Origin of the sequence: Burkholderia guangdongensis, from assembly GCF_013403875.1 — a bacterium.
GTDB classification, from domain to species: Bacteria; Pseudomonadota; Gammaproteobacteria; order Burkholderiales; family Burkholderiaceae; genus Burkholderia; species Burkholderia guangdongensis.
This window is the reverse complement of the sequence record NZ_JACBNX010000025.1, coordinates 1-55,366: the sequence shown is the minus strand read 5'-3', so window position 1 is coordinate 55,366 and position 55,366 is coordinate 1. Positions and strand designations below refer to the sequence as shown.

General features: G+C 67.0%; 56 protein-coding genes, 1 other RNA gene and 1 pseudogene (1 of these 58 cut by a window edge). 19 read left to right on the top strand and 39 right to left on the bottom strand.

The window, feature by feature from the left end:
- The 3 genes from ruvA to HZI36_RS22355 all read left to right on the top strand — a co-directional run.
- Positions 1-187, top strand: the 3' end of a protein-coding gene (gene ruvA / locus HZI36_RS22365; RefSeq protein ID WP_179404857.1) for a Holliday junction branch migration protein RuvA. The gene continues 395 nt to the left of window position 1, outside the view; 187 of the gene's 582 nt are visible here — the last part of the coding sequence; its start codon lies off the left edge, out of view; its stop codon occupies positions 185-187.
- A gap of 127 nt (positions 188-314) precedes the next feature.
- Positions 315-1,382, top strand: a complete 1,068-nt coding sequence (gene ruvB / locus HZI36_RS22360) for a Holliday junction branch migration DNA helicase RuvB (protein ID WP_179404856.1) — start codon at positions 315-317, stop codon at positions 1,380-1,382.
- Positions 1,383-1,416: 34 nt separating this feature from the next.
- Positions 1,417-2,424, top strand: coding sequence for an oxygenase MpaB family protein (locus tag HZI36_RS22355; protein ID WP_179404855.1), 1,008 nt, complete (start codon positions 1,417-1,419; stop codon positions 2,422-2,424).
- Between the two features lie 13 nt (positions 2,425-2,437).
- Here HZI36_RS22355 and HZI36_RS22350 read toward each other — a convergent pair whose 3' ends face one another.
- The 3 genes from HZI36_RS22350 to tyrS are packed head-to-tail and all read right to left on the bottom strand — an operon-like array spanning position 2,438 to position 4,817.
- Positions 2,438-3,100, bottom strand: a complete 663-nt coding sequence (locus tag HZI36_RS22350; protein ID WP_179404854.1) for a histidine phosphatase family protein — start codon at positions 3,098-3,100, stop codon at positions 2,438-2,440.
- A 20-nt stretch (positions 3,101-3,120) separates the two neighbouring features.
- The gene (gene dtd / locus HZI36_RS22345; RefSeq protein WP_179404853.1) at positions 3,121-3,579 is read right to left on the bottom strand and encodes a D-aminoacyl-tRNA deacylase; all 459 of its coding nucleotides are present in this window, start codon (positions 3,577-3,579) and stop codon (positions 3,121-3,123) included.
- Positions 3,576-4,817 (bottom strand): tyrosine--tRNA ligase, encoded by a 1,242-nt coding sequence (gene tyrS / locus HZI36_RS22340; protein ID WP_179404852.1) that lies wholly within the window; start codon positions 4,815-4,817, stop codon positions 3,576-3,578. The genes dtd and tyrS overlap by 4 nt, the downstream gene beginning before the upstream one ends.
- Before the next feature lie 139 nt (positions 4,818-4,956).
- On the opposite strand from tyrS, the gene HZI36_RS22335 reads away from it, so the two are divergent.
- Positions 4,957-6,114, top strand: a complete 1,158-nt coding sequence (locus HZI36_RS22335) for an anhydro-N-acetylmuramic acid kinase (RefSeq protein WP_179404851.1) — start codon at positions 4,957-4,959, stop codon at positions 6,112-6,114.
- Positions 6,115-6,203: 89 nt separating this feature from the next.
- Here the strand turns inward: HZI36_RS22335 and erpA are convergent, their stop codons facing one another.
- The 4 genes from erpA to HZI36_RS22315 form a co-directional block, all read right to left on the bottom strand.
- Positions 6,204-6,572: an iron-sulfur cluster insertion protein ErpA gene (gene erpA, locus HZI36_RS22330; protein WP_179404850.1), complete on the bottom strand. Its 369-nt coding sequence runs from the start codon at positions 6,570-6,572 to the stop codon at positions 6,204-6,206.
- A gap of 186 nt (positions 6,573-6,758) precedes the next feature.
- Positions 6,759-7,151: a 30S ribosomal protein S9 gene (gene rpsI, locus HZI36_RS22325; RefSeq protein WP_017333375.1), complete on the bottom strand. Its 393-nt coding sequence runs from the start codon at positions 7,149-7,151 to the stop codon at positions 6,759-6,761.
- 10 nt (positions 7,152-7,161) lie between these two features.
- Positions 7,162-7,590, bottom strand: a complete 429-nt coding sequence (gene rplM / locus HZI36_RS22320; protein WP_009687896.1) for a 50S ribosomal protein L13 — start codon at positions 7,588-7,590, stop codon at positions 7,162-7,164.
- Positions 7,562-7,810 carry a hypothetical protein gene (locus HZI36_RS22315; RefSeq protein ID WP_179404849.1) on the bottom strand — a complete coding sequence of 83 codons (249 nt, stop codon included), beginning with the start codon at positions 7,808-7,810 and terminating at the stop codon, positions 7,562-7,564. Before HZI36_RS22315 ends, rplM begins: the two co-directional genes overlap by 29 nt.
- 399 nt (positions 7,811-8,209) lie before the next feature.
- Between HZI36_RS22315 and HZI36_RS22310 the strand changes: the two genes are divergently transcribed.
- The gene (locus HZI36_RS22310; protein ID WP_179404848.1) at positions 8,210-8,632 is read left to right on the top strand and encodes an OsmC family protein; all 423 of its coding nucleotides are present in this window, start codon (positions 8,210-8,212) and stop codon (positions 8,630-8,632) included.
- A 110-nt stretch (positions 8,633-8,742) separates the two neighbouring features.
- Here the strand turns inward: HZI36_RS22310 and rnpB are convergent.
- The 3 genes from rnpB to pyrC form a co-directional block, all read right to left on the bottom strand.
- An RNA gene (gene rnpB / locus HZI36_RS22305) (RNase P RNA component class A) lies at positions 8,743-9,157 on the bottom strand.
- 32 nt (positions 9,158-9,189) lie between these two features.
- Positions 9,190-10,101 carry a DUF3025 domain-containing protein gene (locus HZI36_RS22300; protein ID WP_179404847.1) on the bottom strand — a complete coding sequence of 304 codons (912 nt, stop codon included), beginning with the start codon at positions 10,099-10,101 and terminating at the stop codon, positions 9,190-9,192.
- Positions 10,098-11,162: a dihydroorotase gene (gene pyrC / locus HZI36_RS22295; RefSeq protein WP_179404846.1), complete on the bottom strand. Its 1,065-nt coding sequence runs from the start codon at positions 11,160-11,162 to the stop codon at positions 10,098-10,100. Before pyrC ends, HZI36_RS22300 begins: the two co-directional genes overlap by 4 nt.
- 223 nt (positions 11,163-11,385) lie before the next feature.
- Here pyrC and HZI36_RS22290 point away from each other — a divergent pair, with 223 nt between their 5' ends.
- A complete protein-coding gene (locus HZI36_RS22290) occupies positions 11,386-12,288 on the top strand; it encodes a class II glutamine amidotransferase (RefSeq protein ID WP_179404845.1) in 903 nt (300 codons plus the stop codon).
- 13 nt (positions 12,289-12,301) lie between these two features.
- On the opposite strand, the gene HZI36_RS22285 is transcribed toward HZI36_RS22290, so the two are convergent.
- The 3 genes from HZI36_RS22285 to HZI36_RS22275 form a co-directional block, all read right to left on the bottom strand.
- Positions 12,302-13,027, bottom strand: coding sequence for an amino acid ABC transporter ATP-binding protein (locus HZI36_RS22285; RefSeq protein ID WP_179404844.1), 726 nt, complete (start codon positions 13,025-13,027; stop codon positions 12,302-12,304).
- 193 nt (positions 13,028-13,220) lie between these two features.
- A complete protein-coding gene (locus tag HZI36_RS22280; protein WP_179404843.1) occupies positions 13,221-14,507 on the bottom strand; it encodes a Glu/Leu/Phe/Val family dehydrogenase in 1,287 nt (428 codons plus the stop codon).
- A 213-nt stretch (positions 14,508-14,720) separates the two neighbouring features.
- Positions 14,721-15,671, bottom strand: a complete 951-nt coding sequence (locus HZI36_RS22275; RefSeq protein WP_179404842.1) for a LysR substrate-binding domain-containing protein — start codon at positions 15,669-15,671, stop codon at positions 14,721-14,723.
- A gap of 171 nt (positions 15,672-15,842) precedes the next feature.
- On the opposite strand from HZI36_RS22275, the gene purB reads away from it, so the two are divergent.
- Positions 15,843-17,231 (top strand): adenylosuccinate lyase, encoded by a 1,389-nt coding sequence (purB, locus tag HZI36_RS22270; protein WP_179404841.1) that lies wholly within the window; start codon positions 15,843-15,845, stop codon positions 17,229-17,231.
- Between the two features lie 117 nt (positions 17,232-17,348).
- Here purB and HZI36_RS22265 read toward each other — a convergent pair whose 3' ends face one another.
- Both HZI36_RS22265 and HZI36_RS22260 read right to left on the bottom strand, forming a co-directional pair.
- Complete coding sequence (locus tag HZI36_RS22265) at positions 17,349-17,846, bottom strand: gluconokinase (protein WP_179404840.1); 498 nt, start codon at positions 17,844-17,846, stop codon at positions 17,349-17,351.
- Positions 17,847-17,859: 13 nt separating this feature from the next.
- Entirely contained in the window at positions 17,860-19,203 is a 1,344-nt protein-coding gene (locus HZI36_RS22260) for a GntT/GntP/DsdX family permease (protein ID WP_425485285.1), read from the bottom strand.
- A gap of 411 nt (positions 19,204-19,614) precedes the next feature.
- On the opposite strand from HZI36_RS22260, the gene HZI36_RS22255 reads away from it, so the two are divergent.
- Positions 19,615-19,863, top strand: a complete 249-nt coding sequence (locus HZI36_RS22255) for a tlde1 domain-containing protein (protein WP_179404838.1) — start codon at positions 19,615-19,617, stop codon at positions 19,861-19,863.
- On the top strand, positions 19,860-20,135 hold the full coding sequence (locus tag HZI36_RS22250; protein WP_179404837.1) for a hypothetical protein: 276 nt from the start codon (positions 19,860-19,862) through the stop codon (positions 20,133-20,135). The genes HZI36_RS22255 and HZI36_RS22250 overlap by 4 nt, the downstream gene beginning before the upstream one ends.
- 108 nt (positions 20,136-20,243) lie before the next feature.
- Here HZI36_RS22250 and eda read toward each other — a convergent pair whose 3' ends face one another.
- Positions 20,244-20,870 carry a bifunctional 4-hydroxy-2-oxoglutarate aldolase/2-dehydro-3-deoxy-phosphogluconate aldolase gene (eda, locus tag HZI36_RS22245; protein ID WP_179404836.1) on the bottom strand — a complete coding sequence of 209 codons (627 nt, stop codon included), beginning with the start codon at positions 20,868-20,870 and terminating at the stop codon, positions 20,244-20,246.
- A 19-nt stretch (positions 20,871-20,889) separates the two neighbouring features.
- On the bottom strand, positions 20,890-22,743 hold the full coding sequence (gene edd / locus HZI36_RS22240; RefSeq protein WP_179404835.1) for a phosphogluconate dehydratase: 1,854 nt from the start codon (positions 22,741-22,743) through the stop codon (positions 20,890-20,892).
- Between the two features lie 295 nt (positions 22,744-23,038).
- On the opposite strand from edd, the gene HZI36_RS22235 reads away from it, so the two are divergent.
- A complete protein-coding gene (locus tag HZI36_RS22235; protein WP_179404834.1) occupies positions 23,039-23,905 on the top strand; it encodes a MurR/RpiR family transcriptional regulator in 867 nt (288 codons plus the stop codon).
- A 70-nt stretch (positions 23,906-23,975) separates the two neighbouring features.
- Here the strand turns inward: HZI36_RS22235 and HZI36_RS22230 are convergent, their stop codons facing one another.
- From HZI36_RS22230 to HZI36_RS22180, 11 genes are all read right to left on the bottom strand, one after another.
- The gene (locus HZI36_RS22230; protein WP_179404833.1) at positions 23,976-24,398 is read right to left on the bottom strand and encodes a CopD family protein; all 423 of its coding nucleotides are present in this window, start codon (positions 24,396-24,398) and stop codon (positions 23,976-23,978) included.
- Positions 24,399-24,401: 3 nt separating this feature from the next.
- The gene (locus tag HZI36_RS22225; protein WP_179404832.1) at positions 24,402-24,968 is read right to left on the bottom strand and encodes a hypothetical protein; all 567 of its coding nucleotides are present in this window, start codon (positions 24,966-24,968) and stop codon (positions 24,402-24,404) included.
- A gap of 60 nt (positions 24,969-25,028) precedes the next feature.
- Complete coding sequence (locus HZI36_RS22220) at positions 25,029-26,432, bottom strand: AAA family ATPase (protein WP_179404831.1); 1,404 nt, start codon at positions 26,430-26,432, stop codon at positions 25,029-25,031.
- 20 nt (positions 26,433-26,452) lie between these two features.
- Complete coding sequence (locus tag HZI36_RS22215; protein ID WP_179404830.1) at positions 26,453-27,724, bottom strand: glutamate-5-semialdehyde dehydrogenase; 1,272 nt, start codon at positions 27,722-27,724, stop codon at positions 26,453-26,455.
- Between the two features lie 169 nt (positions 27,725-27,893).
- On the bottom strand, positions 27,894-28,991 hold the full coding sequence (gene holA, locus HZI36_RS22210) for a DNA polymerase III subunit delta (RefSeq protein ID WP_179404829.1): 1,098 nt from the start codon (positions 28,989-28,991) through the stop codon (positions 27,894-27,896).
- A 13-nt stretch (positions 28,992-29,004) separates the two neighbouring features.
- On the bottom strand, positions 29,005-29,556 hold the full coding sequence (locus HZI36_RS22205) for an LPS assembly lipoprotein LptE (protein ID WP_179404828.1): 552 nt from the start codon (positions 29,554-29,556) through the stop codon (positions 29,005-29,007).
- A 49-nt stretch (positions 29,557-29,605) separates the two neighbouring features.
- Positions 29,606-32,200: a leucine--tRNA ligase gene (gene leuS / locus HZI36_RS22200; protein WP_179404827.1), complete on the bottom strand. Its 2,595-nt coding sequence runs from the start codon at positions 32,198-32,200 to the stop codon at positions 29,606-29,608.
- 237 nt (positions 32,201-32,437) lie between these two features.
- Positions 32,438-32,896 (bottom strand): ExbD/TolR family protein, encoded by a 459-nt coding sequence (locus HZI36_RS22195; protein WP_179404826.1) that lies wholly within the window; start codon positions 32,894-32,896, stop codon positions 32,438-32,440.
- 24 nt (positions 32,897-32,920) lie between these two features.
- Entirely contained in the window at positions 32,921-33,589 is a 669-nt protein-coding gene (locus tag HZI36_RS22190) for a MotA/TolQ/ExbB proton channel family protein (RefSeq protein WP_179404825.1), read from the bottom strand.
- A 19-nt stretch (positions 33,590-33,608) separates the two neighbouring features.
- Entirely contained in the window at positions 33,609-34,406 is a 798-nt protein-coding gene (dapB, locus tag HZI36_RS22185; RefSeq protein ID WP_179404824.1) for a 4-hydroxy-tetrahydrodipicolinate reductase, read from the bottom strand.
- A gap of 69 nt (positions 34,407-34,475) precedes the next feature.
- Positions 34,476-35,279 carry an outer membrane protein assembly factor BamE gene (locus HZI36_RS22180; protein WP_179404823.1) on the bottom strand — a complete coding sequence of 268 codons (804 nt, stop codon included), beginning with the start codon at positions 35,277-35,279 and terminating at the stop codon, positions 34,476-34,478.
- A 141-nt stretch (positions 35,280-35,420) separates the two neighbouring features.
- On the opposite strand from HZI36_RS22180, the gene fur reads away from it, so the two are divergent.
- Positions 35,421-35,849: a ferric iron uptake transcriptional regulator gene (gene fur / locus HZI36_RS22175; protein ID WP_179404822.1), complete on the top strand. Its 429-nt coding sequence runs from the start codon at positions 35,421-35,423 to the stop codon at positions 35,847-35,849.
- Between the two features lie 24 nt (positions 35,850-35,873).
- On the opposite strand, the gene HZI36_RS22170 is transcribed toward fur, so the two are convergent.
- From HZI36_RS22170 to HZI36_RS22160, 3 genes are all read right to left on the bottom strand, one after another.
- Positions 35,874-36,398 carry an ureidoglycolate lyase gene (locus HZI36_RS22170; RefSeq protein WP_179404821.1) on the bottom strand — a complete coding sequence of 175 codons (525 nt, stop codon included), beginning with the start codon at positions 36,396-36,398 and terminating at the stop codon, positions 35,874-35,876.
- Positions 36,399-36,417: 19 nt separating this feature from the next.
- The gene (alc, locus tag HZI36_RS22165) at positions 36,418-37,425 is read right to left on the bottom strand and encodes an allantoicase (RefSeq protein ID WP_179404820.1); all 1,008 of its coding nucleotides are present in this window, start codon (positions 37,423-37,425) and stop codon (positions 36,418-36,420) included.
- A gap of 113 nt (positions 37,426-37,538) precedes the next feature.
- Positions 37,539-38,858, bottom strand: a complete 1,320-nt coding sequence (locus HZI36_RS22160; protein ID WP_179404819.1) for a C4-dicarboxylate transporter DctA — start codon at positions 38,856-38,858, stop codon at positions 37,539-37,541.
- Positions 38,859-39,107: 249 nt separating this feature from the next.
- Here HZI36_RS22160 and HZI36_RS22155 point away from each other — a divergent pair, with 249 nt between their 5' ends.
- Positions 39,108-39,800, top strand: coding sequence for a FadR/GntR family transcriptional regulator (locus HZI36_RS22155; protein ID WP_179404818.1), 693 nt, complete (start codon positions 39,108-39,110; stop codon positions 39,798-39,800).
- Here HZI36_RS22155 and cynR read toward each other — a convergent pair.
- Complete coding sequence (gene cynR / locus HZI36_RS22150; RefSeq protein ID WP_179404817.1) at positions 39,776-40,783, bottom strand: transcriptional regulator CynR; 1,008 nt, start codon at positions 40,781-40,783, stop codon at positions 39,776-39,778. The genes HZI36_RS22155 and cynR overlap by 25 nt on opposite strands.
- 137 nt (positions 40,784-40,920) lie before the next feature.
- Between cynR and HZI36_RS22145 the strand changes: the two genes are divergently transcribed.
- Positions 40,921-42,120, top strand: a complete 1,200-nt coding sequence (locus tag HZI36_RS22145; RefSeq protein WP_179404816.1) for an MFS transporter — start codon at positions 40,921-40,923, stop codon at positions 42,118-42,120.
- A gap of 207 nt (positions 42,121-42,327) precedes the next feature.
- Here HZI36_RS22145 and gap read toward each other — a convergent pair whose 3' ends face one another.
- Together gap and tkt are read right to left on the bottom strand one after the other, a co-directional pair.
- Complete coding sequence (gene gap / locus HZI36_RS22140; protein WP_179404815.1) at positions 42,328-43,338, bottom strand: type I glyceraldehyde-3-phosphate dehydrogenase; 1,011 nt, start codon at positions 43,336-43,338, stop codon at positions 42,328-42,330.
- A 107-nt stretch (positions 43,339-43,445) separates the two neighbouring features.
- Positions 43,446-45,473 carry a transketolase gene (gene tkt, locus HZI36_RS22135; protein ID WP_179404814.1) on the bottom strand — a complete coding sequence of 676 codons (2,028 nt, stop codon included), beginning with the start codon at positions 45,471-45,473 and terminating at the stop codon, positions 43,446-43,448.
- 255 nt (positions 45,474-45,728) lie between these two features.
- Between tkt and speE the strand changes: the two genes are divergently transcribed.
- From speE to HZI36_RS22120, 3 genes are read left to right on the top strand one after another with little or no spacing between them, the layout of a single operon-like run.
- Positions 45,729-46,586, top strand: a complete 858-nt coding sequence (gene speE, locus HZI36_RS22130) for a polyamine aminopropyltransferase (RefSeq protein ID WP_179404813.1) — start codon at positions 45,729-45,731, stop codon at positions 46,584-46,586.
- Positions 46,587-46,621: 35 nt separating this feature from the next.
- Positions 46,622-47,038, top strand: coding sequence for a VOC family protein (locus HZI36_RS22125; RefSeq protein WP_179404812.1), 417 nt, complete (start codon positions 46,622-46,624; stop codon positions 47,036-47,038).
- A complete protein-coding gene (locus HZI36_RS22120; protein WP_179404811.1) occupies positions 47,035-47,802 on the top strand; it encodes a 16S rRNA (uracil(1498)-N(3))-methyltransferase in 768 nt (255 codons plus the stop codon). The genes HZI36_RS22125 and HZI36_RS22120 overlap by 4 nt, the downstream gene beginning before the upstream one ends.
- Positions 47,803-47,986: 184 nt before the next feature.
- Here HZI36_RS22120 and HZI36_RS22115 read toward each other — a convergent pair whose 3' ends face one another.
- The 3 genes from HZI36_RS22115 to HZI36_RS22105 all read right to left on the bottom strand — a co-directional run bounded on the left by HZI36_RS22115 (position 47,987) and on the right by HZI36_RS22105 (position 51,694).
- Positions 47,987-48,550: a barstar family protein gene (locus HZI36_RS22115; protein WP_179404810.1), complete on the bottom strand. Its 564-nt coding sequence runs from the start codon at positions 48,548-48,550 to the stop codon at positions 47,987-47,989.
- Between the two features lie 16 nt (positions 48,551-48,566).
- The gene (locus HZI36_RS22110; RefSeq protein ID WP_179404809.1) at positions 48,567-48,995 is read right to left on the bottom strand and encodes a ribonuclease; all 429 of its coding nucleotides are present in this window, start codon (positions 48,993-48,995) and stop codon (positions 48,567-48,569) included.
- A 398-nt stretch (positions 48,996-49,393) separates the two neighbouring features.
- Entirely contained in the window at positions 49,394-51,694 is a 2,301-nt protein-coding gene (locus HZI36_RS22105; protein WP_179404808.1) for an NADP-dependent malic enzyme, read from the bottom strand.
- Between the two features lie 152 nt (positions 51,695-51,846).
- Here HZI36_RS22105 and thiL point away from each other — a divergent pair, with 152 nt between their 5' ends.
- From thiL to HZI36_RS22090, 3 genes are read left to right on the top strand one after another with little or no spacing between them, the layout of a single operon-like run.
- Positions 51,847-52,878 carry a thiamine-phosphate kinase gene (thiL, locus tag HZI36_RS22100; RefSeq protein WP_179404807.1) on the top strand — a complete coding sequence of 344 codons (1,032 nt, stop codon included), beginning with the start codon at positions 51,847-51,849 and terminating at the stop codon, positions 52,876-52,878.
- A complete protein-coding gene (locus tag HZI36_RS22095; RefSeq protein ID WP_179404806.1) occupies positions 52,868-53,482 on the top strand; it encodes a phosphatidylglycerophosphatase A family protein in 615 nt (204 codons plus the stop codon). The genes thiL and HZI36_RS22095 overlap by 11 nt, the downstream gene beginning before the upstream one ends.
- A gap of 23 nt (positions 53,483-53,505) precedes the next feature.
- Positions 53,506-54,006, top strand: a complete 501-nt coding sequence (locus HZI36_RS22090; RefSeq protein WP_179404805.1) for a CinA family protein — start codon at positions 53,506-53,508, stop codon at positions 54,004-54,006.
- Positions 54,007-54,166: 160 nt separating this feature from the next.
- Here HZI36_RS22090 and pyrF read toward each other — a convergent pair whose 3' ends face one another.
- On the bottom strand, positions 54,167-54,994 hold the full coding sequence (pyrF, locus tag HZI36_RS22085) for an orotidine-5'-phosphate decarboxylase (protein WP_179404804.1): 828 nt from the start codon (positions 54,992-54,994) through the stop codon (positions 54,167-54,169).
- 225 nt (positions 54,995-55,219) lie between these two features.
- A pseudogene (locus HZI36_RS22080) lies at positions 55,220-55,366 on the bottom strand (IS256 family transposase); the annotation flags it as partial.

Here is a 55,366-nt window from a genome sequence, read left to right as displayed (position 1 = left end):
CGGCGCGGATCTCGGCACGCTCGCGAGCGCCGCGTCGCCGTCCGACCACGCGACCGACATCCTCAACGCGCTGCTCGCGCTCGGCTACTCGGAGAAGGAGGCGCTCGCCGCGATCAAGAACGTGCCGGCCGGCACCGGCGTATCCGACGGGATCAAGCTCGCGCTGAAGGCGCTGTCGAAGGCTTGACGACCCAAGGCCCGGCGCCAGGCGCCCGGGCCCCGGCTTTCGACGCAGTGTCGCGCGCTCCGGCGCGCGGCGCCAGTCGGCCGTTCGGCCAGGTTTGCCCGGCGGCCGTGCGCGGTACAATGCCCGCATGATTGAAACCGAAAAACTCGCCACCGAGCGGATCATCGCCGCCACGCCTTCGTCGTCGCACGAGGAGGTGTTCGAACGCGCGCTGCGGCCGCGCCAGCTCGACGAATACGTCGGCCAGGAAAAGGTGCGCGGCCAGCTCGAAATCTTCATCGAAGCCGCGAAGCGCCGCTCCGAGGCGCTCGACCACGTGCTGCTGTTCGGCCCGCCCGGCCTCGGCAAGACGACGCTCGCACACATCATCGCGCGCGAAATGGGTGTGAACCTGAGGCAGACGTCGGGCCCGGTGCTCGAGCGCGCGGGCGACCTCGCCGCGCTGCTGACGAACCTCGAGGCGAACGACGTGCTGTTCATCGACGAGATCCACCGGCTGTCGCCGGTCGTCGAGGAAATCCTGTATCCGGCGCTCGAGGATTACCAGATCGACATCATGATCGGCGAAGGGCCGGCCGCGCGCAGCGTGAAGCTCGACCTCCAGCCGTTCACGCTCGTCGGCGCGACGACGCGCGCGGGCATGCTGACGAACCCGCTGCGCGACCGGTTCGGGATCGTCGCGCGGCTCGAGTTCTACGATGCCGCGCAGCTCGCGCGCATCGTGCAGCGCTCGGCGTCGCTGCTGAACGCGCATATCGATCCGAGCGGCGCGCTCGAGATCGCGAAGCGCTCGCGCGGCACGCCGCGAATCGCGAACCGGCTGCTGCGCCGCGTGCGCGACTTCGCGGAAGTGAAGGCCGACGGCAACATCACGGCCGAGGTCGCCGACGCCGCGCTCGCGATGCTCGACGTCGATCCGGTCGGCTTCGACCTGATGGACCGCAAGCTGCTCGAGGCGATCCTGCACAAGTTCGACGGCGGGCCGGTCGGCATCGACAACCTCGCCGCGGCGATCGGCGAGGAGCGCGACACGATCGAGGACGTGCTCGAGCCGTACCTGATCCAGCAGGGTTTCCTGCAGCGCACGCCGCGCGGACGCGTCGCGACGCTGCTCACCTATCGGCACTTCGGCCTCGCCGCACCGGATGCGGCGAGCCCCGTGCGCGGCCTGTGGGATGCGCCCGACGGCCGATAGCGGCCGCGGATACACAATACGCGCAGCACACGCCATGACGACGCCGCACAGCTCCCACCCCGTCGGCACAGCTTCAGGCTCGCGCTGGATCGAGCGGATCCGCAAGAAACTGGCGGCCGGCGTCACGCATCTGACGACGGGCAGCGGCGGCCCGTCGCTCGACTACTCGTCGCCGCCCGGCGATCCCGGCCTGTTCGGCCCCGACGCGGTCTGCTGGCGCGTGCACGCGGATTTCACCGCGATGATGACGGGCGGCATCGCGGCGCTGCTGCTGCAGGCACTCCATCCGCTCGCGCTCGCGGGCGTCTGGGATCATTCGACGTTCCGCACCGACATCCTCGGCCGTCTGCGCCGCACCGCGACGTTCATTTCCGGCACCACGTTCGGCAGCCGCGCCGACGCACTCGCGCTGATCGAGCGCGTGAAGGCGATCCATTCGCGGATCGCCGGCACCGCGCCCGACGGGCGGCCGTATCGCGCCGACGATCCGGCGCTGCTGACGTGGGTGCACGTCGCGGAGGTGTCGAGCTTTCTCGCCGCGCATCTGCGCTACGTGAATCCCTCGCTGCCGGGCGAACTCCAGGATCGCTACTACGCGGAAACCGCGCGCGTCGCGCAGATGCTCGGCGCCCGCGACGTGCCGTGCTCGCGCGCGGAAGTCGACGCGTATCTGGCGCGCATGCAGCCGGAGCTGGAAGCGAGCCCGCGCACGTTCGAGGTGATGCGGATTCTGCTCGACGTGCCGGTGCCGAAGCCGGCAATGCGGCCCGCGGCCGCGCTGATCATGCAGGCGGGTGTCGATCTGCTGCCGCCGTGGGCGCAACAGATGCTCGGGGTGTCGGCGTTCGCGCCGGTGCGCCGCGCACTGGTACGGCCCAGCGTGCGTGCCGTCGCGCCGGTGCTGCGCTGGGCGCTCGTCAACGGCGTATCGAAGCGCGCGCGCCGTCGCGCGGCGGCGCCGCGCGAGCCGCAAACGAATACGAGCACGGACACGGGCACAAGCACGGACACACGCACGGAAACCGGCAAGCGCAACGCGTGACCGTCCGCCGTGGCTACAGCACCCTGCCGTAGCCGTCGTCGTCGCTGCCATCGGCCAGGTGCGCGACGTCGGCCCAGCTCACGACCTGCGCATGGCCGTCGACGTAATCGACGACGTTGATGCTCGTGTTCAGCAACTGATAGTGACGCGGCTCGGCGAGCGCGAGGCCGTTCGCGAAGCGGTACACGCAATCGAGCACGCCGCCGTGCGCGACGCACGCGATCCGCCCGCCCGGATGCGCGGCGACGATCGGCTCGATCGCATGCAGCACGCGGTGATAGAACGCGCGCTGCGACTCGCCGCCGTCGGGCTCGAAGCCCGGATCGCGCGTCTGCCAGGCCGCATACGCATCCGGAAAGCGCGCTTCGATCTCGGTGCTGTCGTGCCCCTGGAACACGCCGTACGAACGCTCGCGCAGCCCCGCGTTCAGCACGAGCGGCAGGCCGAGCGCGGTCGCGCTCGGCTGCGCGGTCTGCTGCGCGCGTTGCAGGTCGCTGGAATAGATCGCGTCGATCCGCGCGCCGTCCCGCGCGTCGCGCGCGAGGCGCTCGGCGAGCCGCTGCGCCTGCGCGAGCCCGGTCTCGGCAAGCGGAATGTCGATGTGCCCCTGGATGCGCTTGATGCGGTTCCAGGCGGTCTCGCCGTGGCGGATGAAAAGAATCTGCGTGGTGGCCATGCGGCTCCGTCGGAAATGGATCAGGGCCGCACTTGCAGCCAGAACGTCACAGGGCCGTCGTTGACGAGCGACACCTGCATGTCGGCGCCGAACTCGCCCGTCTCGACGATCGGATGACGCGCGCGCGCCGACGCGACGAAATAGTCGAACAGCCGCTTGCCGTCTTCCGGCGGCGCCGCCGGCGTGAAGCTCGGACGCAACCCGCTGTTCGTATCGGCCGCAAGCGTGAACTGCGACACGAGCAACAGCCCGCCCGCGCGCCCGTCGCCGTCGATGTTCGACACCGGCAGGTTCATCTTGCCGGCCGCGTCGCTGAACACGCGATAGCCGAGCAGCTTCGCGAGCAGCTTGTCGGCGGCGGCCTCGTCGTCGCCGCGCTCCGCGCAGACGAGCGCGAGCAGCCCCGCGCCGATCTCGCCCGTCACGCGATCGTCGACGCGCACGTCCGCGCGCCGCACGCGCTGGATCAGCGCGATCATGCGGTCAGCGTGACGCGCGCGAAGCGGCGCTTGCCGACCTGCACGACATACTCGCCCGCTTCGATCTTCAGGCCCTTGTCGGAAATCGTCGCGCCATCGATCTTCACGCCGCTCTGCTCGATGTTGCGCAGCGCCTCGCTCGTCGACGGCACGAGGCCCGCCTGCTTCAACAGCTGGCCGATCGCGAGCGGCGCGCCGGCGATCGTCACCGACGGAATGTCGTCGGGCACGCCGCCCTTCGCGCGATGGTTGAAATCCTCGAGCGCGCGCTCGGCGTCGGCCTGCGAGTGGAAGCGCGCGACGATCTCCTGCGCGAGCAGCACCTTGAAGTCGCGCGGATTGCGGCCTTCCTTCGCTTCGCGGATGAAACCGGCGATCTCGTCCATCGGCCGGAACGACAGCAGCTCGAAGTAACGCCACATCAGCACGTCGGAAATGCTCATCAGCTTGCCGAACATGTCGTTCGGCTTTTCGCTGATGCCGACGTAGTTGCCCTTCGACTTCGACATCTTCTCGACGCCGTCGAGCCCTTCGAGCAGCGGCATCGTCAGGATGCACTGCTGCTCCTGCCCGTACTGTTTCTGCAGCTCGCGCCCGACGAGCAGGTTGAACTTCTGGTCGGTGCCGCCGAGCTCGAGGTCCGCGTTCAGCGCGACCGAGTCGTAGCCCTGCATCAGCGGATACAGGAATTCGTGGATCGAGATCGGCACGCCGCCCTGAAAGCGCTTCGTGAAGTCCTCGCGCTCCAGAATGCGCGCGACCGTGTAGCGCGACGCGAGCTTGATCATCCCGTCCGCGCCGAGCGGCATCGACCATTCGCTGTTGTAGCGGATCTCGGTCTTCGCGCGGTCGAGCACGAGCGCAGCCTGCTCGAAGTAGGTCTTCGCGTTCGACTCGATCTGCTCGCGCGTGAGCGGCGGACGCGTCGCGTTGCGGCCCGACGGATCGCCGATCAGCGACGTGAAGTCGCCGATCAGGAAAATCACGTTATGCCCCAGATCCTGAAGCTGGCGCATCTTGTTCAGCACGACCGTGTGGCCGATGTGGATGTCGGGCGCGGTCGGATCGAGGCCGAGCTTGATGCGAAGCGGCGTGTTCGTCGCCGCGCTCTTCGCGAGCTTCTGCGCGAACTCTTCCTCGATCAGCAGCTCGTCGACGCCGCGCTTCGTGACGGCGAGCGCATGCCGGACTTCGTCAGTGATCGGAAACATGGGCTTGGAGGGTTGATCGGTGCTCATCGGTGCCAGGAGGAATGTCGCAAAAACCGTGATTTTCCCATAACTTGCGCGCGAGCCGCTTAACTGCGGCCGCTATTGCGCGGATAATCGGGCGCAGCGCGCGGCATCGGCCCGCGCGGGACGATTCGAGGGGGAGCGAGTGCCGCAATCACGTCAGCCATCCGGCGATCCGGCCGATGGCGTCTACTTCGGGCTGATGTCGGGAACGAGCATGGACGGCGTCGACGGCGTCGCGGTGCGCTTCGAGGCCGGCAAGCCGCCGGTGGTACTCGCCGAGGCGTTCGTCGGCTTCGCGCAGACGCTGCGCGACGTGCTGGCCGGGCTTCAGCAGCCGGGCCACGACGAGATCGAACGCGAAGCGCTCGCGGGCAACGCGCTCGCGACGCGCTACGCGGTCTGCTGCCATGAACTGCAGCGCTCGGCGGGGCTCGCGCCGGACCGGGTGCGCGCGATCGGCGTGCATGGGCAGACGGTGCGCCACCGGCCGGAACGCGGCTATACGTGGCAGATCAACAATCCGGCGCTGCTCGCGGAGCTCGCGCAGATCGACGTGATCGCCGATTTCCGCAGCCGCGACGTCGCCGCGGGCGGCCAGGGCGCGCCGCTCGTGCCGGCGTTTCACGCGACCGTGTTCGGCGCGCCGGGCGAGACGCGCGTCGTCTGCAATCTCGGCGGCATCAGCAACATCACGATCCTGCCCGGCAACGGCGGCAACGACGGCGACGTGCGCGGTTTCGACTGCGGCCCGGCGAACGCGCTGATCGACGCATGGGCGCACCGCCATCTCGGCAAGCCGTACGACGACGGCGGCAAGTTCGCGGCGCGCGGGAGCGTGCACGCACCGCTGCTCGACGTGCTGCTCGACGAGCCGTACTTCGCGGCGCCGCCGCCGAAAAGCACGGGCCGCGACCTGTTCAACGAGGCGTGGCTCGACGCGAAGCTCAGCGGGTTCGCCCAGCTCGCGCCGGAGGACGTGCAGGCGACGCTGACCGCGCTCACCGCGGTGTCGATCGCGCGCGAGATCGCGCGGCATGCGCCGGACTGCTCGGCGGTGTACGCGTGCGGCGGTGGCGCGCGCAATCCGGCGCTGCTGCGCGCGCTCGCGAGCGCGCTCGCGGATCACGGGGTGCGCGCGGACGTCGCGACGACGCAGGCGCTCGGCGTGCCCCCGCAACAGGTCGAGGCGCTCGCGTTCGCGTGGCTCGCTTACCGCTTCACCGCGCGCGCGCCGGGCAATCTCGCGTCGGTCACCGGCGCGGCCGGCGGCCGCGTGCTCGGCGCGCTGTACCCGCGCTGAGCGGGGCGAGCCAGACGCCCTCTTTCACGCAAGCGGGCATAAAAAACGGGGCACTACCATGCCCCGTTTTTTTCGATACCCAGGCCGCGTCAGACCGAGAACGACGAACCGCACCCGCAGGTCGTGGTCGCGTTCGGGTTCTTGATCACGAATTGCGCGCCGTTCAGATCGTCCTTGTAGTCGATCTCGGCACCGACCAGATACTGATAGCTCATCGAGTCGATCAGCAGCATCACGCCGTGCTTGTCCATCACGGTGTCGTCTTCGTTGACTTCCTCGTCGAACGTGAAGCCATACTGGAAGCCCGAGCAGCCGCCGCCTTGCACGAACACGCGCAGCTTCAGGTCCGGGTTGCCTTCTTCGTCGATCAGTTGCTTGACCTTGTCGGCAGCCGCGTCGGTGAAGACGAACGGGGCCGGCATCTCGGTCGTTGCTGGGGATTCGGTAACAGCGTTCATGCGAACTCTCCAAAAAGCTTTAGCCGCTATTGTAGGGCTGAACGGAAGATCGTGCCGAAGCCCATGAAATCAATAGGTTCTTGCCGGCTTCCGCCCGCCGCGCGGGTAAAAAAAAACCGCCAGCACGAAAACTGGCGGTTTTTTCGGCGGGCGCCGCCGCGAAAGCGGCGCGGCCACGAAGCGGAATTAACGCTTCGAGAACTGCTTGGCGCGGCGTGCCTTACGCAGACCGACCTTCTTACGCTCGACTTCACGGGCGTCACGCGTGACGAAGCCCGCGCTCGACAGCGACGGCTTCAGCGTCGCGTCGTAGTCGATCAGCGCGCGGGTGATGCCGTGACGCACTGCGCCGGCCTGACCCGTTTCGCCGCCGCCCGTCACGTTCACCTTGATGTCGAACGTCTGGCCGTGGTTCGTGAGTTCCAGCGGCTGACGCACGATCATCAGCGACGTTTCGCGCGAGAAGTAGTCGGCGATGGGCTTGCCGTTGACGATGATGTCGCCCTTGCCAGCCTTGATGAAGACACGTGCGACTGCGCTCTTGCGGCGGCCCGTACCGTAGTTCCAGTTACCGATCATGTGGGTCCCCTTAGATCTCGAGCGCCTTCGGCTGTTGAGCCGAATGCGGATGCGTCGCTTCTGCGTAGACCTTCAGCTTCTTGATCATCGCGTAGCCGAGCGGGCCCTTCGGCAGCATGCCCTTGACCGCCTTCTCGAGCGCGCGGCCCGGGAAGCGTTCCTGCATCTTGCCGAACGTCGTTTCATAGATACCGCCCGGGTAGCCCGAGTGACGGTAGTACTTCTTGTCCAGCGTCTTGTTGCCCGTGACCTTCAACTTGCTCGCGTTGATGATGATGATGAAATCACCAGTGTCGACGTGCGGGGTGAACTCAGGCTTGTGCTTGCCGCGCAGACGGCGTGCCACTTCGCTGGCAACACGGCCGAGAACCTTATCCGTCGCGTCAATCACGTACCATTCGCGCGTCACCTCATGGGCTTTTGCGGAAAACGTCTTCATGATCGATCCAAAAAAAATGCTTTGCCCGATGTGTTCTTCCTGCTTGTCTGATGTGCGCTTCGAGGCGCGGTGCAGGCTCTCCCTGTTCTTTTTCCGTGGGCATGAAGGCGGAAAACCCTGAATTATAAAGGAAAAGATACGCACCGGTCAAAGAAAATGCGCAACCGGCGGGCGCGAGCGGCGCGACATTTGCATCGGACGAAAAAAAACCCGAACGCATCGCTCGGGTTTAATCCACCAAAGGAGGAGGGTGGAGGAGACATTCGGAGGTTGCCGCAGCGCGACATCCAATGAGTCGCATTATACGAACGGTCCGCCGACAACACAAGAAAATTTGCATTGCGAAATCTCACACCATAATGCGAAATATTATAGCGAGCCCTCAATAACTCAATTTCTCCTTGAAAATCAATCAGATGAAGTGCGATCGACACCTGTTTTTTGCCCTCACCCTAGAGTAAAACCCCTAAAATCGTCGAGGATTTCCGCCGATCGCGGCACGGCCGGGTCCGTCGGTCCGTCATTCGTCGCCGGGCATCGTGCGACGCACCAGCCAAATGCTGCGTTGCGGGATACAATGCCCTATCGTCATCGAACCAGGCAACGCTGGAGCGCAAGCATGGAATGCAAAGTTAGCTGGATGGGTCAGGACGGCATGGCGTTTTCCGCGCAGACCGGAAGCGGCCACCTCGTCACGATGGACGGCGCCCCCGAAGGCGGCGGCCACAACCTCGCACCGCGTCCGATGGAAATGGTGCTCGCCGGCACCGGCGGCTGCACCGCATACGACGTCGTGCTGATCCTGAAGAAGAGCCGCCAGGAGGTCACCGGCTGCTCCGTCACGCTGCAGGCCGAGCGCGCGAGCGAGGATCCGAAGGTCTTCACGAAGGTCCACTTCCACTTCACCGTCACCGGCCGGAACCTGAACCCGTCGACCGTCGAGCGCGCGATCAACCTGTCGCACGACAAGTACTGCTCCGCGTCGATCATGATCGCGAAGACCGCCGAGCTCACGCATTCGTTCGAGATCGTCCCCGCGTAAACGGACGGCCGCCCGGCCGTTTCTCCGCTTCCCCCCGCGGTTTCCCCGTTTCCGACGGACAAAAAAACAGGGCCGGCGCCCGTGAGGACGCCGGCCCTGTTGCATTCGAACGGCAAAGCAGGCCGATAAGCCGGATTTTGTGCACGCCGCCCGCCCGAAGGCGCACGGCGCGTGGCAGCCATTCCTCTAGGCGCGCCATTGCTGACGCGCTCAAGCTTCCTACCCGCAGACGAGACGGGGGCCCCGTCCTGCATCCGAAGATGCGCGCCTGCCTACTTGGAATTGCTCCGGGTGGAGGTTACCGTGCCGGCGAACGTCGCCGTCGCCGCGGTGCGCTCTTACCGCACCGTTTCACCCTTACCTGATCCCGGCTTGCGCCGGGCCATCGGCGGTTTGCTTTCTGTTGCCCTGTTCCGCGTGTCGCCACGGATGGCCGTTAGCCATCACCCTGCCCTGCGGAGTCCGGACTTTCCTCGCCCCCGCGCGCCCGAAGGCCCGCGAGGCCGCGACTGCCTGGCCTGCTTTGCGAGCCGGATTCTATCACCACGCGCCGCGCGCTACAGCGTCCGCGCGCGGCGGCCGCCGCGGAATACCGCGGGATCGTCGTAGAACGCCGGCGCCGCGTTCGCCGCGCACCATCCGGGTACGCCGAGCACCGGCAGCGGCGCGAAGTCGCGGCTCGTCAGATCGCGCGCGGCGAGCGCCTGCGCGACGTGCGCGTCGACGTGCGCGGCCCGGCGCGCGGCCGGCCAGTCGAAATAGTCGGCCGGCACGTCGACGATCCACGCATGCGCGGTGCACGCCTTGTACGGCGCGACGAGCTTCTCGAGCAGCGCGTGGCCGACGAGCCGCGCCTCGCAGCGCACGCCCCATCCGTCGCGCGCGGCGACGAACAGCGCCGGCCAGTCGAAGTCGCGCAGCGCGTCAGCGAGCGCCGGGGCCGAGGTCACGAACAGCGCGGCGTTCTCGTCGAACAGCGTCAGCGCGTCGCGCAGCGTGCCGCGCACCGGCCCGACGCCGCCAGCCGCGTCGATCGCGGCCGCCTGCCGTGCGTTCAGCGCCGCCTTGATCCGCGGATACGCGAACCAGACGAGCGCGTTGAAGAAATCATGCAGATTGTGACGGGTCGGCACGCCGCCCGTCTCGGCGATGTGGGTCTCGTACGCGACGCCCGCCGGCAGCGCGGCCTGCGGCACGAAACGCAGCGGCCGCCCGCGGCCGTTGACGAGCGGTGCCGCGCCCGCGATGCCCGTGGTGCCCGTGGTGCCCGTCGTGTCCGCAGCGCTCATTGCGCCCATTGCGCGCGTCGCATCGTCGAGCGCGGCGAGCCACTCCGCCTCGCCCGCCTGAGCGGCCGCCTGCCAGATCCGGCCACGCTCGGCGAAGCCGGCGAGCCACGGCGCATGCCAGTCGATCGACGCAAACGCCGCCGCGCCGGCCCCGGCCGCGCGCGACGGCGCAGCGCTCACGCGAGCTTCCAGCCGATCGCTTCGCCGCCGCGCAGCGGCACGACCGGCGTGTCGCCCGCGAAAATCTCGGCCGGCAGCGTCCACGATTCGCGGCGCAGCGTGACCGTCTCGGCACTGCGCGGCAGGCGGTAGAAATCCGGACCGTGGAAGCTCGCGAAACCTTCGAGCTTGTCGAGCGCGCCAGCCTGGTCGAACGCTTCCGCATACAGCTCGAGCGCGTGCAGCGCCGTGTAGCAGCCCGCGCAGCCGCACGCGGTCTCCTTCGCGTCGCGTGCGTGCGGCGCGCTGTCGGTGCCGAGGAAGAAGCGCGGATTGCCCGACGTCGCCGCCGCGACGAGCGCGACGCGGTGCGTCTCGCGCTTCAGCACCGGCAGGCAGTAGTAATGCGGCCGAATCCCGCCGACGAAGAGCGCATTGCGGTTGTACAGCAGGTGATGCGCGGTGATCGTCGCGCCGAGCAGCCCCGGCGCCGCATCGGCGTCGCGCACGTAGTCGGCCGCATCCTTCGTCGTGATGTGCTCGAACACGACCTTCAGCCCGGGGAAATCGCGGCGCAGCGGCGTCATCACGCGGTCGATGAACACCTTCTCGCGGTCGAACAGGTCGATCGACGCGTCCGTCACCTCGCCGTGCACGAGCAGCGGCATGCCGACTTCCTGCATCGTCTCGAGCGTCTTCGCACAATTCGCGAGATCGGTCACGCCGGCGTCCGAGTTCGTCGTCGCACCCGCCGGATACAGCTTCACGCCGTGCACGAAGCCGCTTTCGCGTGCGCGGCGGATCTCGTCGGGCGGCGTGTTGTCGGTCAGGTACAGCGTCATCAGCGGCTCGAACGTCATCCCGGCCGGCAGCGCGGCCAGGATCCGCTCGCGGTACGCGCGCGCATGCTCGGTCGTCGTGACCGGCGGCTTCAGGTTCGGCATGATGATCGCGCGGCCGAACTGGCGCGCGGTGTGCGGCAGCACGGCGGCCAGCATCGCGCCGTCGCGCACGTGCAGGTGCCAGTCGTCGGGGCGGGCGAGCTTCAGCGTCGCCGGGGAGGAAGCGTTCGAGGCAGTCATAGGAAGAAGGCGTCGTGAGGGTCCGGGGAGCCCGGCGAAAAGTCCGCCGAAAAACCCGCCGGCGCCGGTGCGGCGCCAGTGACGGCAAACCGCAACACGAGGCCGCCGGTCGGCGGATTCCGCTTTTTGCCGCTCTGGGCTCGGTGATATGCTAGAAGCGCTCATTGTACCGGGTTCGCCCGGTCGATCACGTCCGATTCCCGCTAGCCAGCCGCCCAGCAATATGTGCCAACTCCTCGGAATGAACTGCGCCGCGCCGACGGACGTCACGTTCTCGTTCACCGGCTTCGCGGCCCGGGGCGGACTCACCGATCACCACGCCGACGGCTGGGGCATCGCGTTCTTCGAGGACAAGGCGTGCCGCCTGTTCATCGACCATCAGGCGTCCGCCACGTCGCCGATCGCCGAGATGGTCAAGCGCTACCCGATCAAGTCGAAGAACACGATCGCGCACATCCGCAAGGCGACGCAGGGCCGCATCCTGCTCGAGAACAGTCACCCGTTCATGCGCGAGCTGTGGGGCCGGCACTGGATCTTCGCGCACAACGGCGACCTGCACGGCTACGCGCCCGATATGGAAGAAAGCGTCTATCAACCGGTCGGCACGACCGACAGCGAGACCGCGTTCTGCGCGCTGATGCAGGGGCTGCGCGAAACGTTCCCGCGCGCGCAGCCGCCGCTGCCCGAGCTGTTCGAGCGCGTCGGCGAGCTCACGCGCGGGATCACCGAGCACGGCGTGTTCAACTTCCTGATGTCGAACGGCCAGGCGCTGTTCGCGCACTGCTCGACGCGCCTGCACTATCTGGTGCGCCGCTGGCCGTTCTCGACCGCCCATCTGATCGACGAGGACCTGTCGATCGACTTCGCGAAATACACGACGCCCGAGGATCGCGTCGCGGTGATCGCGACGCAGCCGCTGACCGACAACGAAACGTGGACCGCGTTCGAGCCGGGCGAGTTGATCATGTTCCAGTGCGGCGACGTCGTCGCGAAGATGCATATCCCGGTGCCGGCCGCGGTGCTCGAGAAGCTGCGCAATCCGGCGCTGGACGCGTCGGCGTCCGCGCCGGTGCGGCCGCTGCCCGAGGATCAGGCGGACATCAGCGAGGACGCGTTCGATTACTGATTCGAACGCGCGCTCAGTGCAGGATCTTCGCGAGAAACTCCTTCGCGCGGTCCGACTTCGGATTCGCGAAGAAGTCTTCCTTGCGGTCGTCCTCGACGATCGCGCCGTGGTCCATGAAGATCACCCGGTTCGCGACCTTCTTCGCGAACCCCATCTCGTGCGTGACGACCATCATCGTCATCCCTTCCTGCGCGAGCTCGACCATCACGTCGAGCACCTCGTTGATCATCTCGGGATCGAGCGCGGACGTCGGTTCGTCGAACAGCATCGCGATCGGGTCCATCGACAACGCGCGCGCGATCGCGACGCGCTGTTGCTGGCCGCCCGACAGTTGCCCCGGAAACTTGTCCGCGTGCGCGCTCAGCCCGACGCGCTCGAGCAGCTTCCGCCCCTTGTCGACCGCTTCGTCCTTGCCGCGGCCGAGCACCTTGATCTGCGCGAGCGTCAGGTTCTCGGTGATCGACAGATGCGGGAACAGCTCGAAATGCTGGAACACCATGCCGACCTTCGAGCGCAGCTTCGACAGATTGGTCTTTTTATCGCCGACCGATTCACCGTTCACGAGGATCTCGCCCTCCTGAAACGGCTCGAGGCCGTTGACGGTCTTGATCAGCGTCGACTTGCCGGAGCCCGACGGCCCGCAGACGACCACCACCTCGCCCTTGCTCACTTCGGTCGTGCAGTTCGCGAGCACCTGGAACTGCCCATACCACTTCGAAACGTTCTTGATCGAGATCATCGTGTGCCCTTATTCCTGAGACCCGCGGCGCGCGCGCCGGAAATACTACCCCACTCGGGCAAGTGGATGCTCGCATTCGCCGCGCCCAAATGCGAGCGGGCGGCATCGGATCCGATGCCGCCCGCCGGAACTCCCGGACGCGACCGGGTCGGTCGCGCCGTCGTTCACCGATCTATCGATCAGAAACGCCCGATCAGGGGTAGAGACCGCGCATTTCGCGCGCCATCAGGATGCGTTTGCACGCGACGATGAACGCGGCGGTACGCACCGACACCTTGTGCTCTTCCGCGATCGCCCACACGCCGGCGAACGCTTCGCGCATCACGCGCTCGAGGCGGTGGTTGATTTCGTCCTCGGTCCAGAAGAAGCTCGAGAAATCCTGCACCCACTCGAAGTACGAGACGGTCACGCCGCCCGCGTTCGCGATCACGTCCGGAATCACGAGCACGCCCTTGTCGGTCAGGATGTCGTCCGCGGCGGTCGTCGTCGGGCCGTTCGCGCCTTCGACGACGATCTTCGTGCGAATCCTGCCTGCATTCTTCTCGGTGATCTGGTTTTCCAGCGCGGCCGGAATCAGGATCTCGGTCTCGACCGTCCAGAACTCGTCGTTCGGCATCGGCTCGGCGCCCGCGAAGCCCGCGACGCCGCCCGTTTGAGCAACGTGGTCGAGCAGCTTCACCGAGTCGAGGCCCGCCGGCTGATAGATCGTGCCGGTGTGATCCTGCACCGCGATGATCTTCGCGCCCGCTTCCTGGAACAGCTTCGCCGCGATCCCGCCGACGTTGCCGAAGCCCTGCACCGCGATGCGCGCGCCGTGAATCTCGACGCCCTTCTTCTTCGCCGCCTCGCAGCCGACGACGAACACGCCGCGGCCGGTCGCTTCCTTGCGGCCGAGCGAGCCGCCGAGCGAGATCGGCTTGCCGGTCACGACGCCGGTCGCCGTCTGGCCCTGGTTCATCGAGTACGTGTCCATCATCCACGCCATCACCTGTTCGTTGGTGTTGACGTCCGGCGCCGGAATGTCGGTGTTCGGGCCGATGATGATGCCGATCTCGCTCGTGTAGCGGCGCGTGACGCGCTCGAGCTCGCCGCGCGACAGCTTGCGCGGATCGACGCGGATGCCGCCCTTCGCACCGCCGTACGGCACGTTCACGGCCGCGTTCTTCACCGACATCCACGCGGACAGCGCCATCACTTCCGACAGCGTCACGTCCTGGTGATAGCGCACGCCGCCCTTGCCCGGACCGCGCGACACGTTGTGCTGCACGCGATAGCCCTCGAAGTGCGCGACGGTGCCGTTGTCGAGCTCGATCGGCACGTCGACGATCAGGATGCGCTTCGGACGCTTCAGCGTTTCGAGCCAGCGCGACAGCGTGCCGAGATACGGCGCGACGCGATCGACTTGCTGAAGGTAGTTACCCCAAGGGCCGAGATCGTCGGCGTGCAGGTAGGACGGGATGGACTGCGGTTGCGAAGACATGGATTCTCCAACGGTCAGCGAATGACGCACATTGTCGAAAAAGCGCTCGTCCAAATCCAATGCCGTTTGCTTATTCGATTATGCGTTTTTTGCATGATCGTGATTTTGCGCAAAAACACGGGGAATTTTTACAAGAACGATCGTTCATTTGCGCGTGTTGGCTGACGCGCTGGCTGACGCGTTGCCGACCTCAGGCCGGCCGCGCGTCACCGCTCAGTTGTCACCGCTCAGTTCGTTGCGCACCGCTTCCCACAGCGTGCGCAGCAACGACTGCCGCGGCTCGTCGCCCTGCAGCGCGACCTTGTCGCAGTAGAGCCGGATGTCCATCGTCAGCGTGAACGGATGCGCGCCGCCGCGCGCCGCGCGGTCGAGCCGGATCAGCTCGCCGTCCGCGACCGCGTCCTCGACCGCGCTGTGCGGCAGGAACGCGACGCCGTGGCCGGCGAGCGTCATCGCCTTCAGCCCTTCGGCCATGTCGGTCTCATAGACCTTGTCGAGAAAGAGCCGCGTCGGCGCGTTCGCGATGATCACCTCGGTCATCCGGCCGAGATACGCGTTCGGCGTGTACGACAGATACGGCACAGGCGCGTCGGCCGCGCCCGGCAGCGTGTAGCGCGCGCGGCCCGCGCGCGCGGGCGCCGAGAACGGGCTGATCGGCTCGCTGCCGAGCGTCAGCATGTCGTAGCGCGCCGGGTCGAGCGCGACCGGGTAGCTCGGATGGTGATAACCCATCACGAGATCGCAGCCGCCCTCGACGAGCGCCAGCACGGCGTCGTGCACGTTCAGCGCGCGCAATCGCGTGTGTACCGGCCCCATTTTCGCCTCGATCCGCTGCAGCCAGCGCGGGAAATAGGTCAGCGACAGCGTGTGCGGCACCGCGAACTCGATCGTCGGCACCGGCGCGCCAACGTGCCCGCGCAGCAGCGTGCGCGCCTCGTGCGCCTGCGACAGCATCGCGAGCGCCTGCTCGTAGAAGATCTGGCCGGCCTGCGTGAGCCGCGTCGGATAGACCGAACGATCGATCAGCTCGGTCGCAAGCCACGCCTCGAGCGCCTGGATCCGGCGCGAGAACGCGGGCTGCGACACGTGCCGCAACTCGGCCGAGCGGCTAAAGCTGCGCGTCTCCGCGAGCGAGACGAAATCTTCGAGCCATTTCAGTTCCATGCGGGCGGTGGCGGCAGCGGCGGCGGCGACGGTCGGGGAGAAGCCCGTATTTTACGGCGCGCCCGTTGTTGGCGCGCCCCCCCGGCGCATCGAGCCGGACGCTTGCGCGCCGATGGTAAAATGCCGGGTTCTCCTCCTCCACGCCCGAACCGGCCGCAAGCCCGCCCGATCATGTCCGACACCCGTCCCGATACGCTTTTCGCCCTCACCGCGCTCTCGCCGCTCGACGGTCGCTACGCCAGCAAGACCGAAGCACTGCGCGACTGGCTCTCCGAAGCCGCCTTCATGCGCCACCGCGTCACCGTCGAGGTGCACTGGCTGATCGCGCTGTCGCGCGCCGGCTTCGCCGAAGTGCCGCGCTTTACCGACGCCGCCGAGCAGTTCCTGCTCGATCTGGTCGCGCGCTTCACGCCGCACGACGCCGCGCGCATCAAGGACATCGAGCGCGTGACGAACCACGACGTGAAAGCCGTCGAATACTGGCTGAAGGAATCGGTGAAGGGCCAGGCCGAGCTCGAGAAGGCGAGCGAGTTCATCCACTTCGCGTGCACGTCGGAAGACATCAACAACACGTCGCACGGGATGATGCTCGCCGGCGCGCGCGAGCACGTGATCCTGCCCGCGCTGCGCACGGTCCATCAGCGCCTCGTCGCGCTCGCGCACGCGCTTGCCGACCAGCCGATGCTGTCGCGCACGCACGGCCAGCCGGCCAGCCCGACGACGCTCGGCAAGGAAATCGCGAACGTCGCCGCGCGTCTCGCGCGTGCGATCGTCCGCATCGAGAAGGTCGAGATCCTCGGCAAGATGAACGGCGCGGTCGGCAACTTCAACGCGCATCTGTCCGCGTATCCGGAGTTCGACTGGGAAGCATTCTCGCGCGACGTGATCGAGAGCCGCCTGAAGCTCACGTTCAACCCGTACACGATCCAGATCGAGCCGCACGACTACATGGCCGAGCTGTTCGACGCGGTCGCGCGCGCGAACACGATCCTGCTCGACCTCGATCGCGACGTGTGGGGCTACATCTCGCTCGGCTACTTCAAGCAGCGGACGAAGGCCGGCGAGATCGGCTCGTCGACGATGCCGCACAAGGTGAACCCGATCGACTTCGAGAACTCGGAAGGCAACCTCGGGCTCGCGAACGCGACGCTGCGCCACCTCGCGGACAAGCTGCCGGTGTCGCGCTGGCAGCGCGACCTGACCGACTCGACGGTGCTGCGCAACATCGGCGTCGCGTTCGGCTACTCGCTGCTCGCGTACGACGCGCTGATCCGCGGCCTCGACAAGCTCGAAGTGAATCCGCAGCGCCTGAACGACGACCTCGACAACTGCTGGGAAGTGCTCGCCGAGCCGGTGCAGACCGTGATGCGCCGCTACGGGATCGAGAATCCGTACGAGCAGCTGAAGGAGCTCACGCGCGGCAAGGGCATCACGCGCGACGCGCTGCAGCAGTTCATCGGCACGCTCGCGATCCCGCAGGACGCGAAGGAGCGCCTGCTCGCGATGACGCCCGCGTCGTACATCGGCAAGGCCGTCGAGCTCGCGAAGCGGATCGCTTAACGGGCCAACGCACTCCGTATGCCCGCTTCGGCGGGCGCCGCCGCACAGCGAAAACGCCCGATGCATCGCTGCATCGGGCGTTTTGCGCTTCTGTCGCCGAACTTCGGCTCAGCCCGCTCAGCCCGCGAGACCGAGCGTCCGCACGACGTGCTCGACGATCTGCTCGGGCGTCAGCTCGATGCCGACCACGATCGCTTCGTCCGGGCCCGGCTCCTCGAGCGTGTCGAGCTGGCTGCGCAGCAGCGACGGATCGAAGAAGTGATCCTTGCGCGTGTTCAGCCGATCACGCAGCATCTCGAACGAGCCTTTCAGATAGACGAATCGCACGTCCGTGTCGGTGCCGCGCAGCACGTCGCGGTACGAGCGCTTCAGCGACGAGCACGTGAAGACCGCGGTCTCCCCCGCGCGCTGCTTCTCCTCGATCGCCGCGCGGATCGTCCCGAGCCACGGCCAGCGATCGTCGTCGGTCAACGGGATCCCGTGGTGCATCTTCTCCTTGTTGGCGACGCTGTGAAACGCGTCGCCGTCGGTATAAGTGCAGCCGAGACGCGCCGCGAGCATCTCGCCGATCAGCGACTTGCCCGCGCCCGACACGCCCATTGCGATCAGGATCATCTGCAACCTCTCATTAGACGACGGTGCTCAGCAGCAGCGTGAACACCAGGCCGAGCACCGAAATCAGCGTTTCGAGCAGCGACCAGGTCTTGAACGTCTGGCCGACCGTCATCCCGAAGTATTCCTTGATCAGCCAGAAGCCGCCGTCGTTCACGTGCGAGAAGATCAGCGAGCCCGAGCCCGTCGCGAGCACGAGCAGCTCCGGCCTCACCGTCGCACCGGACGCGATCGCGATCGGCGCGACGATCCCGCACGCGGTCGTCATCGCGACCGTCGCGGAGCCCGTCGCGAGACGAATCAGCGCCGCGACGAACCAGCCGAGCAGCAGCGGCGACAGGTGCGCATGCATCGCGGTCGTCACGAGCTGCGTCGAGATGCCGCTGTCACGCAGGATACCGCCGAAGCCGCCGCCCGCGCCGACGATCAGCGTGATCCCGGCGATCGGTGCGAGACAGTCGCCGCAGAATTTCTGGATCTGCGCGCGGTTGAAGCCCTGCCGCGCGCCGAACGTCCAGAAGCTGACGAGCACCGCGACGAGCAGCGCGACGTCGGTGTTGCCGAAGAAGCGCAGCAGGTCGTTCGGCAGCGTCTTCGGCTTGAACACGAGGTCGGCCCAGCTGCCGACGAGCATCAGCACGACGGGCAGCAGGATCGTGAACAGCGTGACCGCGAAGCTCGGCAGCTCGCGCTTGCGGCCTTCGACCACGCCCGTTTCGACGAATTGCGCGGCGAGCGGGTTGTACTCGGGCAGCTTCACGGTCTTGTGGATCGCGAGCGCGAACAGCGGGCCGGCGATCAGCGCGATCGGCACGCCGATCATGAGGCCGAACGCGATGGTCTTGCCGATGTCGGCGTGGTACGCCTGCACCGCGAGCAGCGCGGCCGGGTGCGGCGGGATCAGCCCGTGCACGACCGACAGGCCGGCGACCATCGGCAGGCCGACGAGCAGCAGCGACTTGCCGGTGCGCTGCGCGACGTTGAACGCGATTGGAATCAGCAGCACGAAGCCGACTTCGAAGAACACCGGCAGACCGACGATGATCGCGACGAACATCATCGCCCAGTGGATGTTCTTCTCGCCGAACCAGGCGATCAGCGTGGTCGCGATGCGCTCGGCGCCGCCCGATTCCGCCATCATCTTGCCGAGCATCGTGCCGAGGCCGACGACGACCGCGATGTGGCCGAGTGTGCCGCCGTTACCGGCTTCGAACGACTTGACGATCTTGTCCATCGGCATGCCGGCGACGAGGCCCAGGCCGAGCGACACGATGATGAGGACGAGGAAAGGATAGATCCTGTATCGGGCGATCATGACGATCAGCGCCACGATTGCGATCAGGGCATAGACGAGCAGCATGCTGCCTTGAGTCCCCATGTGGTACTCCTCCTTGGGATTTATTCGAGTCGGGCGACTGACGCGATTATGCCCGGGTGCGATGCGCTCCGGAACGGGTGACAGGCCCCCGCCGCCGGGACGCTGAATTGTACTTATCTTTATTCGGCGCGGATAGAACCGGTTCCATGATCACAAACCCGTAGGAAATGATACCTACGTGGAAACCCAGGGGCGCATCGCCATGCGAGACGCGGCTCGCGCCGCTCGACGGCCGCCCGGCAATCCAGACGTCATACGACGATACGTCAGACGAAATAACGCCCTCGCTTGACCCACATCAAGTGAACGGTGGCGTCTTGTCAAATAGACTCGCCGCACATTTCAATAAAATTGCGGGCCAATCATGAGACTTACCTTCAAATTTTCAGAGGCGTGAACAAATTCGAGTGGTTTGCTCTATACGCCAAGGATCGGAAAATCGATGACGAACTGTTCTGCGATCAAGTCAGGCGCGGAAAATTCAGATTGCATCCCAAGGGACCTTTGGGCGTCAGTGAAGGATGCATTACGCTTGAGCACCGACATGATTTCCTGATGCTGCGCAGCGCAATCCTGAGCGCACCGAAATTTCGCATTCCCGGAACCTCGTATGACGCATACGGCATGGTGATCGTCTCATGAAGCCACTCCCCCGGCTCCTGCTCGGACTGCTCTGCATCTACCTGATCGCCAACGCGCTGACGCTGCTCTGGACCGCACACCACGAAGTCTTCCCGACGTTCCCGCAAGCATGGGCAGATCGCCTCGCGACGTTGTATCGCGCCCGCCATGCGGAAGATGTCGCGAACCTCGAAGGGCTGGTCGGCTTCGCGTTGTTCACGCCGGTCGCCACCGCGATTTATCTGGGCATTCGATGGGCAATCGCGAAGATCCGGCATCGGCGTCGACGCTGATCTCCCGTGCGCAATCGCTAAAAACAAAGCGGCCCGCATCGAGCGGGCCGCCTGGCTACCACCGTCACACGGCCGCTTCAATCGGCCGCGCGCATCGAATCACACCACTCAGCGCGGCAACTGGCTCGCGATCTGCGCGAGACGCGTGATCTCCGCCCAGTCCTCGCCGGCGACAGCCGCCTTCGGCGTCAGCCACGAGCCGCCGACGCAGACCACGTTCGGCAGCTTCAGGAAGTTCGGCGCGGTCTCCGCGGTGATCCCGCCCGTCGGACAGAAACGCAGGTTCGGGAACGGGCCGTGGAACGCCTGCAGCATCGGCACGCCGCCCGCCTGCTGCGCCGGGAAGAACTTGACGATCTCGTAGCCGAACTCGATCGCCTGGATCAGGTCGCTCGGCGTCATCACGCCGGGCAACAGCGGCAGGCCCGCGTCGAGCGCCGCGACGTGCAGCTCCTTCGTCAGCCCCGGCGACACGCCGAACTGCGCGCCCGCCTTCTTCGCCTGCGCGCAGTGCTCCGGCCTCGTGATCGTGCCGACGCCGACGACGATGTCGTCCGCGAGCCGGCTCGCGCGCTCGATCGCCGCGAGCCCCGCCTCGGTGCGCAGCGTGATCTCCAGCACCTTCACGCCGCCCGCGTGCAGTGCGCGCGACACGTGCTCGCCCTGCTCGGCCGAGTCGAATGCGAGCACCGGGATCACCGGGCCCAGCTTGACGATTTCGTCGATCGTTTTCATCGATACCACTCCTTGTTGATTACGCGTTGACGCGGACGGCCTCGCCGACCAGCGCGCCGAAAACCGATGCACCCTGCTCCGCCGGCGCGGCCGCCGAACGGAACACGCCGAACAGCTCGCGGCCGAAGCCGACTTCGTTTTCCGCCTGATGAAGCGGCTGCGCGACCGGGCGCGCGTGCCATTCCTGCTCGTCGATCGCGATGTCGAGCACGCCGGCCTCGGCGTCGATCACGATCGTGTCGCCCGTCTGCACCTTGCCGAGCGGGCCGTTCAGCAGCGCTTCCGGCGACACGTGGATCACCGCCGGCACCTTGCCCGACGCACCCGACATGCGGCCGTCGGTCACGAGCGCGACATGAAAACCCTGATCCTGCAATACGCCGAGCAGCGGCGTCAAACGGTGCAGCTCCGGCATCCCGTTCGCGCGCGCGCCCTGGAAACGCACGACCGCGACGAAATCGCGCTTCAGCTCGCCGCGATCGAACGCTTCCTGCACGCCTTCCTGCGAATCGAACACGATCGCGGGCGCGCTCACCTTGCGATGCTCGGGCGCGACCGCCGAGATCTTGATCACGCCGCGGCCGAGCCGGCCCTGCATCAGGCGCAGGCCGCCGTCCGGCTGGAACGGCTCGGCGAGCGGGCGCAGCACCTTCGCATCCTGGCTCTCGGCGACGCCGTCGACCCAGGTCAGCTTGCCGTCGAGCAGCTTCGGCTCCTTCGTGTAGTGCGCGAGGCCGCGGCCGGCGACCGTCGTCACGTCCTCGTGCAGCAGCCCGCCCTCGAGCAGGTTGCGCACGAGGAACGCGACGCCGCCCGCCGCGTGGAAGTGGTTGACGTCCGCCTTGCCGTTCGGATAGATCTTCGCGAGCAGCGGCACCGCGGCGGACAGCTCGTCGAAGTCGTCCCAGTCGATCAGGACGCCGGCCGCGCGCGCGATCGCGACGAGGTGCAACGTATGGTTCGTCGAGCCGCCGGTCGCGAGCAGCGCGACGATCCCGTTCACGATCGCCTTCTCGTCGATCACATGGCCGATCGGCGTGTAGTGGCCACGCTCGACGGTCAGGTCGAGCACGCGGCGCGCGGCCTCGGCCGTCAGCGCGTCGCGCAGCGGCGTGTGCGGATGCACGAACGCGGAGCCGGGCAGATGCAGGCCCATCAGCTCCATCAGCATCTGGTTGCTGTTCGCGGTGCCGTAGAACGTGCAGGTGCCGTGGCCGTGATACGCGGACGATTCGGCTTCGAGCAGCGCGTCGCGGCCGACCTGGCCGGTCGCGAACTGCTGGCGGATCTTCGCCTTGTCGTCGTTCGACAGACCGCTCGTCATCGGGCCGGCCGGCACGAAGATCGTCGGCAGATGGCCGAACTGCAGCGCGCCGATCAGCAGGCCCGGCACGATCTTGTCGCAGATCCCGAGGCACAGCGCCGCGTCGAACATGTTGTGCGTGAGCGCGATCGCGGTGCCCATCGCGATCGCCTCGCGCGAGAACAGCGACAGCTCCATCCCGGCATTGCCCTGCGTGACGCCGTCGCACATCGCCGGCACGCCGCCCGCGAATTGCGCGACGCCACCGTTCTCGCGCGCGGCGACCTTGATGATGTCGGGGAAAGTCTTGTACGGCGCGTGTGCGGACAACATCTCGTTGTACGACGACACGATGCCGATGTTCGGCTCGCGAATCGCCTTGATCTTGAACTTGTCGTCGCCTTCGAGGCCCGCGAAGCCGTGCGCGAGGTTCGCGCACGACAGCGCGCCGCGCGCGGGGAACTTGCCCTGCGCGCCGTCGATGCGCTTCAGGTAGGCGGAACGGGTCGACTGGCTGCGTGCGATCACGCGTTCGGTGACTTTCGCCAGAGTGGGATGCAGCGAGGTCATGCTGGGCGCTCCTGAATGGCCGGCCGACACCGGCAAGTTGGGATCGTGGGGACGGCCGACTGCGTCGACCGAACGGCCAAAGTCTAGTAGAAAAACTACAAGCACGCAATGCCAACTCATGCGCGGGCGCAGCATTTTTTAGCCGAAAGCCCGACAAATACTAGTAATAACCCTAAGATTCATGTCAAAACCGCCGCGAGCACTGAGCAGATCGAGCTAGAAATTTTATGTAGATTTTCTACAATTCTATTGCGATACACTCGCTCATCCGAACCCGATTACGCCGAGCCGTCCCATGCTGCCCCGCATCGAAGCGATCCGCCCCGAGCTGCGCCCGTCCGAACGCAAGCTCGCCGACTACATTCTCGCCGCGCCGCGCGAGGTACTCGACCTCGCGATGACCGAGCTATCGACACGCGCGGGCGTCAGCCAGCCGACGATCGCGCGCTTCTGCCACGCGCTCGGCTGCAGCGGCTTCCGCGAGTTCAAGATCCGGCTCGCGCAGAGTGTCGCGCCGGGCGTGTCGTCGGTGTACCGCGACGTCGAGCCCGACGAGCCGGCGCCCGGCATCATCGGCAAGGTGTTCGACCGCACGATCGGCGCGCTGATCGAGGTCCGCAACAGCCTGTCAGCCGGCAGCGTCGCGGAGGCGATCGACCTGCTCGCACATGCGTCGCGGATCGAGTTCTACGGCGCCGGCGGCTCGGGGATTGCCGCACAGGACATCCAGCACAAGTTCTTCCGGCTCGGCATGCCGAGCGTCGCGTATTCCGATCCGCACACGTTCTCGATGTCGGCCGCGCTGCTCGGCCCGCAGGACGTCGTCGTCGCGATCTCGAACACCGGCCGCACGCGCGACATCGTCGACGCCGCGCGCTCCGCGCTCGCGTGCGACGCAAAAGTGATCGCGATCACGCACAGCCATTCGCCGCTCGCGAAGCTCGCGACCGTGAGCCTCGCGTCGAATATCGCGGAGGAGACCGACGTGTTCTCGCCGATGACGTCGCGAATGTCGCATCTCGCGATCGGCGACATTCTCGCGGTCGGCGTCGCGCTGTCGCGCGGCCCGGCGCTCGTCGACCGGCTCGGCCGCGCGAAGGAGGCGATCACGCGCCGCCGGATCGACGAAGCGGGCGGGGGCGCGGACAAGGCGAAGGCGTGAACGAAAACAAAAACGCAAAACGGCGCCCGCAAGAGGCGCCGTCGGCGGAATCACTTTGCGACGCGGCGCGTCAGAACGGCTTGATCACGACGAGCGCGACGGCCGCGAGCATCCCGAGCACGGGCAATTCGTTGAACACGCGATACCACTTGTCGGAGCGGCGGTTCTCGCCGCGCTCGAACACCTTCAGCAGATATCCGCAGTACGCGTGATAACCGACCAGCAGCGCGACCACGCCGACCTTCGCGTGCACCCAGCCCTGCCCGGCGCCGATGCCGATCACGAGCCACAGCCACAGCCCGCACGCGAGCGCCGGCACCGCGATGAAGCTCATGAAGCGGAACAGCTTGCGCGCCATCACGAGGAGCCGCCGCACTGCGGCCGGCTCGGTTTCGATCGCGAGGTTCACGAAGATGCGCGGCAGGTAGAACAGCCCCGCGAACCACGCCGCGATCAGCACGATATGGAAAGTCTTGACCCAGAGCATCGCCATCGATCAGACCTCCAAACCACGAAACGTCTCAACCACCCGAGCCTCGAATGCCTGAAAAGACGGCAACGGGCGCAAATGCTCAAAATCCGCAGTTAGCTCAGCCACCCTGCTCCTGCAAAGCCCTTCATTAATCGCTCGACGGGGCGGGCGATCCGCTGCTGCATGCAGCAGCGCAAACAACGCCTGCTTAGGATCCGGCAACGCTTCCCAGCGGGACCGAGGCGGAATTGTCAGCGGAACCTTGCCATTCGGATTCTCCGCCGCCCGCCTTATCGCAGGCTCACTACCCAGTAACCAAGCTTCGGTCATACGGACAGGAATGACTGGGATCCAGACGCCTTCCACGTCAGCAAGTTCGTCGGTCAACTGCTGTAATCGCATTTCGTAACCGTCTCGCTCCGCGTCGCGATGCACAAACAAAACATCGAATTCGTAGAGCGCCCGCACTCTAGCGACACGCGTTCGAAGTCCCGTCGATGGCGGTGGTAACCCATCTCGAGCAAACTCTTCTATCGTTGTCAAATCAGGAAAATTTTGATCGATGACCCATCGAATAATGGGCAGCAGCACCGCATCGGAGCTCCCATCAGCAAGGAGCGTGTAACGAATAAAACTCACCCGCTCCCCCGTTCATTGAAAAAGCGCCAATTGCTCACGCAACAGCGCTCTGACCGTCGATGAATCTCGATCTTCGCTCACCTCATCTGCATTGAGATAAGCCAGCAAAGTACTCAACGACGTTGTTTTTTGATCGGGCATTTTTTCAGCGCGCCACGTCTTGGCCAGAAATCCGAACGTACTAAAAGTTGCTGTCTTTTGGCGATATTGCTGACAAACCACGAGATCGTCGGCCTTCAACTCCTGCACAACCAAAGGAGAGTGTGTATTGATAATCACCTGGCGCAATGGATTATGCTCGTCGACTGCCTCATTCGGATCGACTGCCATATCACGCAGCAAGTTTGTCATTGCCCGAACCCGTGAAGGATGAATGCCGTTCTCAGGCTCTTCGAGGCATATTAGCCCTCCCGCCAAAGGATCAGCATGAATGATAGCCAGCGCCAAAAATCGCAATGTGCCGTCAGAGAGCGCCTTTGCAGGATATTTAATGCCATCGCGATTCGTCAGGTACAGGGTCTTTAGCTCCCGTCTTTCGTCAACCTCAACGGATAGTTCCGCGACATCCGGAATTAGCTCCGACAATCGATTTGCAACCGCTGCATCCTTGTTCAGCCATTTGAGCGTCGCAGGCATATGCGCACCCGAAGGTGCAACATGAATGTCGGATGGCGTCGAAAAATCGTCAGGTTGCCGAAGCGCTGATGGCTCAAGCTGGAGCAACGCCCACGATTGCATTTCACGGCGAGCTGCCAATGCAGTCGGCCTGTCGATCGTGTTGATTCCGCTCAACGCGGTGCGCTCCATTCCGAACGCTGGAATGCGCTCCGGCCGCCCCCTGCTCGTTCCAGAATCTTGATGGATGTTGACGATCGCTCGCCCATCGGCTTCTTTCTCGGTCGATATGAAATTCGATGTTTTCGTTCCACCCTTGACCGATTCCCAAAATACATCGGCATGAGGAAACAGATTGCGCCGAAAATCACGCTTCGGAATATATTCGAGTGCCTCGTCGAGCAGCTGAATCCTCTCGCTTCCGGAGGTTTCGTCCAATTTATAACCTAAAGCGATCCGATATCTCAGATGAGTCACGTGAGGCGCACCCTGGCGTCCGAAGTCATCAACCACGACATCGGAAACCAGAAACTCCACCTCCAACTCCATCGTGTCGGCGCTACTGTTCTTGTAACGGGTAAAGATCGAACCCACCGACCCGAATCTCTTACCGTCCCGATCACGGACCCGATTGGCCGCAGCAATGATCGGCATGTCAACCAGATCCCGCAAAAACACGATCACGTCAAATAGATTGGACTTTCCCGCACCATTCACCCCTGCAACGCACGTAAAAGGGCCGAAATCGACGGTGACATCCCCAAGACTTTTGAATCCCTTGACGCGAAGCCTGGTTAGCATGCCGTTTCTCCTGTTGTCGCTTACTGACGCCCTTCGCCGTGCCCGAGCACGACGTACTTCAGCGACGTCAACCCTTCGAGGCCGACCGGCCCGCGCGCATGCAGCTTGTCGTTCGAGATCCCGATCTCCGCGCCGAGGCCGAACTCGAAGCCATCCGCGAAGCGCGTCGACGCGTTGACCATCACGCTCGCCGAATCGACTTCGCGCAGAAAGCGCATCGCGCGGTCGTGATCCTCGGTGACGATCGCATCGGTGTGATGCGAGCCGTATTCGTTGATGTGCTCGATCGCGGCGTCCATCCCGTCGACGATCTTGACCGCCAGCACCGGCGCGAGATATTCGGTGCGCCAGTCTTCTTCGGTCGCGTCGACGAGCGGGCCGACGCCGGCGTCGGCGAGCACCGCGCGCGCGGCGGGATCGACGCGCAGCTCGACGCCCTTGTCGCGATAGAGCCGGCCGAGCGGCGGCAACACCGCGCCTGCGATGCCGGCCGCGACGAGCAGCGTCTCCATCGTGTTGCAGGTGCCGTAGCGGTGCGTCTTCGCGTTGTCGCAGACGGTCAGCGCCTTCGCGAGATCCGCGCGGTCGTCCACGTACACGTGGCAGATCCCGTCGAGATGCTTGATCATCGGCACGCGCGCCTCGGCGATCAGCCGCTCGATCAGGCTCTTGCCGCCGCGCGGCACGATCACGTCGACGTAGTCGGTCATCGTGATCAGCTTGCCGACCGCCGCGCGATCGGCGGTCGCGACCACCTGCACCGCGTCCTGCGGCAGCCCCGCGGCCGCGAGCCCTTCGCCGATCAGCTTCGCGAGCGCGGTATTCGATTCGAGCGCCTCGGAGCCGCCGCGCAGGATCGTCGCGTTGCCGGACTTCAGGCACAGCGCGGCCGCGTCGATCGTCACGTTCGGCCGCGATTCGTAGATGATCCCGATCACGCCGAGCGGCACGCGCATCTGGCCGACCTGGATCCCGCTCGGGCGGTACTTCAGATTGCCGATCTCGCCGATCGGATCCGCGAGCGACGCGACCTGGCGCAGCCCTTCGACCATCGTGTTCAGCGCCTTGTCCGACAGCGTCAGGCGGTCGATGAACGCCGCATCGAGCCCCTTTTCGCGCGCGCGCGCGACGTCACGCGCGTTCGCCTCCTTCAGCTGCTGCGCGTCGCGCTCGATCGCGCGCGCGACCGCGTCGAGCGCCGCGTTCTTCGCGGCCGTGCTGGCGCGCGCCATCGCGCGCGAAGCGTGCCGGGCGCGGCGGCCCAGGTCCGTCATGTACTGATCGATATCCATCGTGTGACTCGAAACGCATGCCGCGCGAAGCGGCGTGAAATCATCGGAAAACGCGATGCGGCCGGCTCGCGCGGCCGCATCGATTCGTGTCGAAGCATTGTAATGCGGGTGCGGATCGCGCGCTGGGCACTGCGGCCAACCGCCGCGAATGCGGACAGCGGCCCGGCGCTCAGCGCCTGGCGCCGCCCGCGGTGCGCGGTCGCTCGCCCTGCGCGAGCGCGACCGTCATCGCGAGCTGGAACAGGCCGTCCCACGGATCGGGCGGCGGCACGTCCTGCGCGCGCCGCACCGGCAGCGCGACCGCGCTCAGCCCCTTGACCTGCCGGTCGAGCCGCGCGGCGAACGCGAGCGCCTTCTCGAGCACGGCCTCGGACACGCGATTGAGCGCCGGCCCGATCAGCCGCTCGCGCGGCCCCCACACACGGTTCTCGCGCAGCAGCGTCGCGAGCGGCTTGCCGGCCGCGACGCCGCGCTTGATCCTGAGCAGCGTGCGCAACTCCTCGACGACCGCCCACATCACGAGCACGATCGCCTCGCCCTCGCCCTTGAGCCCGTCGATCATCCGCGCGAGCCGCGCGGCGTCGCCCACGAGCATCGCCTCGTTCAGCTTGAACACGTCGTAGCGCGCGACGTTCAGCACCGCGTCGTGCACCTGCTCGAACGTCAGCGACCCCTGCGGATACAGCAGCCCGAGCTTCTGGATCTCCTGATGCGCGGCGAGCAGGTTGCCCTCGACGCGCTCCGCGACGAACTGCAGCGCGCGCCGCCCGTCGTCGCCGGCCGCGACGCGCTGCCCCTGCATCGCGAGCCGCTGGCCGATCCAGTTCGGCAGTTGCGCGCGGTCGACCGGATCGATCTTCAGCGCGACGCCGCCGTTCGCGAGCGCGGTAAACCACGCGGATTTCTGCGTCGCCGCGTCGAGGCGCGGCAGCGTGACGAGCAGCAGCACGTCCGGATTGCCGGCGGCCGCGAGCGTCTTCAGCGCGTCGGCGCCGTCCTTGCCGGGCTTGCCCGACGGAATCCGCAACTCGATCAGCTGGCGCTCGCCGAACAGCGACATCGCCTGCGTCGCGCCGATCAGCACGCTCCAGTCGAAGCCGCGCTCGACCGTGTGCACCGAGCGGTCGGTGAAGCCGGCCGCGCGCGCGGCCGCGCGGATGCGGTCGCACGCCTCCTGCGCGAGCAGCGGTTCGTCGCCGTAGACCGTGTAGAGTCCGGCGAGCCCCTTCGCGAGATGCGGCTCCAGCGCGTCGAGACGCAATTGCATCGTCAGCGCCCGATCACAGCGGCGGCGGCGGCAGCGGCGCGCGCGGCGATACGCCGGGCACCACCTGCTCCGGCGACGGATGCAGCGAGTGTACGATCGCGAGGCGCCGCATCAGCTGGTCGACCGCGTCGTTCTGCATGTCCGCGTACAGGATGTCGGCTTCCTGCGCCTTCGCCTGCGTGTACTGATCGCTATACGTCATCGCGCGGTTCAGCGCGATCGTGCTCGGCGGGATCAGCAGCGTGCCGTCCTTCGCGGTCAGCGTATAGTTCAGCGAATAGTTCAGCGAGTATTCCTCGACCGAGCCGTACTGGTTCAGCGTCAGCGTGCTCTGCCCGCGCGACTCGGACATGCGCAGCACCGCATCCGCGGCGTCGATCGACTTCACGATCTTCGTATCGCTGCCGGCCTCGACGAGGCGCGTCAGACGCGCGGCGACGACGGGCGGCGCGCCCGCGAGCATCAGCTGCTTGAACGCGTAGTTCTGCGAGCCGCGCAACTGGAAGCCGCACGCCGACAGCACGAGCGCGCTGCCGGCCACCATCAGAAACGATCTGCGGATCACCTTCGCTCCTTCCTGTTCAGGCCGTTCGTCCCGGCAACCGCGCCGGGCGTCAAACGACGATGTTCACGAGGCGGCCCGGCACGACGACGATCTTCTTCGCCGGCCGGCCTTCGCCGAACTTCGCGAACGTCTCGTCGGCGAGCGCCGCGGCCTCGATCGCGTCGCGGCCCGCGTCCTTCGCGACCTTGATCGCGCCGCGCACCTTGCCGTTCACCTGCAGCACGAGTTCGATCTCGGCCTGTTCGAGCGCGGCCTCGTCGACCTTCGGCCACGGCGCGTCGAGCAGCGTGCCGAAATCGTCCGCGTAGCCGAGCGCCTTCCACAGCTCGAACGTCACGTGCGGCACGACCGGATACAGCACGCGCAGCAGCACGCCGTACGCGTCGCGCAGCACCGCGGGCGTCGCCCCCTTCGCGCCGTCGAGCGCGTTCAGCATCTTCATCGCGGCCGATACGACGGTGTTGTACTGCAGGCGTTGATAGTCGAAATCGGCCTGCTTCAGCACGCCGTAAATCTCGCGGCGCAGCGACTTGTCCGCGTCGCCGAGCTTCGCGGCGTCGAAGCCCGCGCGCTCCGCGAGCGCGGCGCGGTTCGCGTGGCCGAAGCTCCACACGCGGCGCAGGAAGCGGCTCGCGCCCTCGACGCCCGCGCCCGACCACTCGAGCTGCTGCTCGGGCGGCGCCGCGAACATCGTGAACAGGCGCGCGGTGTCCGCGCCGTACTGGTCGATCAGCAACTGCGGATCGACGCCGTTGTTCTTCGACTTCGACATCTTCTCGATGCCGCCGAGCACGACCGGCTGGCCGTCGGTCTTCAGCGTCGCGCCGACCGGGCGGCCCTTGTCGTCGAACGAGACGGTCACGTCGGCCGGGTTGTACCAGGTCTTCTTGCCGGACGCATCCTCGCGGTAAAACGTCTCGTTCAGCACCATCCCCTGCGTGAGCAGGTTCTTCGCCGGCTCGCCGAACTTCACGAGGCCGAGGTCGCGCATCACCTTCGTCCAGAAGCGCGAGTACAGCAGGTGCAGGATCGCGTGCTCGATGCCGCCGATGTACTGGTCCATCGGCATCCAGTAATCGGTGCGAGCGTCGACCATCGTTTCCGCGTCGGGCGCCGTGTAGCGCGAGAAATACCACGACGAATCGACGAACGTGTCCATCGTGTCGGTCTCGCGCTTCGCCGCGCCGCCGCACGTCGGGCACGCGCAGTTCAGGAATGCTTCGGACTTCGCGAGCGGGTTGCCCGAGCCGTCCGGCACGAGATCCTCCGGCAGCACGACCGGCAGATCCTTTTCCGGCACCGGCACGTCGCCGCACGACGGGCAGTGGATGATCGGGATCGGCGTGCCCCAGTAGCGCTGGCGCGAAATGCCCCAGTCGCGCAAGCGCCACGTGACCTGCTTGTCGCCGAAGCCGCCCGCCTTCAGGTCGGCCGCGATCGCGTCGACGGCCGCGCCATACGCGAGCCCGTCGTACTTGCCGCTGTTCACGCAGACCGCGCGCTCCTTGTCGCCGTACCACTCTTGCCACGCGTCGGTCGAATACGTCTCGCCAACAGCCGCAATCACCTGCGTGATCGGCAGCGCGTACTTCTTCGCGAACGCGAAGTCGCGCTCGTCATGCGCGGGCACGCCCATCACCGCGCCTTCGCCGTAGCTCATCAGCACGTAGTTGCCGATCCACACCTCGACCGGCTCGTTCGTCAGCGGGTGCGTGACCTTGAAGCCGGTCGGCACGCCCTTCTTCTCCATCGTCGCGACGTCGGCTTCCGCGACGCCGCCGCGCTTGCATTCGTCGATGAACGCCAGCAGCTCGGGCTTGTCCTGCGCCAGGCGCGTCGCGAGCGGATGCTCGGCCGCGATCGCGCAGAACGTGACGCCCATGATCGTGTCCGCGCGCGTCGTGAACACGCGCAGCAGCTTCTGCTCGCCGTCGAGTTTATACGGGAAGCCGAAGTTCACGCCGAAGCTCTTGCCGATCCAGTTCTGCTGCATGATCTTCACGCGCTCGGGCCAGCCAAGGCCGTCGAGGTCGTTCAGCAGTTCATCGGCGTACTGCGTGATCCGCAGGTAGTACATCGGGATCTCGCGCTTCTCGACGAGCGCGCCCGAGCGCCAGCCGCGGCCGTCGATCACCTGCTCGTTCGCGAGCACGGTCTGGTCGACCGGATCCCAGTTCACGGTGCCCGTCTTCTTGTACGCGATGCCCTGCTCGAGCATCTTCAGGAACAGCCACTGGTTCCACTTGTAGTAGTCGGGCTTGCAGGTCGCGATTTCGCGCGACCAGTCGATCGCGAGCCCCATCGACTGCATCTGACGCTTCATGTAGTCGATGTTGTCGTAGGTCCACTGCGCCGGCGGCACGCCGTTCGCCATCGCGGCGTTCTCGGCCGGCATCCCGAACGCGTCCCAGCCCATCGGCATCAGCGTGTTGTAGCCGTTCATCCGCAGATAGCGGTACATCACGTCGTTGATCGTGTAGTTGCGCACGTGACCCATGTGCAGCTTGCCGGACGGGTACGGCAGCATCGACACGCAGTAGAACTTCGGCTTCTGCGAATCTTCCTGCGTCTTGTAGGCATCGGCTGCGCGCCAGTCGCTCCGGGCGGCGGCTTCGACGTCGGCGGGTACGTATCTCTCGTGCATGGTGTGGTTCGGGCTAGGCTTTGAGCAGCGCGCGCCGACGAGGCGGCCGCGCGGAAATGGACGAAACTCGCGCTTGTCCGGCGAGCGGGCGCATTCGCGGGGCCGGATACGCTCCGGACACCCGGGACAGGGCCTGCCAGCCGGGAAAAACGTCGATTATACCGCCCATACCACCCGCATCGCGCCGTCAGGCCAACGGGCGCGGGCGCAGGTTTCGGAAGCGGGAGCGGGAGCGGATCAGTGCGCGGGCGCCGCGGCCGGCGCACCCGGCACACTGCCGGGCAGCGGCAGATCGGTCACGAAGCCGATCCGCGTGAGGCCCGCGGCCTGCGCGGCGCCCATCACCTGCGCGATCACGTCGTAGCGGGTCGCGCGCGACGCGCGCAGATGCAGGTCCGGCGCCGAACCGCTCGCCGCCGCCTCGCGCAGACGCGCGGGCAGCGCGTCGAGCGGCACCGGCGCGTCGTCCCAGTAGACCTTGCCTGCATCGTCGATCGACAGCGTGACCGTCCGGGGCGTCTCGCGCGCGACGTCGGCCGCGACCTTCGGCAGATCGAGCCGGATCGCGTGCGTCATCAGCGGCGCGGTGATGATGAAGATCACGAGCAGCACGAGCATCACGTCGATCAGCGGCGTCATGTTGATCTCCGCGATCGGCGCGGACGTCTTGTGATGCTCGAGCCCGCCGAATGCCATGCGTCGCTCCTGTCGGGATGGAAGTCAGGCGTCGTCCGCGCAGACGAACACGTGCAGGTCGCGCGCGAAGCCGTCGAGCTCCTCGGCGATCTGGCGCACGAGCCGCCCGAGGATGTTGTACGCGAGCACCGCCGGAATCGCGACGACGAGCCCGAACGCGGTCATGATCAGCGCCTCGCCGACCGGCCCGGCGACGTTCTCGATCTGCGCCTGCCCGCTCGCGGCGATGCTGCCGAGCGCGTGGTAGATGCCCCACACGGTGCCGAGCAGGCCGACGAACGGCGCGGTGCTGCCGATCGACGCAAGCAGCACCTGGCCGAACTCGAGCCGCCGCTGCGAGCGCAGCATCGCGTGGCGCAGCGCGCGCAGCACGCGCTCGCTACGCTCGACGCGCGCCGCGAGCGCGGCCGGATCGTGATCGCCAGCCGCGTCGCGCGCGGCCTCCGCCAGTGGCACGAACACGCGCTCGCGATCGGCGCCGGCGAGCGCGGCGATGCCGGCGTCGAGCGTCGCCGCGCGCCAGAACGCGGCGAGCGCGCCCGGCCCCTGCCACTTCGCTCGCACGAGCAGCCACGCCTTCACGACGAGAAAGCACCAGCTCGCGATCGACATCGCGAGCAGCACATAGGCCACCGCGTGCGTGACCGCGTCGCCGGTTTCGAGATAGTGGAGAACGCCGGTGGGAGCCGCCATCGGGGGTCCGTCTTGCGCGTCAGCGCAGGCCGAGCACGTCCTGCATGTCGAACAGGCCCGCGCCGTGCTGCGACAGGAAGCGCACCGCGCGCAGCGCGCCCTGCGCGTACGACACGCGGCTCGCGGATTTGTGCGTGACCTCGATCCGCTCGCCGATGCCGGCGAACAGCACCGTGTGATCGCCGACGATGTCGCCGCCGCGGATCGCGGAGAAACCGATCGTCGACGGATCGCGCTCGCCCGTCACGCCGTGGCGGCCGTACACCGCGCAGTCGGCGAGCGAGCGGCCGAGCGCGCCCGCGACCGCCTCGCCCATCATCAGCGCGGTGCCCGACGGCGCGTCGACCTTGTGGCGGTGATGCGCCTCGATGATCTCGATGTCGTAGCCCTGCGAGAAATGCTTCGCCGCGAACTCGAGCAGCTTCAGCGTGACGTTCACGCCGACGCTCATGTTCGCGGATAACATGATGCCGATCTGGTCGGCGGCCGCGCGCAGCGTCGCCTTCTGCTCGTCGGTGAAGCCGGTCGTGCCGATCACGAGCTTCACGCCGTGGCGCAGCGCGGCGTCGACGTGCGCGATCGTCCCTTCGGGGCGCGTGAAGTCGATCAGATAGTCGGCCTGCGCGAACACCGCGTCGAGATCGTCGGTCAGCTTGATGCCGGTTTCCTTGCCGAGGAACGCGCCCGCGTCCTGGCCGAGAAACGGCGAGCCGACACGGTCGAGCGCGCCGGCGAGCTGCGCGTCGGGATCGTTGAGAACGGCTTCGATCAGCATCCGGCCCATCCGGCCGGACGCGCCGGCAATCGCAATCTTCATGGCTTTCCGTACGACGAGTGAAAAAGGCGGGGCGGCGTGTGCCGCCCCGTGTGACGCGATGCGCCGGCGTTACTGGGCCGCGCTCGCCGCCGCGGGCGCCGACGGCGCGGTGAGCGGCTGGTTCTGCAGCGAGCCCTGCGGGCCGACGGCCTGCGCGGCTTCGTTCGACCCGGCCGGCGGCGGCGGACGATGGAACTGGAACTGCGGCTGGACCGACGAGTTCACGCCCGGCGACGCACCGCCCGCGACCGGCGCGGCCAGCGACGCGCGCGCGCCGGCGACCTGGCCCGGCACCTGCCCCGTCGCGCGGTTCGCCGCGCGCGCGGCTTCCTCGTTCGCGTCGAGGCCCGCGCCAACTTCCGTGCCGGACGGCGCGGCTGCGGCGGATGCCGACGCTAACGCGCCGCTCGCGGCTGCCGAAGCAGACGCCGCTTCGGACGCCGAAGCGGCCGCGACGGCCGCCTTCTTCGCCTTCCTGCCGGACTTGTCGCCGTCGATCTCGGCGAGCAGGTCGAGCTCGGACGGCAGATCGTCGGCGCCCGTCCAGCCCGCGAGGCGATCGGCCGAGAACGTCAACACGAGATCGCGCTGCTGGACGACGGACGTCGAGCCGCGCTTGAAGTAGAACAGGTAGTCCCAGCGGTCGGCGTGGAACATGTCGGTCAACAGCGGCGAGCCGAGCAACGTGCGGACCTGGTCGCGCGTCATGCCGGTCTGCAACTGCGCAGCCTTCTCGCGCGACACGAAATTGCCCTGGACGACGGTGATCCGGTACGGCGTGATGGACTGCGCGATGCGCTGCGTGACGCTGTCGTAGGAAGAACAACCAGCCAGCGCGGCGACGGCGGCGGCAGCGATGATGGCACTCCGCATGCGGCTCCTTTGAAAGTGCGAAAGAGATTCTGGAATCATTTCCCTCACCGTGCTGGCCCGTCCCGCAGGCCGCGCGTGTATCTGGAACGGCGAAAAGCCGGTAACATTGAACTCTGCATTGTACTCTAGGGATGCCTAGCCATGACCAATCCGACCGATCTCAAAAACATCGGGCTCAAGGCGACCCTACCCCGCCTCAAGATCCTCGAGATTTTCCAGCAGAGCCCCGTCCGCCATCTGACCGCCGAAGACGTATACCGGAACCTGCTGCACGAGGAGCTCGACATCGGCCTAGCGACCGTCTACCGGGTGCTCACGCAGTTCGAGCAGGCGGGCCTTCTCACGCGCAGCAACTTCGAATCCGGCAAGGCGGTGTTCGAGCTGAACGAAGGCCAGCATCACGATCACCTCGTCTGTCTCGACTGCGGCCGCGTCGAGGAGTTCTTCGATCCGGAAATCGAGCGCCGCCAGCAATCGATCGCGAAGGACCGAGGCTTCAGGCTCCAGGAGCATTCGCTCGCGCTCTACGGCTCCTGCACGACGGAAAACTGCCCGCACCGCAAGCACTGAACGGCGCGCGCGCTCACGCCACGCTCAGGCCACGCTCAGGCCGATCTCGTCGTAATCGAGCGCCCACACGTCGTCGAGCGCGATCTCGTCGCAGTTCGGCTGCGTGCCGCCGCGGTCGACGACGACGAAATCGCTGACTGCGTCGAGCGCGAGCAGCGGATGATGCCAGACGCCCTTCGCGTAGTTCACGCCCTGCCATCCCTGCGCGACGAACGCGCGCATCCGCTCGGGCCGGAGCTCGCCCGCCGGCGCGACGACGATCAGATAGCGCGACACCGCCGCGAGCGGAATGAACGCCTGGCTGCCGAGCGGATGCCGCTCCATCATCGCGACCTCGACCGGCAGCGTGCGCGGCTGCGCGCGGAACAGGCTCACGAGCGGCCGGCCGCCGTCGTCGACGACGTCGATCGACGCGAGATCGTGAAACCGCTCGGTCGTGCCGCCGTTGATCGGAAAATGCCGCGCGCCCTCGAGCGCGATCACGTCGCCGAACGGCGCGAACGCATCGCGGGTCAGGCGCTCGACGCGCAACGTGTGACGGGTCGTCATCTGCGTCTCCTTCAGGCCGTCAGGCCAGTTCGCCCCACAGACGCAGGCGCGAGACGCCGCCGTCCGGGAACAGGTTGAAGCGCACGTGCGTGACCGGGCCGAGCGCGGCGAGCTGGTCGAACACGTGCACGTTGTCCATCGACAGCTTCTGCTCGCCGAGCAGCTCGGGCCAGAACATCGCCTGCGTGACGAGCGAATCGTCGGTGCCGCCCGCGACGTGCGCGGCCTGAATCGAGCAGCGATCCGGGAAATTGCCCTTGAAGAACGCGGTGTCGACCTCGACGCGGCGGACGATGCCCGGCCGCGCGAGCGCGATGATCGCCCAGTCGTTGCCCGGCTCGCGACGGCGGCGCGTTTCCCAGCCGTCACCCATGTTCGCGCCGCGGCCCGGCATCAGGATGTTCGCCGCCGCGCCGAAGTGCTGGTTGTTCGCGGTGACCACGTAGCCGCCGTTCTCGGTCGCCGCGAGGTCGATCAGCTCGCCCTGCGGCGCGCGGCTCCAGTCGCGCTGCGGCTGGCCGTACACGCGCAGCCGCGCGAGGCCGCCGTCCGGATACAGATTCACGCGCAGATGCGTGTACGCGCGCGCGTCGTCGATCGCGACGTAGTGATGCTGGTTGCCTTGCAGCGTCGTCGCGGGGACGATCGTGTGCCACTCGGCATCGTCGGACGGTGCGTCGCCGTCGGCCGCGCAGGCCTCGATCGACGCGGCCGGCGGGAAATTGCCGGTGAAGTGGCTCGTGTCGAGATCGACGCCGTGGATCACGCCGGGCCGCGCGAGGCGGATCACGCAGAAATCGTGGCCGGTCGTGCGCTTGCGGCGCGTTTCCCAGCCGTCCATCCACTTGCCGTGATCGTCGTACTTGCCGGGGATGAACACCGCCGGCTCGGGGTTCAGCATGCGCTCCTTCGGCGCGAAGAACTCGTCGCTCGCGTACAGCGCCTGCGCGCCGAGCCGCGGATCGGCAAGGTTCATGTAGCGGCGCGTGAAGGCGGGTGCGTTCGGATCGAGAATCGGGGCGGCCATGTCGTCTCCTGTGTCCTGTGAATGCCGTGTCATTGCGGCTGAAATTCGGGCTGAAATTCGGGATGAAGCGCAAGCGCCGGCGCGCATCGCGCCGGCGGGAATGGGATCCGGGTTCAGATCGCGTGGGCTTCGTCGCTGGCGAGCGTATCGGCGGTGTCCATCTCGGCCGGCACGTACAGCAGCTCCTGGTTCAGCACGCGCTTCGCGCGGGCCTTGTCGATGTCGTTCTCCCACACCGCGACGACGACCGTCGCGACGCAGTTGCCGAGCAGGTTCGTCAGCGCGCGGGCGATCCCGACGAACCAGTCGACCGGCAGGATCAGCACGAGGCCGAGCACGGGAATCGCCGGAATCGCCGACAGCGTCGCCGCGAGAATCACGATCGCCGAGCCGGGAATCCCGTGCGCGCCCTTCGACGTCAGCAGCGACACGAGCAGCACGACGATCAGGTCATGCATCGACAGCGGCGTGTTGGTCGCCTGCGCGATGAACAGCACCGCGAGCGTCAGGTAGATCGAAAAGCCGTCGAGGTTGAACGAGTAGCCGGTCGGGATCACGAGGCCGACGGTCGAATCCTTGATGCCCATGAATTCGAGCTTGCGCATGATCTGCGGCAGCACGGCATCCGACGACGCGGTGCCGAGCACGATCGACAGTTCCTCGCGCAGGTAGCGGATCAGCTTGAACACCGAGAAGCCGGCGAGCCGCATCACGAGGCCGAGCACGACCGCGACGAACACGACGCAGCTCAGGTAGAACACCGCGACCAGATAGCCCATCTGCTTGAGCGACGCGACGCCGTACTGGCCGGTCGTGAACGCGATCGCGCCGAGCACGCCGAGCGGCGCGAGCTTGATGATGAAGCCCATCACGCGGAAGAACACGTGCGACAGTTCGTCGACCAGCGACGTCACGCGCTTGCCCTTCTCGCCGAGCAGCGACAGCGCGGAGCCGAACAGCACCGAGAACACGAGGATCTGCAGGATGTCGCCCTTCGCGAACGCGTCGAACGCGGTCTCCGGGATGATCTTCAGCAGAAAGCCGGCCGTGTCGTGCAGGTTCTTCGCGTTCTTCGCGTAGGACGCGAGCGACGACGGATCGAGCGAGCTCAGGTTCACGTTCATCCCGGCGCCGGGCTGCGTCAGGTACGCGAGCGCGAGGCCGATCGCCAGCGCGACCGTCGTCATCACCTCGAAGTACACGACCGACTTCAGGCCGACCCGGCCGACCTTCTTCAGGTCGCCCGCGTTGGCCATCCCGTGCACGACGACGCAGAACACGATCGGGCCGATCACCATCTTGATCAGCTTCAGGAAGCCGTCGCCAAGCGGCTGCAGCGAAACGGCGAAATGCGGGAAGAATGCGCCGAGCGCGACCCCGATGATCAGGGCGATGACGACTCGGCCAAATAACGAATTCAGGAATTTCGACACGGTTTTCTCCGGTCAGGCGGTTGGTCAGACTTCCGTTCAGACTGGTATGACCAGTTCTGTTATGGCGGATAGTAGAAAGCCGATATGGTCCCGTCAAGCTCAGGTGGAATAGGGATTTCCCGACGTCCTCAGGCGCGGCAGGCGGGGCCGGGCCGCCCGCCCGACTCCTGACTTTCCCTAGGTTCCGGCCACGTGCCGCGCAGATCGCTACAATACTGGTCAGACCAGTTCAACTTGCGATCCGATCCCATGAAGAACGTTCCGCATACCGTGACCGACGCCGCGATCGCGACGATTCGCGACCGAATCGAAGCCGGCGCCTATCCGGTCGGCAGCCTGCTGCCGGCTCAGCGACAACTGTCCGAGGAGCTCGCGATCAGCCGCGCGTCGCTGCGCGAGGCGCTGTCGACGCTCGAGGCGCTCGGCATGCTGCGCATTCGCCCGGGCAAGGGTGTCTACGTCGAGAGCACGCAGGCGACGACCGCGCACGGGTGGCAGTTCGCGTCGCAATCGTCGCCGCCCGACACGTACCAGATGCGCTACGCGCTCGAAGGCTTCGCCGCGCGAATGGCCGCGCGCGCCATCTCCGAAGTCGATCTCGCGTGGTTCGAGGAGAATCTCGCCGCGCTGCACGTCGCGCTGACCGAGAACGCGCTCGACGAGGCATCGCGACTCGACTTCGAGTTCCATATGCGGATCGTCGGACTCGCCGGCAACGCGACGATCGAATCGATCCTGCGCGGCAGCGCCGACATCATGAAGGAGAGCCAGCGGATGCCGTTCTACCGGCGCGAGCTGCTGCTCACGACCTACCAGGAACATCGCGCGATCGTCGACGCGTTCGTCGCGCGCGCGCCGACCACCGCCGGCGCCGCGATCGAGACGCACATCGCGAACGCCGCGCAGCGCGCGGGCGTCTACTTCCCGACGCCCGGCGCCTGATCGCCCCCGCCGCGCGCCGGATTGCGCCCCGGATTGCGCCCCGATTCGCGCGCGCCCCCCTCTGCGTTTGCCTTGCGGCGCGCGAGCGCGCGCGGCGCATCGTACGCGTCGCGATACGCGAGCGCGCTGTCGACGAACGCGCGTGCGGCGACGCTCCGGTACGCGCCACGGCGCGTGAGCAGCGCCGCGGTTCGCGACGGCAGCGCCGGTTCGAGCTGCAGCGCGCACAGATCGCCGCTCGCGCGTGCGATCGCGTCGGGCAGCACCGTCGCGAGCCGCCCGCTGCGCACGAGCTCGAGAATCGCGCTGATCGAATTCACCTCCAATGCGACGCGCGGCGCGGCCCGGTGCTGCGCGAAATACGCGTCGATGCTGTCGCGCGTCTCGAACGCGCGGCTCAGCAGGATCAACGGCTCGTCGTGCAACGCGGCCGGCGTCAGCGGACGCCGGCGCCGCGCGTGCCGGTGCGCGCGGCCGACGACGAGCGCGAGCGTCTCGTCCCAGAGCGGCGTCGCGTCGATCTCCGGCGCGCGCGACGGCGCGAACGCGAAGCCGGCATCGAGTGCGTCGTCGGCGAGCAGCGCTTCGATGCGCTCCTGCGGCATCTCGCTGACCGTCAGCGCGACCTGCGGATAGCGCGCGTTGAACGCATCGACGAGCGAGCCGATCAGGTACGCGGTGAACGTCGGCGTCATCGCGAGCCGCAGCGTGCCGCTCGTCAGGTCCGCGACGTCGTGCAGCGCGCGCTGCCCGGCGTCGAGCTCGTGCAGCGCCGCGCGCGCGTGCCGCGCGTAGGTGTCGCCGAACTCGGTCAGCCGCACCGTGCGGCCCGAGCGGTCGAACAGCGTGACGCCGAGCATGTCCTCGAGCTGGCGGATCTGCTGCGACAGCGTCGGCTGCGACACGTGCAGCGCCTGAGCCGCATGAGTGAAGTTGCGGTGCTCGGCGACCGCGAGGAAATAGCGGATGTGACGAAGCAGCATCGCGGGCTCAACTATTGGTTTGACCAATTGACATTATAGCAAGCCAGTCTTGGACGCTATGGCCAGATTCCCGCATCATTGGCCCGGTCATTCCATCACCCGCGCAGCGCTGCGGCGCGCGCCCTCTCCGTCGATCCATGAAGCCTTCGCAATCCGTCCCTCCGACCCTGACGCGCGGCATGACGCTGCTGTTCGCATGCGCGTGCGGGATCGTCATCGGCAACATCTATTATTCGCAGCCGCTTCTCGCGGCGATCGCGGGCACGTTCGGCCACGCCCCGTCCGATCTCGGCTTTCTCGTCACGCTGACGCAGCTCGGCTACGCGGCGAGCCTGTTCCTGATCGTGCCGCTCGGCGACGTGCTGAACCGCCATACGCTGATCGTGCGGCTGCTCGCGATCAACGTGCTCGCGCTCATCGCGGTCGCGTGCAGCACGAACTATGCGGTGTTCGTCGCCGCGAACATCGGGCTCGGCTTCGTCACGTGCTCCGCGCAGCTGCTCGTGCCGTTCGCCGCGTCGCTCGCCGACGAGCGCACGCGCGGCCGCGCGGTCGGCACCGTGATGAGCGGGCTGCTGCTCGGGATCCTGCTCGCGCGCGTCGTGTCGGGCGTGGTCGCCGACTGGCTCGGCTGGCGCGCGGTCTACGTGCTCGCCGCCGCGATGGTGGCCGTGCTGACCGCCGTGCTTGCCGTGAAGCTGCCGAAGGATCGCCGCGACGCGCGGCTCGACTACCCGGCGCTGATGCGCTCGCTGACGTCGCTCGTGCGCGCGCAGCCGCTGATCGCGCTGCGCTCCGCGTACGGCGCGCTCGTGTTCGCGTGCTTCAGCCTGCTGTGGACCGCGCTGACGTTCCTGCTGAGCCAGCCGCCGTACGGCTTCAGCGAAGGGAAGATCGGCCTGTTCGGCATCGCCGGTGCACTCGGTGCGCTGGCGGCGACCTCGGCGGGCCGGCTCGTCGACCGTGGCCACGGCAACGCGGCGACCGGGCTGTTCGGCGCGGCCGTGCTCGCGTCGTTCGCGCTGCTCGCGGCGGGCGCGCATTCGCTCTTCGCGCTGATCGCCGGCATCCTGCTGCTCGACGTCGGCGTGCAGGGCATGCACATCTCGAACCAGAGCGTGATCTACGCGATCGCCGGCCACGCGCGCAGCCGCGTCACGACGATCTATCTGACGAGCTACTTCATCGGCGGCGCGCTCGGCTCGTGCGCGGCGAGCATCGCGTTCAGCGCCGACGGCTGGCGCGGCGTCTGCACCGCGGGCGCGGTGCTGGCGGGCGGGGTCGTCGCGCTGTGGGCCGCGACGCAGCGCGGCGGCGCGCGGCAAGCCGCGCAGTAACGCAAGCGGTGCGCGAACGCGGGCGGCGCGAGCGGTGCGCAAACGGTGCGCGAACGCGCGCGTCGCGCGCGCCGGCGATGCCCGCCGCCGCGGACAAAAAAACGCCCGGCGCCGACTTCACGTCGGGCCGGGCATTGCGCCAGGGCCGCGCGGCGGCGGCCCTGGTGTGATACGGCGCGTAACTTCCGGAAACTTGCTTCGGAAGACTTACTTCGCGTTCGCGAGCGCGATCGCCGTATCGAGCATGCGGTTCGAGAAGCCCCACTCGTTGTCGTACCAGCTCGACACCTTGACGAGGCGGCCCGACACCTTGGTCAGCGTCGCGTCGAACGTCGACGAAGCCGGGTTGTGGTTGAAGTCGATCGACACGAGCGGCGCGTCGTTGTAGCCGAGGATGCCCTTCAGCGCGCCTTCCGACGCTTCCTTCATGATCGCGTTGACTTCCTCGACCGTCGTGTCGCGCTTCGCGATGAACGACAGGTCGACGACCGACACGTTGATCGTCGGCACGCGGATCGCGTAGCCATCGAGCTTGCCGTTCAGTTCCGGCAGCACGAGGCCGACCGCGGCGGCGGCGCCCGTCTTCGTCGGGATCTGGCTGTGCGTCGCCGAGCGCGCGCGGCGCAGGTCTTCGTGATAGACGTCGGTCAGCACCTGGTCGTTCGTGTACGCGTGAATCGTCGTCATCAGGCCGGTTTCGAGGCCGATCCGGTCGTTCAGCGGCTTGACCATCGGCGCGAGGCAGTTCGTCGTGCACGATGCGTTCGAAATCACCGTGTGCTCGGCCTTCAGCACGTCGTGGTTGACGCCGTAGACGATCGTCGCGTCGACGTCCTTGCCGCCCGGCGCCGAGATGATCACCTTCTTCGCGCCGCCCTTCAGGTGCGCGCTCGCCTTTTCCTTCGTCGTGAAGAAGCCCGTGCACTCCATCACGACGTCGACGCCCAGGTCGCCCCACGGCAGTTCGGCCGGGTTGCGGTTCGCGAGCACGCGGATCTTGTCGCCGTTGACGACCAGGAACTCGCCGTCGACCGACACTTCGCCCGGGAACTTGCCGTGCGCGGTGTCGTACTGGGTCAGGTGGGCGTTCGTCTTCGCGTCGCCGAGATCGTTGATCGCGACGAACTCGAGATCGTGCTTCTTGCCGTTTTCATAGAAGGCGCGCAGCGTGTTGCGGCCGATGCGGCCATACCCGTTGATTGCAACGCGAATCGTCATGTCTATCTCCTGAGGGCTGAAAAAAATTCGTTTCGTGCCTTCACCGCGCGGCGCGCGCGCCGACACGCGCGCCGCCGGCCGGCCCGCCCGGAGGCGAGCCGTGCGGCTTACGCCAGAACGGACTTCGCCGTCTCGACGACCTTGTCGACGGTAAAGCCGAAATGCTTGAACAGCACGCCTGCGGGCGCCGATTCGCCGAACGTGTCGATCCCGACCACGCCGCCGTCGAGGCCGACGTACTTGTGCCAGAAGCTCGTCACGCCCGCCTCGATCGCGACGCGGCGCACGCCGTGCGGCAGCACGTGTTCGCGATACTCGGCGTCCTGACGGTCGAACACCGTCGTCGACGGCATCGACACGACGCGCGCGGCGATCCCCTGCTGCGCGAGCGGCTCGACCGCCTTCATCGCGAGCTCGACCTCGGAGCCGGTCGCGATCAGGATGATCTTGCGCGCGACGATCTCGTCGTCCCAGTCGCGCAGCACGTAGCCGCCCTTCTCGACGTTCGCGAGCTGCGCGTCGGTGCGCGGATTGAACGGCAGGTTCTGGCGGCTGAAGATCAGGCTCGACGGGCCGTGATGCGCGATCGCGTACGTCCACGCGACGGCCGTCTCGACCGTGTCGGCCGGACGCCACACGTCATGGTTCGGGATCAGGCGCAGGCTCGACACGTGCTCGATCGACTGGTGCGTCGGGCCGTCCTCGCCAAGGCCGATCGAATCGTGCGTGAACACGAAGATCGACGGCACCTTCATCAGCGACGCGACGCGCAGCGCGTTTCGGCTGTAATCGGAGAACGTCAGGAACGTGCCGCCGAACGCCTTGTAGCCGCCATGCAGCACGAGGCCGTTGAGCGCGGCGCTCATCCCGAACTCGCGCACGCCGTAGTTGATGTGGTTGCCCCACTGCACGCCAGCGCCGTCCTTGTTCGCGCGGACCGGCTTCGACGCCTTCCAGTTGGTCAGGTTCGAGCCGGTCAGGTCGGCCGAGCCGCCGAGCAGTTCGGGCAGCACCGCGGCGAGGCCTTCGATCGCCTGCTGCGACGCCTTGCGGGTTGCGACCGTCTCGCCACGCTCGTTCGCGCCGGCGACGATCGCCGCGGCCTTCTGCGCCCAGTCAGCCGGCAGCTTGCCCGCCATCCGGCGCTCGAACTCGGCCGCTTCCTGTGCGTATTTCGCGCGATATTCGGCGAATTTCGCGTTCCACTCGCTTTCGCGGCGCGCGCCGTCTTCCTTCGCGTCCCACGCCGCATAGACTTCCTGCGGAATCACGAACGGCTCCCACTTCCAGCCGAGCGCTTCGCGCGTCTTCGCGATTTCTTCCGCGCCGAGCGCCGCGCCGTGCACGTCGTGGCCGCCCGCCTTCGTCGCCGCGCCCTGGCCGATCACCGTCTTGCAGCAGATGATCGTCGGCTTGTCCGACAGCTTCGCCTTCGCGATCGCCGCGTCGACCGCGTCGACGTCATGGCCGTTCACGTTCGGGATCACGTTCCAGCCGTACGCCTCGAAGCGCTTCGGCGTGTCGTCGTGGAACCAGTTGACGACGTCGCCGTCGATCGAGATGCCATTGTCGTCGTACAGCGCGATCAGCTTGTTCAGCTTCAGCGTGCCCGCGAGCGAGCAGGCCTCGTGCGAGATGCCTTCCATCAGGCAGCCGTCGCCGAGGAACACGTACGTGTGGTGATCGACGATCTTCGCGCCGTCGCGGTTGAATTCGTCGGCCATCAGCGCCTCGCCGAGCGCCATCCCGACCGCGTTCGCGAGGCCCTGGCCGAGCGGGCCCGTCGTCGTCTCGGCGCCCGGCGTGATCCCGTATTCCGGATGGCCCGGCGTCTTCGAATGAAGCTGGCGGAAATTCTTCAGCTCGCCGATCGGCAGGTCGTAGCCGGTCAGGTGCAGCAGCGAATACAGCAGCATCGAGCCGTGGCCGTTCGACAGCACGAAGCGGTCGCGATCGGCCCAGTGCGGGTTCGCCGGATTGTGCTTCAGGTGGCGCGACCAGAGCGCGACGCCGATCTCGGCCATGCCCATCGGCATGCCGGGGTGGCCGGAGTTCGCTTGCTGGACGGCATCCATCGCGAGCGCGCGGATCGCGTTGGCCATCAGGGTGGTGGAGGCGGGAGACGAAGTCGTCATGTCGAGTCCGGAGAACGAGTCGAAAAAGGGCACGTGCGATATCCGGAAGCTCGCGCACGCGACTCCCGGCGCGCGAGGCGGCGCCTGCGGGACGCGGAGCGGACGGAGCCGACGGATGAGGCTGCAAAGCCTGTCATTTTAGCAGATGGCCCGGCAAACCCCGCAGCCGCGTCGCGCAAGCCGGGGTTTCCCTGTCCATCTTCGCGCCCCCTATAATTGAGGGATTCGAACTGCCTCCCCCCGCCCGGCTTGCCCGTGAGCACCACGCTTCTGTTCCACCCGACACCCGACGCCGCGTATGGCTTCCCGAACGCGCGGCGGCTTGCGCACGTCGCGTCGCCGCATCAGCGGATCGAGGTCTGGGAGACGCCGCAGCTCGGCCGCCTGTTCACGCTCGACGGCCGGCCGATGACGTCGGTCGGCGACGAATTCATCTATCACGAGTGCATGACGCATCCGGCCGCGCTCGCGCATCCGTCGCCGAAAAAGGCGCTCGTGCTCGGCGGCGGCGACGGCGGCGCCGCGCGGCAGTTGCTGAAGCACGCGTGCATCGAGCGGATCGTCGTCGCGGAACTCGACGGCGACGTGATCGGGATGGCGCGCCGCTATCTCGACGACGTGCACCAGGGCGCGCTCGACGATCCGCGCGTCGAGGTCGTGATCGGCGACGCCGCGCGCTACGTCGACACGACCGTCGAGCACTTCGATCTCGTCGTGTTCGACCTGACGCCGCCCGACTCGCCGGCGGCCGGCCTCTACTCGCGCGACTTCTATCGGCACCTGAAGCGGATTCTGACGCCGTGCGGCGCGATCTCGATGCATCTCGGCTCGCCGCACTTCCACGCGCCGCGCATCGCGACGCTGCTCGCCGATCTGCGCGCGTGCTTCGCGGTCGTCGATCCGCTGTCCGCGCACGTGCCGCTCTATGGCTCGATCTGGCTGATGGCGATCGCGAGCGACACGCTCGAACCGGCGTCGCTGTTCGCGCACGATGTCGAGGAACGGCTCGTCGATCGCGGAATCGAAGGACTACGTTATTACGACGCGCGGCTGCACGCGGCGCTGTTCGCATTGCCTCGCGCGCTGCGCGATACACTCGGCGTGCGTCGCTGAAACGCGGCGCACCGCCTCGCACGGAGAACCGTTTGATGACCGACCCGCGTCCGGCCGACATGCCGTGGTTGACGCCCTATCTGACCGTGCGCAACGCGCGCGCGTCGATCGCCTTCTACCAGGCCGCGTTCGGCTTCGCGTTGCGCGACGTGCACGACGAGGACGGCGCGGTCATGCACGTCGAAATGACCTATCGCGGCCAGATGATCGTGATGTTCGCGCCCGAGGGCGCGTTCGGCTCGACCGCGATGACGCCGAAAAGCGCGGGCGCGACGGCGCCGCAGTCGTTCTATCTGTACGTCGACGACGTCGATGCGACGCACCGGCGCGCGCTCGACGCCGGCGCGAAATCGCTGACCGAGCCGCAGGACCAGTTCTGGGGCGACCGCTTCGCGCAGATCGAGGATCTCGACGGCTATCGCTGGGCGCTCGCGCGCCGTCTTTCCGCATGAGCGCCGCGAGCACGACCGCGGCGGTGCCGCGCTTCTTCGTCGACGCGGCGCTACGCGCGGGCGACGTGCTCGCGCTGCCGCCCGACGTCGCGCGTCACGCGCACGTGTTGCGGCTGCAGCCGGGCGACGCGCTCGCGCTGTTCGACGGCAGCGGCGGCCAGTATCGCGCGGAGCTCGTCGAGATCGACAAGCGCGCGGCGCTCGCGCGGCTCGACGCGTTCGAGCCGGCCGACGCGGAGCCGCCGTATCGCGTGACGCTCGCGCAGGGCATCGCGGGCGGCGACAAGATGGACTGGGTGATCGAGAAGGCGGTCGAACTCGGCGCGGCGGCGATCATGCCGCTGTCGACCGCGCGCGGCGTCGTGCGGCTGTCGGGCGAACGCGCGGAGAAGCGCGTCGCGCACTGGCGCGGGATCGTGCGCGCGTCGTGCGAGCAGTGCGGGCGCAACCGCGTGCCCGACGTCGCGCCGGTGCAAGGCTACGACGCGTGGCTCGCCACCTTGCCGGACGCACCGGCCGACGGCGAGCTGCGACTGCTGCTGTCGCCGCGCGCGAGCATTCCGTTCGCCGCGCTGCCGGCCGCGCCACCGGCCGCGCCCGTCACGCTGCTGATCGGCCCGGAAGGCGGGCTTGCGCCGGCCGAGGAAAACGCGGCGCGCGAACGCGGGTTCACCGCGGTGTCGCTCGGCCCGCGCGTACTGCGCACCGAAACGGCCGGCGCCGCGGTGCTCGCCGCGCTCGCCGCGCGCTGGGGTGGGTGGTAAGCGGTCATAAGCGGCCGTAAGCGGTACCAAGCGCCCCCCCGGCCGGCGAACGCGCGCGAAAAAGCCCGCACGTGCGGGCTTTTCTCACCTCTTTCGCGGACTTCACGCGCCAAATCGCGTGAAAGCGACCAAACGTGCCGCGCGAATGTGCCGCGTGAATGTGCGACTTCGTGGCCGCGCGGGCTTACGCGAACGAATAGAACACGCGGAACGCGACCTTGCGCTCGGCCCAGAACTCGGCGGCCTCGCGGAACACGTCGAGCAGCGTCTCGCGCCCTTCCTTGTCGAATTTCTGCACGATCGGCAGCGCTTCGAGGACGATCACGAAGCCGGGCTGTTCACCCGCCTTGTGGACGAGATCGGTCAGGCAATCGTACAGCGCGTCGTAGTTCTTGCCGAAATGCTTCGGGAACAGGAACGACGTCGAAATCGTCTCGAGCACTTCCTGCTTCGATTGCGCGGCGCCGCAGAACGCGTAAAGAAAATGCTGGCCGAGGCGGCCGGCTTCGTCGGCGAGATCCTGCACGCGGAAAGCACGAATCGACTGCACGAGATTCGGTCGCACGGTCGCGAAAAGGCTCATAGGCTCCTCATTCGATGAAGACCCCTCCGTACCGGCCTGCGCCGGCACGTCGCCGGTCTGGGCCGCCACGCGCAATTGCATGACGCGCTGGAACAGGTTGCCGTCGCCGGCCGCGAACAGTTCCGCCGCCGCCGACGTATCGTGCGCGTAAATCGAGTCGCTCATGCCGTTCATCCCGAAATCATTCAACTATGCGTTTGAAACTGTTGTAGTGGTCGTCGGTGTAATAACAGTTGTCGATCCGACGCAGCGGGCCGCCGCAGACGATCCGGCGGGCGCCGCGATTGCGCGCGCGCGGCGTCGGCACCGTGTACTCGTGGTAAAAGCCGCGCCTCGCCTTCGGCAGCGCACGCTCGTAGTTGCCGAACACGACGCCGTCCTTGTCGTACGGATAGGGACCGCCAGCGGCGATCAGGCCCAGCGTGGTCACGGCCTCGCGCGGGAGCCGGGCGGACGGGATCGTGTCGAGCCCGGCGGTCACGTCGTACGTGACGGGTTCCCTTGCATAGGCGGCGGAAACCAGACTGCCCGTCGGCATGCCGACGTTACCCATCGCGACGATCGCGAAGACGGACGCGAGCGCGCCGTTGCGGAGCCACTTGCGTGCCATGAACCGGGGTTCCCGCTGTTAAATCAAGTAGTTGACGACCAACAAAGGTGTAAGCGTAGCGCTATTGTTCGCGCGAATCAACGCTCGTTTGGGAATTGAAAGCCGAGGGTTCGATCGAAATCAGGAATTTTCGCCCGAAATTGCACCATTTTTATCTCGCACAAGATAAAATGACGGCAGCATCTCTCGTCGGGCAAGTTCCCTGCCTCCTTGCCCCGCTCGCACACCCGAGTGGAGAGATGCTGCTGTTGCTTTGCGGGTGGCGCATGCACGCCTTACCCGACGGCGTGCCCGTTGCGGGCACGCCTCTTTTTTCTGTTTTTTCTATTTTTTACAATTTCGCCTCAGTTTCACCTCAGTTTCACCTCAGTTTCACCTCAGTTTCACCTCAGTTTCACTTAACGCACCGCATTCACGTCGGCCACGAGCAGCGCGGCCATGTTGACGATCCGGCGCACCGTCGCCGATTCGGTCAGCACGTGCACCGGCTTCGCGGCGCCGAGCAGGATCGGCCCGATCGCGATGTTGTTGCCCGCGGCCGTCTTCAGCAGGTTGTACGCGATGTTCGCCGCGTCGATGTTCGGCAGGATCAGCAGGTTCGCGTCGCCCTCGAGCGTCGATTCCGGCAGGATCTCCTTGCGCAACGCCGCGTCGAGCGCGACGTCGCCATGCATCTCGCCGTCCACCTTCAGATCCGGCGCGCGTTCCTGCAGGATCGCGAGCGTATCGCGCATCTTCTGCGCGGAAGGCGCGTTGCTGGTGCCGAAATTCGAGTGCGACAGCAGCGCGACCTTCGGCTCGATGCCGAAGCGACGCACTTCTTCCGCCGCCATGATCGTGATCTCTGCGAGTTGCTCCGGGGTCGGATCGACATTCACGTGCGTGTCGACGAGGAAGATCTGGCGGCCCGGCAGCACGAGGCCGTTCATCGCCGCGTACACGCTGCAGCCTTCGCGCTTGCCGATCACCTGATCGATGAAGTGCAGGTGACGGTGCGTCGTGCTGATCGTGCCGCAGATCATGCCGTCCGCCTCGCCGCGCACCACCATCATCGCGCCGATCAGCGTCGTGCGGCGGCGCATCTCGACGCGCGCGAGCTGCTCGCTGATCCCCTTGCGCGCCATCTTCTTGTGATACGCCTGCCAGAATTCGCGATAGCGCTCGTCGTGCTCCGTGTTGATGACCGTGTAGTCGACGTCCTGCGTCAGACGCAGCCCGTAGCGCTGAATCCGGTGCTCGATCACGGCCGGACGGCCGATCAGGATCGGCGTCGCGAGCTTTTCGTCGACGATGATCTGAACGGCACGCAACACGCGCTCTTCTTCGCCTTCCGCGAACACCACGCGCTTCTTCTCCGCCGCCGCGCTGCGCGCGATCTGGAAGATCGGCTTCATCGTCGTGCCGCTGTGGTAGACGAACTGCTGCAAATGCTGCTTGTACGCGTCCATGTCCTCGATCGGGCGCGTCGCGACGCCGCCGTCCATCGCGGCCTGCGCGACGGCCGGCGCGATCTTCACGATCAGGCGCGGATCGAACGGCTTCGGAATCAGGTAGTCGGGGCCGAACGACAGATCCTGGATCCCGTACGCGGTCGCGACGATGTCGCTCTGCTCCTGCTGCGCGAGCTCGGCGATCGCGTTGACCGCGGCGATCTCCATCTCGCGCGTGATCGTCGTCGCGCCGGCGTCGAGCGCGCCGCGGAAGATGAACGGGAAGCACAGGACGTTGTTGACCTGGTTCGGATAGTCGGTGCGGCCGGTCGCGAGAATCGCGTCCGGGCGAACCTCGAGCGCGGCTTCCGGCAGGATTTCCGGCGTCGGGTTCGCGAGCGCGAGGATCAGCGGGCGCGCGGCCATGTCCTTGACCATCTCCGGCTTCAGCACGCCGGCCGCCGACAGCCCGAGGAAGATGTCCGCGCCGCCGACCACGTCGGCGAGCGAGCGCGCGTCGGTTTCGCGCGCGAAGCGCTCCTTGTCCGGATCCATCAGCTCGGTGCGGCCCTTGTAGACGACGCCCGCGAGGTCGGTCACCGTGATGTTCTCGATCGGCAGGCCGATGTCGACCAGCAGGTCGAGGCACGCGAGCGCCGCGGCGCCGGCGCCCGACGCGACGAGCTTCACCTTCTTGATGTCCTTGCCGACGACCTTCAGGCCGTTCGTGACCGCCGCCGCGACGACGATCGCGGTGCCGTGCTGGTCGTCGTGAAAGACCGGGATCTTCATCCGCTTGCGGCACTCGCGCTCGACGATGAAGCAGTCCGGCGCCTTGATGTCCTCGAGGTTGATCCCGCCGAAGGTCGGCTCGAGCGCGGCGATCACGTCGACGAGCTTGTGCGGATCCGACTCGTTCAGCTCGATGTCGAACACGTCGATGCCGGCGAACTTCTTGAACAGCACCGCCTTGCCTTCCATCACCGGCTTCGACGCGAGCGGGCCGATGTTGCCGAGGCCGAGCACCGCGGTGCCGTTCGTGACGACGCCGACGAGGTTGCTGCGCGCGGTGAAACGCGCGGCGTTCAGCGGATTCTCGACGATCTCCTCGCACGCGTACGCGACGCCCGGCGAGTACGCGAGCGCGAGGTCGCGCTGGTTGATCATCTGCTTGGTCGGTGCGATCGCGACTTTCCCGGGGGTCGGGAATTCGTGGTAGTCGAGAGCGGCTTCGCGGAGTTTGGCTTTGGAGGATTCGGAGGTGGACATGTGTCTCGTCACGGGCGGATTAGAATACCTGGTCGGCGCATTGTAGCGCCAATCGGGGTCGGCCAAAGCTGCGATTCGGGTGCGACTGCCGCGACCAAAACAGACGGAAACGCCCGGCGCTCACCCGTGTGACGCCGTGTTCGCCCCGTACAATGCCGTCAAATCAACCGCTTCGGATTTCATCAGACGTGCCAGCCCTGTCCGAGTTCTCGCTGATCGACCGCTTCTTCGCCCGTCGCGCCGCGCGCGCGGCGAGCCCCGTCGCGCTCGGGATCGGCGACGATTGCGCGCTGATCGCGCCGCGTTCAGGCAAGTTGCTCGCCATTTCGACCGACATGCTCGTCGAAGGCCGCCATTTCTTCGCGGACGTCGCGCCGGGCGCGCTCGGCCACAAGGCGCTTGCGGTCAATCTGTCGGACCTCGCGGCGATGGGTGCCGAGCCGCGCGCGTTCACGCTCGCGTGCGCGTTGCCGCGCGCCGACGAAGCCTGGCTCGCCGCGTTCAGCGACGGCCTGTTCGCGCTCGCCGACCGCTACGGCTGCGCGCTGATCGGCGGCGACACGACGAGCGGCCCGCTCAATCTGTGCATCACCGTGTTCGGCGACGTCGACGCCGGCACGGCGCTGCGCCGCGACGCGGCCCGCGACGGCGACGACGTGTGGGTGTCCGGCACGCTCGGCGATGCGCGGGCCGGCCTCGGCGTCGCGCGCGGCGAATGGGCCGCCGGCGCGCGCGCGGCAGTGGCATTCCGTGCCGCGCTCGAGCGGCCGGAGCCGCGCATCGCGCTCGGCCGCGCGCTTGCGGGCGTCGCGCGCGCGGCGCTCGACATTTCCGACGGCCTCGCCGGCGACCTGCAGCACATCCTCGACCGCTCGAACGTGCGCGCGGAGATCAACGCCGACGCGGTGCCGCGCTCGGCCGCGCTCGCGACGCTCGCGCCCGACGTGCAGCGCCGCTGCACGCTCGCGGGCGGCGACGACTACGAGCTTTGCTTCACCGCGCCCGCCGCCGCACGCGCGGCGGTCGGCGCGGCGGGCGCGGCGGCGGGCGTCGCGGTCACGCGAATCGGTACAATACGCGCGTTGTCCGCGCCATCGGAGCGGCCCGCGATCGCGTGGCGCGACGCCGCCGGCGCGCCGCTCTCGCTGACGCTGCACGGATTCGATCACTTCCATGCCGACTGACACGACGCCTCCGCGCGCCGCGGCCGATGCCGCATCGAGCGCGCCGCAGCGCGCGAACGCGCGCTTCATGCTGTCGCATCCGGTGCACATCGTGTCGCTCGGGTTCGGCAGCGGCCTCGCGCCGTTCATGCCCGGTACGTTCGGCACGCTGTTCGGCTGGCTCACGTTCGTCGTGCTGAACCGCTATCTGACGGTGCCGCAGTGGTGGCTGGTGATCGCGGTCGGCTTCGTCGCCGGCATTGCGATGACGGGCTTCACCGCGAAGAGGATGGGTGCGGCCGGCTTAGGCACGGCCGGCTCAGGCACTGCCGGTATAGGCGCGGCCGGCTCAGGTGCGACCGGCCAAGGCGCGGCCGATCCCGGCGCGGTCGTCTGGGACGAAATCGTCGCGATCTGGCTCGTGATGCTGTTCGTCACGCCGGTGACGTTCTACGGCCAACTCGCCGCGTTCCTGCTGTTTCGCTTCTTCGACATGGTCAAGCCGCCGCCGATCCGCTATTTCGACCGTCACCTGCAAGGCGGTTTCGGCATCATGTTCGACGATCTCGTCGCCGCGTTCGTCACGCTGCTCGTGATCGCGTTCTGGCGCTCGGTCGTCGGCTGACGCCCCTACGATTTTTCCTACGCATGCCTACCGATTCCGTCGTCCATCAGCTTGCGATCCGCGCAGGCAACAAGCTGCGTGACGAGCATCTGATGCTCGCCACCGCCGAATCCTGCACCGGCGGGATGGTCGCCACCGCGATCACCGACATCTCAGGCAGCAGCCAGTGGTTCGAGCGCGGCTTCGTCACCTATTCGAACCAGGCGAAGACCGAGATGATCGGCGTGCCGGCCGAGCTGATCGAGCGGCACGGCGCGGTCAGCGAGCCGGTCGCGCGCGCGATGGCCGAAGGCGCGCTGCGCAACAGCCGCGCGCAGGTCGCGCTGTCGGTGACCGGCATCGCCGGGCCCGGCGGCGGCGGCGAGCACAAGCCGGTCGGCACCGTGTCGTTCGCGTGGAGCAACCGGCTGCATACGGCGGTGGAAACGCTCGTGTTCAAGGGAGATCGCGAGCGGATCCGCACGCAGGCGGCCGCGCATGCGCTGCGCGGCCTCATGAAGCTGCTCGACGAACAGGAGCGCTGACGCGCGAAGGCGCCGTGCTATTCTGCGCCGGCGAGCCGGCGCGCCAGTTGACTCATTCGCGAGGTCGGTTCGCGACGCTCGATCGCGAAGTCCGATCGCGAAGTCCGATCGCGAAGTCCGATCGCGAAGTCCGATCGCGAAGTCCGATCGCGAAGCCCGATCAGCGGTGCACGTTGATCGTGTCGCGGGTTTTCTGCGCGGCGAGCGCCGCGGCTTCCGCGAAATCGTCGCCTTTGCCCGCGTACAGAATCGCGCGCGACGAGTTGATCATCATCCCGGCGCCATCGGCCGTGCGGCCCGCCGAGACAGTCGCCTGCACGTCGCCGCCCTGCGCGCCGATGCCCGGAATCAGCAACGGCATGTCGCCGACGATCCCGCGCACGACCTCGATCTCCTTCGGGAACGTCGCGCCGACGACGAGCGCGAGCTGGCCGGTCTTCGCGTTCCACTTGTTCGCCGCGAGGTCGGCGACGACCTGATACAGCGGCCGGCCACCGGTCTCGAGGAATTGCAGGTCCGATCCGCCCGGATTCGACGTGCGGCACAGCACGATCACGCCTTTATCTTCGTACGCGAGGTACGGCTCGATCGAGTCGTAGCCCATGTACGGATTCACCGTCACCGCGTCCGCGCGATAGCGCTCGAACGCCTCGCGCGCGTATTGCTCGGCGGTGCTGCCGATGTCGCCGCGCTTCGCGTCGAGAATCACCGGCAGGCCCGGATGCTGCAAATGAATGTGCGCGATCAGCCGCTCGAGCTGATCTTCCGCGCGATGCGCGGCGAAGTAGGCGATTTGCGGCTTGAACGCGCTCGCGTACGGCGCGGTCGCGTCGACGATCTGTCGGCAGAACTCGAAGATCGCGTCCGGTTGACCGTCGAACTGCGCGGGAAAGCGTGTCGGCTCGGGATCGAGGCCGACGCAGAGCAACGAATTCGTGCGTTGCCACGCGGCGCGCAGCGATTCGATGAAGGTGAGCGGGGAAGACATGGCGGGTACTCGCGGCAAACCGTGGAAGGATGCGTATTTTACCTGTGTCGCATATGCCCGTTTGAGTACTCGGTCATGCGCGGGTGCGGCACGATGTGCGCCGCTGATGCGTCATGGATGCGATCCCCTCTCACCTCGATGGTCATCCGGCTAAACACTTGGGGGACTGCACGGCCCGTGCGGATGGGAGGTATCCGGAATTTCGTGTGTGAGGCGGGTTGAGACTCAGATGCCGATGTTGAATCGCTCCGGGTAAAGCAGTGCAAACTGCGTCATCGCGCCTTTCCAATCGTGCCGGGAGCCGGTCCACTTGGCAACGACGTTACGCAGGGCCAACCAGATCAGCTTGAGCGCGGCCTCGTCCGACGGGAA

Coding starts and splice junctions, on each gene's coding strand:
- HZI36_RS22215 (WP_179404830.1), bottom strand. CDS start 27,724: ATGGATATCGATCAGTACATGACGGACCTGGGCCGCCGCGCCCGGCAC.
- dapB (WP_179404824.1), bottom strand. CDS start 34,406: ATGAAGATTGCGATTGCCGGCGCGTCCGGCCGGATGGGCCGGATGCTG.
- alc (WP_179404820.1), bottom strand. CDS start 37,425: ATGGCCGCCCCGATTCTCGATCCGAACGCACCCGCCTTCACGCGCCGC.
- HZI36_RS22180 (WP_179404823.1), bottom strand. CDS start 35,279: ATGCGGAGTGCCATCATCGCTGCCGCCGCCGTCGCCGCGCTGGCTGGT.
- HZI36_RS22110 (WP_179404809.1), bottom strand. CDS start 48,995: ATGGCACGCAAGTGGCTCCGCAACGGCGCGCTCGCGTCCGTCTTCGCG.
- HZI36_RS22190 (WP_179404825.1), bottom strand. CDS start 33,589: ATGGCGGCTCCCACCGGCGTTCTCCACTATCTCGAAACCGGCGACGCG.
- HZI36_RS22155 (WP_179404818.1), top strand. CDS start 39,108: ATGAAGAACGTTCCGCATACCGTGACCGACGCCGCGATCGCGACGATT.
- HZI36_RS22125 (WP_179404812.1), top strand. CDS start 46,622: ATGACCGACCCGCGTCCGGCCGACATGCCGTGGTTGACGCCCTATCTG.
- tkt (WP_179404814.1), bottom strand. CDS start 45,473: ATGACGACTTCGTCTCCCGCCTCCACCACCCTGATGGCCAACGCGATC.
- HZI36_RS22220 (WP_179404831.1), bottom strand. CDS start 26,432: ATGCTAACCAGGCTTCGCGTCAAGGGATTCAAAAGTCTTGGGGATGTC.
- dtd (WP_179404853.1), bottom strand. CDS start 3,579: ATGATCGCGCTGATCCAGCGCGTGCGGCGCGCGGACGTGCGCGTCGAC.
- HZI36_RS22265 (WP_179404840.1), bottom strand. CDS start 17,846: ATGATCCTGATCGCAATGGGCGTGTCGGGCGCGGGCAAGTCGCTGATC.
- ruvB (WP_179404856.1), top strand. CDS start 315: ATGATTGAAACCGAAAAACTCGCCACCGAGCGGATCATCGCCGCCACG.
- HZI36_RS22315 (WP_179404849.1), bottom strand. CDS start 7,810: ATGCGTTCGGGTTTTTTTTCGTCCGATGCAAATGTCGCGCCGCTCGCG.
- erpA (WP_179404850.1), bottom strand. CDS start 6,572: ATGAACGCTGTTACCGAATCCCCAGCAACGACCGAGATGCCGGCCCCG.
- HZI36_RS22250 (WP_179404837.1), top strand. CDS start 19,860: ATGAAGCCACTCCCCCGGCTCCTGCTCGGACTGCTCTGCATCTACCTG.
- pyrF (WP_179404804.1), bottom strand. CDS start 54,994: ATGTCTTCCCCGCTCACCTTCATCGAATCGCTGCGCGCCGCGTGGCAA.
- eda (WP_179404836.1), bottom strand. CDS start 20,870: ATGAAAACGATCGACGAAATCGTCAAGCTGGGCCCGGTGATCCCGGTG.
- HZI36_RS22095 (WP_179404806.1), top strand. CDS start 52,868: ATGCCGACTGACACGACGCCTCCGCGCGCCGCGGCCGATGCCGCATCG.
- pyrC (WP_179404846.1), bottom strand. CDS start 11,162: ATGACTGCCTCGAACGCTTCCTCCCCGGCGACGCTGAAGCTCGCCCGC.
- cynR (WP_179404817.1), bottom strand. CDS start 40,783: ATGCTGCTTCGTCACATCCGCTATTTCCTCGCGGTCGCCGAGCACCGC.
- fur (WP_179404822.1), top strand. CDS start 35,421: ATGACCAATCCGACCGATCTCAAAAACATCGGGCTCAAGGCGACCCTA.
- HZI36_RS22105 (WP_179404808.1), bottom strand. CDS start 51,694: ATGTCCACCTCCGAATCCTCCAAAGCCAAACTCCGCGAAGCCGCTCTC.
- HZI36_RS22280 (WP_179404843.1), bottom strand. CDS start 14,507: ATGTCTTCGCAACCGCAGTCCATCCCGTCCTACCTGCACGCCGACGAT.
- holA (WP_179404829.1), bottom strand. CDS start 28,991: ATGCAATTGCGTCTCGACGCGCTGGAGCCGCATCTCGCGAAGGGGCTC.
- rpsI (WP_017333375.1), bottom strand. CDS start 7,151: ATGATCGGTAACTGGAACTACGGTACGGGCCGCCGCAAGAGCGCAGTC.
- HZI36_RS22355 (WP_179404855.1), top strand. CDS start 1,417: ATGACGACGCCGCACAGCTCCCACCCCGTCGGCACAGCTTCAGGCTCG.
- HZI36_RS22170 (WP_179404821.1), bottom strand. CDS start 36,398: ATGACGACCCGTCACACGTTGCGCGTCGAGCGCCTGACCCGCGATGCG.
- thiL (WP_179404807.1), top strand. CDS start 51,847: ATGCCGTCAAATCAACCGCTTCGGATTTCATCAGACGTGCCAGCCCTG.
- HZI36_RS22310 (WP_179404848.1), top strand. CDS start 8,210: ATGGAATGCAAAGTTAGCTGGATGGGTCAGGACGGCATGGCGTTTTCC.
- HZI36_RS22350 (WP_179404854.1), bottom strand. CDS start 3,100: ATGGCCACCACGCAGATTCTTTTCATCCGCCACGGCGAGACCGCCTGG.
- HZI36_RS22235 (WP_179404834.1), top strand. CDS start 23,039: ATGCTGCCCCGCATCGAAGCGATCCGCCCCGAGCTGCGCCCGTCCGAA.
- gap (WP_179404815.1), bottom strand. CDS start 43,338: ATGACGATTCGCGTTGCAATCAACGGGTATGGCCGCATCGGCCGCAAC.
- HZI36_RS22115 (WP_179404810.1), bottom strand. CDS start 48,550: ATGAGCGACTCGATTTACGCGCACGATACGTCGGCGGCGGCGGAACTG.
- tyrS (WP_179404852.1), bottom strand. CDS start 4,817: ATGAGCACCGATCAACCCTCCAAGCCCATGTTTCCGATCACTGACGAA.
- HZI36_RS22090 (WP_179404805.1), top strand. CDS start 53,506: ATGCCTACCGATTCCGTCGTCCATCAGCTTGCGATCCGCGCAGGCAAC.
- HZI36_RS22120 (WP_179404811.1), top strand. CDS start 47,035: ATGAGCGCCGCGAGCACGACCGCGGCGGTGCCGCGCTTCTTCGTCGAC.
- HZI36_RS22145 (WP_179404816.1), top strand. CDS start 40,921: ATGAAGCCTTCGCAATCCGTCCCTCCGACCCTGACGCGCGGCATGACG.
- purB (WP_179404841.1), top strand. CDS start 15,843: ATGTCCGACACCCGTCCCGATACGCTTTTCGCCCTCACCGCGCTCTCG.
- edd (WP_179404835.1), bottom strand. CDS start 22,743: ATGACCTCGCTGCATCCCACTCTGGCGAAAGTCACCGAACGCGTGATC.
- HZI36_RS22285 (WP_179404844.1), bottom strand. CDS start 13,027: ATGATCTCGATCAAGAACGTTTCGAAGTGGTATGGGCAGTTCCAGGTG.
- HZI36_RS22195 (WP_179404826.1), bottom strand. CDS start 32,896: ATGGCATTCGGCGGGCTCGAGCATCACAAGACGTCCGCGCCGATCGCG.
- leuS (WP_179404827.1), bottom strand. CDS start 32,200: ATGCACGAGAGATACGTACCCGCCGACGTCGAAGCCGCCGCCCGGAGC.
- HZI36_RS22260 (WP_425485285.1), bottom strand. CDS start 19,203: ATGCTGCTCGTCTATGCCCTGATCGCAATCGTGGCGCTGATCGTCATG.
- HZI36_RS22230 (WP_179404833.1), bottom strand. CDS start 24,398: ATGGCGATGCTCTGGGTCAAGACTTTCCATATCGTGCTGATCGCGGCG.
- rplM (WP_009687896.1), bottom strand. CDS start 7,590: ATGAAGACGTTTTCCGCAAAAGCCCATGAGGTGACGCGCGAATGGTAC.
- HZI36_RS22275 (WP_179404842.1), bottom strand. CDS start 15,671: ATGGAACTGAAATGGCTCGAAGATTTCGTCTCGCTCGCGGAGACGCGC.
- HZI36_RS22290 (WP_179404845.1), top strand. CDS start 11,386: ATGTGCCAACTCCTCGGAATGAACTGCGCCGCGCCGACGGACGTCACG.